Origin of the sequence: Asaia astilbis JCM 15831, assembly GCF_000613845.1 — a bacterium.
Taxonomy (GTDB): Bacteria; Pseudomonadota; Alphaproteobacteria; order Acetobacterales; family Acetobacteraceae; genus Asaia; species Asaia astilbis.
Genome location: NZ_BAJT01000002.1, coordinates 228,450 through 283,477 on the forward strand (window position 1 = coordinate 228,450; position 55,028 = coordinate 283,477).

The 55,028-nt window shown below is 56.0% G+C and carries 39 protein-coding genes and 10 pseudogenes (1 of these 49 only partly in view); 21 read left to right on the forward strand and 28 right to left on the reverse strand.

Annotated features, from left to right (window positions below):
• Positions 1-783 carry the 5' portion of an LLM class flavin-dependent oxidoreductase gene (locus JCM15831_RS02455; protein ID WP_025822483.1) on the reverse strand. 321 nt of this gene lie to the left of the window's left edge, so only the first 783 of its 1,104 coding nucleotides appear in the window; it begins with the start codon at positions 781-783; the stop codon falls past the left edge of the window.
• A 118-nt stretch (positions 784-901) separates the two neighbouring features.
• Here JCM15831_RS02455 and JCM15831_RS22265 point away from each other — a divergent pair, with 118 nt between their 5' ends.
• The 7 genes from JCM15831_RS22265 to JCM15831_RS23210 all read left to right on the forward strand — a co-directional run bounded on the left by JCM15831_RS22265 (position 902) and on the right by JCM15831_RS23210 (position 7,479).
• Positions 902-1,426 carry a LysR family transcriptional regulator gene (locus tag JCM15831_RS22265; RefSeq protein WP_232227948.1) on the forward strand — a complete coding sequence of 175 codons (525 nt, stop codon included), beginning with the start codon at positions 902-904 and terminating at the stop codon, positions 1,424-1,426.
• Positions 1,321-1,809, forward strand: a complete 489-nt coding sequence (locus tag JCM15831_RS22270; RefSeq protein ID WP_232227958.1) for a LysR substrate-binding domain-containing protein — start codon at positions 1,321-1,323, stop codon at positions 1,807-1,809. The genes JCM15831_RS22265 and JCM15831_RS22270 overlap by 106 nt, the downstream gene beginning before the upstream one ends.
• Positions 1,810-1,920: 111 nt before the next feature.
• A complete protein-coding gene (locus JCM15831_RS02465) occupies positions 1,921-2,628 on the forward strand; it encodes a peroxiredoxin-like family protein (protein WP_025822484.1) in 708 nt (235 codons plus the stop codon).
• Between the two features lie 672 nt (positions 2,629-3,300).
• A complete protein-coding gene (locus JCM15831_RS02470; protein WP_025822485.1) occupies positions 3,301-3,720 on the forward strand; it encodes a hypothetical protein in 420 nt (139 codons plus the stop codon).
• A 32-nt stretch (positions 3,721-3,752) separates the two neighbouring features.
• On the forward strand, positions 3,753-5,888 hold the full coding sequence (locus tag JCM15831_RS02475; protein ID WP_156938707.1) for a Hint domain-containing protein: 2,136 nt from the start codon (positions 3,753-3,755) through the stop codon (positions 5,886-5,888).
• Positions 5,889-6,250: 362 nt separating this feature from the next.
• Positions 6,251-7,345, forward strand: a complete 1,095-nt coding sequence (locus tag JCM15831_RS16035; RefSeq protein WP_051528259.1) for a Gfo/Idh/MocA family protein — start codon at positions 6,251-6,253, stop codon at positions 7,343-7,345.
• Positions 7,342-7,479, forward strand: a complete 138-nt coding sequence (locus JCM15831_RS23210; protein ID WP_156938708.1) for a Gfo/Idh/MocA family oxidoreductase — start codon at positions 7,342-7,344, stop codon at positions 7,477-7,479. The genes JCM15831_RS16035 and JCM15831_RS23210 overlap by 4 nt, the downstream gene beginning before the upstream one ends.
• A gap of 97 nt (positions 7,480-7,576) precedes the next feature.
• On the opposite strand, the pseudogene clpB reads toward JCM15831_RS23210, so the two are convergent.
• A pseudogene (clpB, locus tag JCM15831_RS16040) lies at positions 7,577-10,178 on the reverse strand (ATP-dependent chaperone ClpB).
• A gap of 557 nt (positions 10,179-10,735) precedes the next feature.
• Between clpB and JCM15831_RS02495 the strand changes: the two are divergent.
• Entirely contained in the window at positions 10,736-11,701 is a 966-nt protein-coding gene (locus JCM15831_RS02495) for a glycosyltransferase (protein ID WP_025822489.1), read from the forward strand.
• Between the two features lie 407 nt (positions 11,702-12,108).
• Here the strand turns inward: JCM15831_RS02495 and JCM15831_RS16045 are convergent, their stop codons facing one another.
• Positions 12,109-13,482 carry a glycosyltransferase family 2 protein gene (locus JCM15831_RS16045; protein WP_051528261.1) on the reverse strand — a complete coding sequence of 458 codons (1,374 nt, stop codon included), beginning with the start codon at positions 13,480-13,482 and terminating at the stop codon, positions 12,109-12,111.
• 254 nt (positions 13,483-13,736) lie between these two features.
• On the opposite strand from JCM15831_RS16045, the gene JCM15831_RS23565 reads away from it, so the two are divergent.
• Both JCM15831_RS23565 and JCM15831_RS16050 read left to right on the forward strand, forming a co-directional pair.
• Positions 13,737-14,009 carry a hypothetical protein gene (locus tag JCM15831_RS23565; RefSeq protein WP_306301803.1) on the forward strand — a complete coding sequence of 91 codons (273 nt, stop codon included), beginning with the start codon at positions 13,737-13,739 and terminating at the stop codon, positions 14,007-14,009.
• Positions 13,937-14,992 carry an AGE family epimerase/isomerase gene (locus JCM15831_RS16050; protein ID WP_373277599.1) on the forward strand — a complete coding sequence of 352 codons (1,056 nt, stop codon included), beginning with the start codon at positions 13,937-13,939 and terminating at the stop codon, positions 14,990-14,992. The genes JCM15831_RS23565 and JCM15831_RS16050 overlap by 73 nt, the downstream gene beginning before the upstream one ends.
• Positions 14,993-15,042: 50 nt before the next feature.
• Here the strand turns inward: JCM15831_RS16050 and JCM15831_RS02515 are convergent, their stop codons facing one another.
• The 8 genes and pseudogenes from JCM15831_RS02515 to edd all read right to left on the reverse strand — a co-directional run.
• The gene (locus tag JCM15831_RS02515; protein ID WP_025822491.1) at positions 15,043-15,717 is read right to left on the reverse strand and encodes a hypothetical protein; all 675 of its coding nucleotides are present in this window, start codon (positions 15,715-15,717) and stop codon (positions 15,043-15,045) included.
• An 87-nt stretch (positions 15,718-15,804) separates the two neighbouring features.
• A pseudogene (purH, locus tag JCM15831_RS16055) lies at positions 15,805-17,384 on the reverse strand (bifunctional phosphoribosylaminoimidazolecarboxamide formyltransferase/IMP cyclohydrolase).
• A 54-nt stretch (positions 17,385-17,438) separates the two neighbouring features.
• On the reverse strand, positions 17,439-17,972 hold the full coding sequence (locus tag JCM15831_RS02525; protein WP_025822493.1) for a metal-dependent hydrolase: 534 nt from the start codon (positions 17,970-17,972) through the stop codon (positions 17,439-17,441).
• 224 nt (positions 17,973-18,196) lie between these two features.
• Positions 18,197-19,669 (reverse strand): efflux transporter outer membrane subunit, encoded by a 1,473-nt coding sequence (locus JCM15831_RS02530; protein WP_025822495.1) that lies wholly within the window; start codon positions 19,667-19,669, stop codon positions 18,197-18,199.
• The gene (locus tag JCM15831_RS02535) at positions 19,666-20,760 is read right to left on the reverse strand and encodes an HlyD family secretion protein (protein ID WP_025822497.1); all 1,095 of its coding nucleotides are present in this window, start codon (positions 20,758-20,760) and stop codon (positions 19,666-19,668) included. Before JCM15831_RS02535 ends, JCM15831_RS02530 begins: the two co-directional genes overlap by 4 nt.
• A 3-nt stretch (positions 20,761-20,763) precedes the next feature.
• Positions 20,764-22,323, reverse strand: coding sequence for an MFS transporter (locus tag JCM15831_RS02540; RefSeq protein WP_025822498.1), 1,560 nt, complete (start codon positions 22,321-22,323; stop codon positions 20,764-20,766).
• Between the two features lie 196 nt (positions 22,324-22,519).
• Entirely contained in the window at positions 22,520-23,110 is a 591-nt protein-coding gene (locus JCM15831_RS21805) for a bifunctional 4-hydroxy-2-oxoglutarate aldolase/2-dehydro-3-deoxy-phosphogluconate aldolase (protein WP_035773730.1), read from the reverse strand.
• A 51-nt stretch (positions 23,111-23,161) separates the two neighbouring features.
• A pseudogene (gene edd, locus JCM15831_RS16065) lies at positions 23,162-24,997 on the reverse strand (phosphogluconate dehydratase); the annotation flags it as partial.
• 299 nt (positions 24,998-25,296) lie between these two features.
• On the opposite strand from edd, the gene JCM15831_RS22275 reads away from it, so the two are divergent.
• The 7 genes and pseudogenes from JCM15831_RS22275 to JCM15831_RS02580 all read left to right on the forward strand — a co-directional run bounded on the left by JCM15831_RS22275 (position 25,297) and on the right by JCM15831_RS02580 (position 33,782).
• Positions 25,297-25,473 (forward strand): hypothetical protein, encoded by a 177-nt coding sequence (locus JCM15831_RS22275; protein ID WP_232227949.1) that lies wholly within the window; start codon positions 25,297-25,299, stop codon positions 25,471-25,473.
• A 28-nt stretch (positions 25,474-25,501) separates the two neighbouring features.
• On the forward strand, positions 25,502-28,222 hold the full coding sequence (locus tag JCM15831_RS16070; protein ID WP_232227950.1) for a TonB-dependent receptor domain-containing protein: 2,721 nt from the start codon (positions 25,502-25,504) through the stop codon (positions 28,220-28,222).
• 164 nt (positions 28,223-28,386) lie between these two features.
• Positions 28,387-30,023: pseudogene (locus JCM15831_RS16075) on the forward strand (FGGY-family carbohydrate kinase).
• 99 nt (positions 30,024-30,122) lie between these two features.
• A complete protein-coding gene (locus tag JCM15831_RS02565; protein ID WP_025822500.1) occupies positions 30,123-31,016 on the forward strand; it encodes a carbohydrate ABC transporter permease in 894 nt (297 codons plus the stop codon).
• 4 nt (positions 31,017-31,020) lie between these two features.
• A pseudogene (locus JCM15831_RS16080) lies at positions 31,021-31,847 on the forward strand (carbohydrate ABC transporter permease).
• Positions 31,848-31,886: 39 nt separating this feature from the next.
• Entirely contained in the window at positions 31,887-32,990 is a 1,104-nt protein-coding gene (locus tag JCM15831_RS02575) for an ABC transporter ATP-binding protein (protein WP_025822503.1), read from the forward strand.
• An 18-nt stretch (positions 32,991-33,008) separates the two neighbouring features.
• Positions 33,009-33,782 (forward strand): SDR family NAD(P)-dependent oxidoreductase, encoded by a 774-nt coding sequence (locus JCM15831_RS02580; protein ID WP_025822505.1) that lies wholly within the window; start codon positions 33,009-33,011, stop codon positions 33,780-33,782.
• A gap of 66 nt (positions 33,783-33,848) precedes the next feature.
• Here JCM15831_RS02580 and JCM15831_RS22280 read toward each other — a convergent pair.
• Positions 33,849-33,980 (reverse strand): annotated as a pseudogene (locus JCM15831_RS22280) (IS5/IS1182 family transposase); the annotation flags it as partial.
• 207 nt (positions 33,981-34,187) lie between these two features.
• Between JCM15831_RS22280 and JCM15831_RS19855 the strand changes: the two are divergent.
• On the forward strand, positions 34,188-35,036 hold the full coding sequence (locus JCM15831_RS19855) for a CatB-related O-acetyltransferase (protein ID WP_269530271.1): 849 nt from the start codon (positions 34,188-34,190) through the stop codon (positions 35,034-35,036).
• 1,068 nt (positions 35,037-36,104) lie between these two features.
• Positions 36,105-36,650, forward strand: a complete 546-nt coding sequence (locus JCM15831_RS21315; protein WP_156938709.1) for a hypothetical protein — start codon at positions 36,105-36,107, stop codon at positions 36,648-36,650.
• Positions 36,651-36,893: 243 nt separating this feature from the next.
• Here the strand turns inward: JCM15831_RS21315 and JCM15831_RS02595 are convergent, their stop codons facing one another.
• Entirely contained in the window at positions 36,894-37,772 is an 879-nt protein-coding gene (locus JCM15831_RS02595) for an HNH endonuclease (protein WP_025822509.1), read from the reverse strand.
• A gap of 436 nt (positions 37,773-38,208) precedes the next feature.
• On the opposite strand from JCM15831_RS02595, the gene JCM15831_RS21320 reads away from it, so the two are divergent.
• The gene (locus JCM15831_RS21320; protein ID WP_156938710.1) at positions 38,209-38,514 is read left to right on the forward strand and encodes a hypothetical protein; all 306 of its coding nucleotides are present in this window, start codon (positions 38,209-38,211) and stop codon (positions 38,512-38,514) included.
• Between the two features lie 327 nt (positions 38,515-38,841).
• Here JCM15831_RS21320 and JCM15831_RS02605 read toward each other — a convergent pair whose 3' ends face one another.
• The 12 genes and pseudogenes from JCM15831_RS02605 to metX all read right to left on the reverse strand — a co-directional run bounded on the left by JCM15831_RS02605 (position 38,842) and on the right by metX (position 51,684).
• Positions 38,842-39,822: a methyl-accepting chemotaxis protein gene (locus JCM15831_RS02605; protein WP_025822511.1), complete on the reverse strand. Its 981-nt coding sequence runs from the start codon at positions 39,820-39,822 to the stop codon at positions 38,842-38,844.
• A complete protein-coding gene (locus JCM15831_RS02610; RefSeq protein WP_025822513.1) occupies positions 39,794-40,111 on the reverse strand; it encodes a CBS domain-containing protein in 318 nt (105 codons plus the stop codon). Before JCM15831_RS02610 ends, JCM15831_RS02605 begins: the two co-directional genes overlap by 29 nt.
• Before the next feature lie 485 nt (positions 40,112-40,596).
• Complete coding sequence (locus tag JCM15831_RS02615; RefSeq protein ID WP_025822515.1) at positions 40,597-41,736, reverse strand: acyltransferase family protein; 1,140 nt, start codon at positions 41,734-41,736, stop codon at positions 40,597-40,599.
• A gap of 208 nt (positions 41,737-41,944) precedes the next feature.
• Complete coding sequence (locus tag JCM15831_RS16090; RefSeq protein WP_456303422.1) at positions 41,945-42,736, reverse strand: glutathione S-transferase N-terminal domain-containing protein; 792 nt, start codon at positions 42,734-42,736, stop codon at positions 41,945-41,947.
• A gap of 28 nt (positions 42,737-42,764) precedes the next feature.
• Positions 42,765-43,577, reverse strand: a complete 813-nt coding sequence (locus tag JCM15831_RS02625) for a Cof-type HAD-IIB family hydrolase (RefSeq protein ID WP_156938711.1) — start codon at positions 43,575-43,577, stop codon at positions 42,765-42,767.
• Positions 43,577-45,947 (reverse strand): annotated as a pseudogene (locus JCM15831_RS16095) (phosphoketolase family protein). The gene JCM15831_RS02625 and the pseudogene JCM15831_RS16095 overlap by 1 nt, the downstream one beginning before the upstream one ends.
• A complete protein-coding gene (locus JCM15831_RS23215) occupies positions 45,944-46,645 on the reverse strand; it encodes a hypothetical protein (RefSeq protein ID WP_269530272.1) in 702 nt (233 codons plus the stop codon). The pseudogene JCM15831_RS16095 and the gene JCM15831_RS23215 overlap by 4 nt, the downstream one beginning before the upstream one ends.
• On the reverse strand, positions 46,584-47,144 hold the full coding sequence (locus JCM15831_RS23220; protein WP_269530273.1) for a hypothetical protein: 561 nt from the start codon (positions 47,142-47,144) through the stop codon (positions 46,584-46,586). Before JCM15831_RS23220 ends, JCM15831_RS23215 begins: the two co-directional genes overlap by 62 nt.
• Before the next feature lie 406 nt (positions 47,145-47,550).
• Positions 47,551-48,900 carry a DEAD/DEAH box helicase gene (locus JCM15831_RS02640; protein WP_025822519.1) on the reverse strand — a complete coding sequence of 450 codons (1,350 nt, stop codon included), beginning with the start codon at positions 48,898-48,900 and terminating at the stop codon, positions 47,551-47,553.
• A gap of 270 nt (positions 48,901-49,170) precedes the next feature.
• Positions 49,171-49,779, reverse strand: a complete 609-nt coding sequence (locus tag JCM15831_RS02645; protein ID WP_025822521.1) for a nitroreductase family protein — start codon at positions 49,777-49,779, stop codon at positions 49,171-49,173.
• A gap of 127 nt (positions 49,780-49,906) precedes the next feature.
• Positions 49,907-50,505: pseudogene (metW, locus tag JCM15831_RS16105) on the reverse strand (methionine biosynthesis protein MetW).
• Positions 50,495-51,684: pseudogene (gene metX / locus JCM15831_RS16110) on the reverse strand (homoserine O-acetyltransferase MetX). The pseudogenes metW and metX overlap by 11 nt, the downstream one beginning before the upstream one ends.
• Positions 51,685-52,522: 838 nt before the next feature.
• Here metX and JCM15831_RS22285 point away from each other — a divergent pair.
• The gene (locus tag JCM15831_RS22285; RefSeq protein WP_232227959.1) at positions 52,523-53,140 is read left to right on the forward strand and encodes a glycoside hydrolase family 99-like domain-containing protein; all 618 of its coding nucleotides are present in this window, start codon (positions 52,523-52,525) and stop codon (positions 53,138-53,140) included.
• Here JCM15831_RS22285 and JCM15831_RS23570 read toward each other — a convergent pair.
• The 3 genes and pseudogenes from JCM15831_RS23570 to JCM15831_RS02675 all read right to left on the reverse strand — a co-directional run.
• Positions 53,123-54,043: pseudogene (locus tag JCM15831_RS23570) on the reverse strand (tyrosine-type recombinase/integrase); the annotation flags it as partial. The gene JCM15831_RS22285 and the pseudogene JCM15831_RS23570 sit on opposite strands and share 18 nt — an antisense overlap.
• 143 nt (positions 54,044-54,186) lie before the next feature.
• Positions 54,187-54,435, reverse strand: a complete 249-nt coding sequence (locus JCM15831_RS02670; protein WP_025822527.1) for a helix-turn-helix domain-containing protein — start codon at positions 54,433-54,435, stop codon at positions 54,187-54,189.
• Positions 54,432-54,935 (reverse strand): hypothetical protein, encoded by a 504-nt coding sequence (locus JCM15831_RS02675; protein WP_025822529.1) that lies wholly within the window; start codon positions 54,933-54,935, stop codon positions 54,432-54,434. The genes JCM15831_RS02670 and JCM15831_RS02675 overlap by 4 nt, the downstream gene beginning before the upstream one ends.
• Positions 54,936-55,028: the final 93 nt, after the last annotated feature.

Genomic DNA, 55,028 nt, shown 5'->3' on the forward strand with positions numbered 1-55,028 from the left:
GTCCGGCCCATAGCCGGTTCGTGCCAGAAGACTTTGCGCACGAGCGAGAATATCGTCAGCTTTCGCCCACGCAGCCTCTTCCGTATCCGCAATAATCGGTCGCAGAGAGAGGGAGAAGCGCGGTGAGCGTCCATGGGGCGCTGCAGCAGCTCTCACATTTGCGATCGTCTGGGCGACCTGAGCATAGCTCTCCCCCCAGAGCGCATAAACATCTGCGTGCTTGCCTGCGACGGCAATCGCCTCCGCTGAAGATCCACCGAAATAGATCGGAATACCGCTCTCACGCTTGGGAAGGATCTGGGATCTCGCGCCATTCACACGGTAGAATTTCCCCTCATAGTCGAAAGGCTGCCTGGACTCCCATTCAAGGCGGACGATATCGAGATATTCCTTGGTGCGAGCATAGCGCTCGGCCTTGGTCGTATAATCGCCATCGGCCTGAAACTCGACATCACTGGCCCCGGTAATGATATGCGGCGCAACACGACCATCGGACAGGTGATCGAGTGTCGCAAACTGACGGGCCGCAAGCGTGGGCGCGATGAAACCGGGTCTATGTGCGATGAGAAGGCCGAGCTTTGGTGCAATCGCCGCAGCATGAGCCGCAACGGTGAAACTATCGGGTGAATCGGAATGAAGCGCAAAAAGAGCCCGGTCAAAACCGGCACTTTCATGAATCTTGGCAGCTGCTTCGACATAGCCGGGGTCGAAACTTGCGCCTGAGGGCGCAATCGTTTCGGAGAAATTCCTGTTTCCGACAAAGCCTATGAACTCAACCGACATGATTCTTCTCCGCATTCGACGATATAATCTCGTGGATAAGCGCATTTCACATTGAGTTTCCGAAACAATCAACGCAATAATCTTAAATTGACTAATTTAGATCGTTAAACGAGGACCTATGGCAGACGCGCCTTCTCACGCCCCGCAACGTCAGGCCCGGCGCATGGCAACCAATATGCCGACCGAGCTCATTCGCTCTTTCGTAGCAATCGTCGATGCGGGGTCCATGGCTCAGGCGACAGAGACGATTTTCCTGACGCAATCGGCGCTCAGCCTCCAGATGAAGCGTCTTGAAGACCTGTTGCAGCAAAAGCTTTTCAGGCGTGATGGACGCGCATTGGCCCTGACTGCGGCGGGAGAGGATCTTCTGGTACGCGCCCGGCAGTTTCTGGCCTTGAATGACCAGATCGTGCAATCAATGGGTCAGGGGTTCGATCCGGAACCGATCCATATCGGTATGACACAGGATTACGCCGATACAGTTCTGCCGATGTGCTGGCCCGCTTCCATCACGCGCATCCACGAGCCCGCCTTCGTCTGCATGTCGGCGGCACGGTCGATCTGCTCGAACTTTTTGATCGCAGCAAGCTGGACATTGTGCTCGGGTTTGGACGCCATGCCGAGCGGCCCGACGGCGAATTGATTCAGGTGGCACTAACCCAGATGATCTGGCTCGGCGGCCATACTCATGCCGAAGCTGCTGAGGTTCCCCTCGTTCTCCTCGAACCCCCCTGCCAGTTCCGTAATGCTGTGCTGACCACGCTCAAGGAGTCAGGCCGCGACCACCGTATTCTGCTCGAAACGCCTCATCTTCCGGGGCTCAGGGCCGCCCTGCGAAGCGGTCTCGGCGCGAGTGCCAGAACCACAGGATATGCGGCAGCCGCAGGATTGCCGATCATGGCTCCGGGCAGCCTGCCTGCCTTGCCCGAACTGCCAACGATCCTCCTCAAGCGCCGGGCCGCTGCGGATGCAGTTGACGATCTGGCAGAGCTGCTCGTGCAGGAAACGAGGAAGACCCACGATTAGGGCGCTCATGAGTTTCACCAAAGGGTCGGTTCAGAATAACTCTGTGGTGACAGGAAGCCGTCTCTGACACGCTCGAGGAGGAATCATCATAGTTTTCGGGAGAGAAGACCCATGGGCGATCTATCTGCAACCACTGAACCACCACGTCAGAAAATCCTGTCCCTGCAGGAGAGGTTCGACGCGCTCGATGACGAACGACGTCGCAGCTGGGCTCCTGAGGCGCTGGCAGTCAACGTCAACCAGCGCGCCACGCTCGTTCGGGAGCATCGTCTCGACGGTTACCCTGAAGAGGGTGACGCGTTCCCTGCCTCCACGCTTGAGACGCTCGCAGGCGATGCCCTCGTGCTCCCTCGCGACACGGCGCAAAAGCCTGTCGTTCTGGTCTTTTTCAGGTTTGCCGGCTGCCCCGCCTGCAATATCGCCCTGCCTTATTACCGCGATCATCTCTATCCTGAGCTCGCGCGACGGGGGATCGATCTGATCGCCGTCTCACCGCAACCAGCGGGACTCCTCAGCGCGATTCAGGTGGCGCACGCCCTACCCTTCACAGTGGCAACAGATCCGGGCTTGGAACTGTCTCGCGCGCTCGGGATCACCTATCATTTCGATGAGCCCTCAAAATCCGCCTCGATCGCTAAAGGCGGCAACCCCGAGGCTCTGAACGGCACGTCAGAATGGGAGCTGCCCAAACCTGCTGTCTATGTCATCGATACCGCAGGCAGGATCGCTTTTCGCGACGTCTCACCCGACTGGATGAGCAGAACTGAGGCAAACCTCGTCCTCAAGAGGCTCCACGATGTGGCAGAGTTAGGACTATGAGGATCGCTCCCGAGCTCCATTAACCGGCTCATGATATCAAGGATCGTACTTGCCCTCATTTTGCCAACGTGAGGCGCTTACGGCCTTCGCAACATCTTGAGCGCGTAGTCAGGCGCGTTCGAGTTGGTGCATCAAAGCGTCAAACAAGGCACCGCAGCGAGATGCCCCAGCGGAAAGCGCCCCTTTTCGAGTTTAAATGAGGGATGGGCGAGCACTTAATCACCCTATCTGCAGCTCCCGGGTACCGTACAGATCGCGAAGCCGAATTGGGCAAGTGTCGTGCTCCCAACCAATGGTTACGATTCCGATTCCAGAGAATGAAACATCGCCGCCATGTTCCTCAAGGCGCTGACACAATCAAAAATGTGTCTTTATGTTTCTATGTTTCGATTCGGTTTACCCACACTTGGTTAATTCTTAATTTATCTTCTGGTTTTTTACGTGATACCAATTTTTATATCACAGCAGGACGATTAATAGGAAACAGGTAAATCAAAGAGCAAAATATCCTGTTTACTGTCAGTACATTGGTATCCGTAAAAATAATTAATAGTCATCAAGTAAATTGATAAACAACTACTCCACTTCTATGTACCACAGTACGATCTCCGTAAATATTGTCGATATTCTGCTGATTCTTGAATAAAAACAAAACCTCAAGAGGCACAAGAAATGTCTTCCGTCATCGTCAGCTCCGGAGCCGTTATCAGCGGATCAACTTCCGATTATGAGAGTGAGAATAATGTCTCACAATCGGATACATGGAATATAAAAAAAGGCGGCACGACGGTTGACCAAATCAGCTGGGGAACGAGAATCGTTGAAAGCGGTGGGGTTATGCTCAATCCCTACACCAGCAAAGACTCCAACGATCATCTCAAAGCTGATGCCTACACGTCGGGCGGCAGCATTTATCGTGGTGGCCGCAGGTACATCTCGTCAGGAGCAAGCTCGGTTGAATTCAGCGTAAAAGACAACGGCACAGCCTCGATATTGGACGGAGGGTATGTCTCCGGAGCACGGATAGCAGGCAATGGTCATCCCTGGCAGGATGAAGTTGGCCGCATTGTCGTTGAGACAGCAGGCTCATAGAGACTACTGCCATAAGCGGTGGGTACCTCGCTTTGGCGGGCGATGGAGCACGCTCCATCAGGACAGAAATTTGGAATGATGGCTTACAAGACGTCGGTTACAATAACGTCGATGAACACACGGGTTCGGCCATCTCTGAAAATACCGTTATACACGCTGGCGGTCGACAGGTCATTTACCCGAAAGGATCATCTTCCAACGTAACGGTAGAGGCGAAAGGGATAGCTGTAGTCAGTGGAGGCCACGCTTCAGAGGTGTTGCTGTCAGGCGCTGTCGGCCCGCTTTGGGAGAGCTCAGTTGCTCGCCTGCTTGTTCTAGATGGTGGCAGTGCTCAGCATGTAACCGTCAAAGGTGGCTATATTGGCGTTGCTGGCAAAAATGCCGAAACGTCTAACGTTGAGCTTTTGAGCGGCGGACTAATGGATGTCGGTTACATCAATGTAAGAGAAGATAGCGGCACCGCTCTCGCGCGAAATACGGTCGTTCATAGTGGTGCGAAACAGGTCATTTACCCGCGGGGCTCGTCCTCCGACGTCAGAATCGATTCTGGGGGAACAGTCTCTCTAAGTGGCGGAACCTTGTCTGACGCCTATGTCTCAACGGGCGGTTTTATCAGCGCCGTGTCCGGCGGTTACGGGGGTACGGTTACTGTAGACGGCTTGATGTCGGGAGGCTCAGTGTTTGCTGGCGGAACACTCAACATCAATTCGGGCGCGACGCTGGTCGGCAGGATGACCGTAGGTTCGGGCGGATCACTCCAGATTGCATCAGGAGGCAAACTGCTAGGCCGTGCAAAGCTCAATTCCGGCGGCCATGCGACCATAGATCGGAGCGCTGGAGGCACAATTTTCATGCCGGAAGCCAGCCAGTATGGTCTCCTGTCCCTGACCGGATCGGGCACGCCAACAGTCCTGATTTCCGGCTTCAAAGGTAATAAGGTCGAGGCTTCTGATCGTATCCGCCTTCAGGATGTAAATCTCAGCGACATTGTTGGCGTCGCTTATCCCGATGCGGACACGGTTCGATTCACGCTTGAAGACGGCAACTCGCTCTCGCTTAGAATTTCCGGCATTCGAAACAAAGGCTATGAACTCATCAACGACGGTCAGGGAAATACTATTTTTGCGGTTTGCTTCCTTGAGGGAACGTTAATCAGAACTCCCCTTGGGGAACGAAGAATAGAGTCCATCAAGGCCGGAGAGCAGGTCTTTGTCTTCCATAACGGCTGTGAAGAAACCCAAAAAGTCGTCTGGTGCGGAATGAAAGAAGTTACACCATCCTGTAGCAATCGTTTCAACACCACCGACTTCCCTGTAAAAATATCGGTCGACGCTTTTGGTAAAGGACGACCCTATAAGGACCTTTTTGTTACGCCTGAACATTGTCTGTTTGTTCGTGGCTTCTTCGTTCCTGCCCGCATGCTCGTCAACGGCAAGAGCATCACCCATGATACAACCTTAAAAACATATCGATATTATCATCTGGAGACCGAAACTCATTCGGTAATCATCGCAGACGGCTTAATGACGGAGAGCTATCTGGACACAGGAAACCGTGACGAATTCGCCAAACAGTCGGACAAGCCGCGTTCAGCCATGACGCAAAACTGTGCGAAAAAGTCGGCTGCTCCCCTGAATGTCTCTCGTGAGTTCGTCGAACAAGTCTGGAGAGAACTGGCTTGTAAAGCTGACGTTGAAATTCCTTCGCTTGTGACCACTACAGGCAGACCAGCATTTCATCTCGAAACCGGTGAAGGCACTATAATCAAACCCTCACGGGTCTGCGGCGATCGTTACGTCTTTCAGATACCGTTCGACACGACGCTTTTGTATCTCTGTTCGCGAAGCGCAAAGCCAAGTGACGCTATCGGGCCCTTTGTTGACGACCGGCGTACACTCGGAGTTCTAGTTGGCGAGATCACTCTTTTCGCAGCGAATGCGACTAAGGTGATCGACGTCGCAACGTTTCTGACACATGCTCGAGGGTGGCTTGAGCCTGAAAATGCCTCGTCTCGCTGGACGACGGGAAGAGGCGCACTACCGATTGGGCGAGCGACCCGCGACCACGAATTGCGTATGATTGCGATACAAATCCTGGCCTTAGGACCTTACGGTTCGGCGAATAACGCTCCTCCCGTCGAGAGCCAGCCTCAACCCGTCGCCCATTGAATACTGGCAATTCTTTGCCGGAAAAAAAGGGGGGGGAGCCCCCCCCTCCACCTGCTGGTATTCCCCATCGTGAACCACACCTCCCCTAGAGACCTACCTGCCAATAAAGAGCCGACTATTCACTCGAAAATTTCGACCTTACAGAATCTTGTCCAAGTTACTGAAGACACTTTGCCGGCGAAACGCGACGTTCAACGATAAGCGGATAGGTCACTACGCGGGATGAATGTCGTTGTCATTTTGCGATATGCTTTGTCACGCGACTGGCAGAAAAACTTCGAACCCTTTCTCTCATCACGCGCTTTTGAATAGTAAGCCGCCTCCGGCGGGAATTTCACTACGAATGCTGAGAGAAAGACAAGATGAGCGAAAACGAAACTCACGACGTGCCGGGATCTCAGATCCGCCGTAAGTTCCTTCAGGCGGCAAGCGCTGCGGGTCTCGCGCTCGGTGCCCGTTCCGCGTCCGCTCAGACTGTTCCGCCGGATCATCTTGCGCCGCGTCCTGCCCCCCAGCACATCCGCCCTCTGCCGAACGGCCGTCGCGCTTTCGGCTATGCAATTGTCGGCCTCGGCAAATATGCGGTTAATCAGATCATTCCGGCCTTTGCCGAATGTCAGCATGCCCGTCTTGTCGGCCTGGTAAGCGGCGACCCAGTCAAGGCGCAGAAAATCGCCAAGGCGTATGATGTTCCCGACAAGAACATCTACTCTTACGACAATTTCGATAATATCAAGAACAACCCGGATATCGACGCGGTCTATATCATCCTGCCGAACGCGCTCCATGCCGATTTTGCCGAGCGCGCCTTCCGCGCGGGCAAGCATGTCATGTGCGAAAAGCCCATGGCGACAAGCGTGGAAGATTGTCAGCGCATGCTCGACGCCTCGCGTCGCGCGGGCAAGCAGCTCATGATCGGCTATCGCTGCCACTTCGACCCGATCACCCAGAAGGCGATCAAGACCCTGCGGTCCGGCCAGTTCGGTCAGCTGCGCGTGGTGACAACCGAAAACACGGATGTTCTGAGCATCGACGACCCCTCAGGTCAGTGGCGCGTCCGTCGCAACCTGTCAGGCGGCGGATCCCTGATGGATCTCGGGATCTACGGCGTCAACGGTGCGCGCTATCTTCTGGGCGAAGATCCCATCGAGGTGACTGCGGTGCGCGCGCCCAGCACAGACCCGATTTTTCATGAAGTCGAAGACATCATCTCCTGGACGTTCCGCTATCGCTCCGGCGCTTTGGCTCATGGCAACTCGTCCTTCACAGCAGCAGGAACGTCTCGTTTCGGTGTTCAGGGAGCAAAGCTCACGGGTGGGCTGAACCCGGCGACGGCCTATTACAATAATCGCTTCGAAGCGTCGTCAGGTGAAGAGACCCAGGTCTGGCAGATCCGATGTTCCAGATCCCGGCGCTCAATCAGTTCTCTGCTCAGCTGGATCACCTTCCGGATGTGATCAAGACCGGCAAGCCCCTCCTGGCGACCGGTCAGGAAGGCATGCAGGATATCAAGCTGATCAAGGCGATCTACGAATCGGCTGCAACGCGTCGACCCGTCTCGACCGATTGGGGCGACTGGCGCAAGGCGTAACACCGGCCTTCTTCACGTTTGAAAAAACCCCGCCGGAGTGATCCGGCGGGGTTTTTCGTTTCGGGGCGGCGGCGGCGTCGCCTGCGTAGAAATTGAGTCAGTCGAGTTCGGCCTGCTGGCCATTGATGACAAGCCCCTTGTCATTGGCAGACACCCGCACTGTCCTGCCATCCAGAACGCTACCATCCAGTATCAGCCCGGCCAGCGTATTCTGAAGGCTGCGCTGGATGACCCGCTTCAATGGACGTGCTCCATAGACCGGGTCATATCCCGCATCGGCCAACCAGTCATCGGCAGCCTGATCCATATCCAGCTCGATTTTACGGTCATCGAGAAGTTCACGCAGGCGCTTGAGCTGAATGGAGACGATGCGATTCATATCGGCGCGCTGCAAGCGCGAGAACAGAACGATTTCATCCAGACGGTTTAGAAATTCCGGTCGGAAATGATTACGCACGACAGCATGACCTGCGCATGGACCAGAGCTGCACTCTCTCCATCCGGCTGATTGGCCAGAATTTCCGAACCGAGATTGGAGGTCAGAATGATGATCGTATTGCGGAAATCGACAACACGACCCTGCCCGTCTGTCAGTCGGCCGTCATCAAGCACCTGAAGAAGAATATTGAACACATCCTCATGCGCCTTCTCACTTCGTCGAACAAGATGACCTGATAGGGCCTACGCCTGACGGCCTCGGTCAGAACGCCGCCCTCTTCGTACCCGACATAGCCGGGAGGAGCACCAACCAGACGGGAGACGGCGTGCTTCTCCATGAACTCGCTCATATCGACGCGAAGCATGGCGCGGTCGTCATCGAACAGGAACTGCGCGAGCGCTTTTGCAAGCTCCGTCTTGCCAACACCGGTCGGCCCAAGAAACAGGAACGATCCGATTGGCCGGTTAGGGTCCTGCAAGCCGGCGCGTGCACGCCGGACCGCATTCGAGACGGCTTTGAGTGCAGGCTCCTGCCCTACGACCCGTTCACGCAAGGCATCTTCCATGCGCAGCAGCTTGGCGCGCTCGCCTTCGAGCATGCGATCCACCGGGACACCGGTCCAGCGCGAGACCACCGAGGCAATGCCCTGATCGGTTACCGCTTCGCTGAACAGCCCTGCCTGATCGGCCTCTTTCTGCTCCTGCTGCTGGGACTCTTCAATCTTGCGCTCGAGGCTGGGGATCGTCGCATACATGAGCTCGGAGGCCTTGCCGAGATCGCCTTTACGCTGCGCAACCTCTACTTCCGAACGGGCTTGGTCCAGCTGCTCTTTCAGCTTCTGAACCGCGTGAACACGATCCTTTTCCGCATGCCAGGCTGCACCGATTGTATCGGATTGCTCCTGAAGATCGGCAAGCTCCACCTCGAGCTTGACCAAACGCTCACGGCTCGCGCTGTCTTCTTCCTTCCGGATGGCTTCACGTTCGATCTTGAGCTGGATAATCCGCCTGTCGAGTTCATCCAGAGCTTCGGGCTTGCTGTCGATCTGCATGCGGAGGCGACTTGCAGCCTCATCCATCAGATCGATGGCTTTATCCGGCAGAAAGCGATCCGTGATGTAGCGGTTAGAAAGCGTGGCTGCAGCTACAAGGGCGCCATCGGTGATCCGAACGCCGTGATGCAGCTCGTATTTTTCCTTGATACCGCGCAGGATCGAAATCGTATCAGCGACCGACGGCTCACCAACGAAGACTGGCTGGAAACGCCGGGCAAGGGCCGCGTCCTTCTCGATGTATTTGCGATACTCGTCCAGCGTCGTTGCACCGATGCAGTGCAGGACACCACGAGCAAGCTCAGGCTTGATGAGATTCGACGCATCCATGGCCCCGTCCGAGCGTCCCGCTCCGACGAGAGTATGCATCTCGTCGATGAAAAGGATGACCTCTCCCTCGGCACTCTCTATTTCCTTCAGCACCGCTTTGAGGCGCTCTTCGAATTCACCGCGAAATTTGGCTCCGGCGACCAGAGCGCCCATATCGAGAGAGAGTAGCTTCTTGTTGCGAAGGGCTTCGGGCACGTCCCCGTTGACGATGCGCAAGGCGAGACCCTCGACAATAGCCGTCTTGCCTACGCCCGGCTCGCCGATCAGAACCGGATTGTTCTTGGTGCGTCGTGCCAGAACCTGAATCGCGCGACGGATTTCTTCGTCACGACCGATGACCGGATCGAGCTTACCAGTCTGGGCGACTGCCGTGACGTCACGGGCGTATTTCTTCAGGGCGTCAAAGCCTGCTTCGGCATTGGCGCTGTCGACCACCCGCCCCTTGCGAAGCTGCACGACAGCGCGTTCAAGCGCATTTGCATCCGCCTTACCCCCGCTCAAAGCCTGACCCGCTGCTGTTTTGCTTCCAGCCAGCGCGACGAGAAGACGGTCTTGCGCGACAAAACTGTCCCCTGCCCGCTGGGCATCCTGCTCTGCTGCATCGAGGGTACGGACAAGATCCGGCGTCGGCTGAGGCTGACCGGCGCCGCCCCCTTGCACTTTTGGCAATCGGCTCAACGCCGCGTCGTTGGCTTTGCGGACGGCTTCGGAGTCTCCCCCGGCTGCGCGGATTAGTCCAGACGCAGCCCCTTCCGGGTCATCCAGCAGGGCTTTGAGCAAATGCTCCGGGGTCAGTTGCTGATGGTAGTCACGAAGCGCAATTGTTGAGGCGGCCTGCAGAAATCCGCGGCTCCGTTCGGTAAATTTCTCAATATTCATCGTATCACCTTGCTCACAGGCCCCCGAAGGCGGCCGGTTGCGACAGCGCGAACCCCGTTATGGCAGTCCACACAATATCTTACTGACAAGATGGGACCGCCGCGCGCGCCTGCCAAGGATTTCTGTCAAAAATACAAAGGCTGCGTCACGTCGACCCGGAAGTTGATGGAGACGCTTGTCGTGGCAAGCTTGAGAAAGACAATTAAGGAGGTACCGGTCATCGCTGGAAGACTTTTCTGCCATCACCGAATGGTCAGCGGTGACGCCTGAGGTGCAGGACAAAGCATGCTGAACCCGAACCTCATGGCCATGTCACAAAACCGAATGGGGAGAGACTCCCTCGGCATCTTCATTGGACTGAAATCGTATAATCACTGAGCTCTAGTTGGTGGGCGGTTGTTATCTTCAGCTTTGAAGACCCGTCCTGCGTCGCATTTGTGTAGCAGGACCGAAAACACGCTGTTAAACAAGGACTTATCGTCATCGAACTTGACAGCGTAATGAACTCGTGTGTCCTTCCGCGTCAGAAAACAGTCTTAATAGGAAAAGCCGCAAGCATGTCTATCCCAGCCAAGGCGCATTTTTGTTGGATTGGTACCAAACTCCCTTGGATGTATGCTTTTGCGGTGCTCTCTGCTGCGGATAATAGCGGCCTTGATGAGATCATTCTTCACCACACAGACACTCTGGAAGAAGGCGAGGTCAAGAGAACTCTCCTCTCAGATCCCCGAATTACGCTGAGGAAGTTCGACCCCACAGAAGAATTGATCGGGATCGCGAGAGACGCAGACCTTCCTGATTTGAGCCTCAGCGATCTCTACGGGAAGATCGCGTCCCCGGCAGCAAAATCGGATCTTCTGCGATACGCTTTGTTGTTCAGATATGGTGGCATCTATCTGGACATGGATACGGTTACCGTCAAACCGTTGCTCACTCTTCTGAAAAACGATCCTTTTATCGGCTCAGAGATCATCGTCTGGCCCCCGCATGTGAGAGGCTCTCGCTCTCACCTTCTGAAGACGAAACACAAAATTTTGTCTGTCGTGAGGACCGTCTGTCGGTGCGTTCCCCATGGCTGGAAAGCGTTTCGAAAAATCGAATTCCTGTTCCCCCAGGGTTTCAATGGCGCAATCATGGGGGCCTCGGCTCGTCATGACTGGATACGCGAGTGCATGCGCGCGATGGTTTCCCTTCCTGCGGAAATCCAGGTCAAACCTTACTCCATTGGACCGCATCTTCTTCATGAGACGATCACTCACTCCAAAGTAAAGGTTTATCCGCCGAAGTTTTTCTACCCGATCTCGACCGAAATCTCTCAACATCTCTTCCGGTCTTATGCTGCCGTGGATGCAGAGAAGATCTTATATGCAGAAACCAATATCGTTCATTGGTATGCCTCAGTAAGAACGAAGAGTATCGTAGGAAAGATCACCCCGGATTACATCAGAGATCAGAAGAAAACGCAGATGTATGCTGCAATCGTCAACCAGGCCGTCCCGTCTCTTTTCGCGGCAATCAAGTAGGGATGAGATTGCCCCCTTCGTCGAACGACATGTCAGGCTGCAATCATCAGGATTGAGAGCAAAGCGTGAGATGCTGACGGGCACAGCCTCTGCCTCACTTCTGATAATCTCATCGGGCTTCGCGCTCATGCACTGGATCGCCGTGCTCGCCCTATGAGGCGACTGGCAAGCTGGAAATACCTCGATCCGGTCTGGCTTGCTATCGACATGGTATAACAAGGCCCTCAGTACGAGGCTATCTGCCCCTATCGGCAAGCTCGCCTGAGCGTTAAGCCTGCCGATAAGCGCCTCACATCACACCGATGCCGTTTCCGGGCGGCGCTGCATCTCGAATTCCTTCAAAGAGAAGACCCGGCCAAAGATCTCGATCTGATCTGTCTGGAGATAGACCTGGGCCCCGGGGATTGTCAGCCGGACGAATCTGCCAACACACCGGCCTCGTCCCGCCAGCTGAACGGTTTCCCCTCAAGACCTCCAAAGACGTCGGCACCGGTACACTCGACGATTGTCTTCCAGAAGAAGCGGTCATGGGAGACTTCGATTTTAAAATCTCTTAGCCGATCCATGACACCGTCGAGACGATTGAAAATCTTGACCTCATGGATGTGGCTGAGTGCACCGAGATCGACCATCCACCACGGGTTGGTCTCCAAAGCGGTATGATGTTGCGGGCGCCCCGTGAGACGCCCGGAGACGGCACGGCACGCATCCTCGTCGCGCGAACCGGAATGCAATGTCGAGCTTTGCGTTGCGCGCTTCCCTTCAGAGAGCAGCGCCCAGTCCGACCCGGCGACCAGTGTCGACTGCCATGCCGGGGCCAGCAACGCATTCCAGTATGTGCACAGATAAAGATCGGAGACGGCGTTGAAATCAGCGTGATACGCCTGACGTGCCTCCTCGCTTTTTCCCGCCCAATGCGCCTGTGCTCCGAATTCGCCTTTGGTGCCGCGCGCCACACGACGATCGAAATCCTCATCCGACCGAATATTGAAATGGGCGATATATCCGGCTTCAGCCAGACGGGTCCGCCGACTTTCTGCGTTGAGGAAGGCCCAGGCATTGTCCGGAAAATTGTCGTAATAGCCCGCCATGGACTCACCGAGCATGTTGCAGGCTCTTACCGGCCCACCCAGCGCAAGAAGATCGTGATGGAACGCCACCTGCGGCTTCTCGAAAGAAAGCCGATAGGAAACTGCACCCGCCTTGGCAAGGATCTTGGTAAAGGGCGACGCTCCCTCTTCACGCCTGGTATAATTCGTCAGGACGCTGCCCTTGGGCCTCACGTGATGCCCATTATGCCCGTACCCGCACCAGTTGAGATAAACGGCGTCGAACATCCCGCCGAAGCGTTCGCTGACACTGTTGATGTCATTACTGCCGGGAAGACACACAAACTCGTCCAGATCGAGGAACATGAGCCATTTGGTCTCATGAGCGTGATGTCTGAGGAAATGGCGATACATCTGGAGCTGCTCGCCGAGATAACGATAGTGATGAAACGTGAGGAACGGATCGCTACCCTGAACAAAAGGAAGAACAGCTTCGTAAAGCGCAGTTGGATCGTCGTCATTACAGTACAGATAAACGTGATCGAACCCGATCGAGCGATGATAGCTCAGCCATTCGGCGATGTTCTCGGACTCCCAACGCGCGCAGGCCACCAGAACATGACGATAACGTGCCTGAGGCCAGATCCCCTTGTTGCGGGCAACGGCAAGTGGAAGCCTGCCAAAACTGCTGAGATCCTGAATATCGGCCTGTGTGGGTGTGGACGGCGACATATCTGCTCTGGTCATCCTGATCTGGGTTTAACGGTCAATGGTCTTACTCAATAGAGACGAGCTTATGCCCGTTACTTTGGGAGCACACCAGCCATTACCTTAATTTCCATATCCGGAAACCCATAGTGAATTCTTGTGACTGCCTGACCCAAGGAGGCAATCACCGTGTATCCGGATCGTCCATGACAGTCCTTTTAGAAACCGTAGCCGTCTCTCCGTGTTGTCTGAAATGCTATCATGACAGGATTGACAGAATGAACGATCTTCTCTCGCCCATGCTTCTGCCTGAGACCAGCTGGGTGCGCCGCGCCGCCCACCGCCACTGGCTTGCCGCACAAGGCCGTCGTCTGCTGCGCTTCGCTCAGGCATCGCGCATGGAGGGGGGATTTGGTGCACTCGGGCGCGACGGCAAACTCCCCGCCAACGCCGAAGCAGATGGCATTCTCACCGCGCGATGGTGCATTCTTTCGCAATGGCCGCCTTGCAAGGCATTCCCGGCTGCCTGCCCCTCGTCAATCACGGCGTAAAGGCTCTGCTCGGCCCCCTGCACGATAAGCAACACGGTGGCTGGTACGAAGCGGCCTCCGATCCCGGCGCACGCAAGCAAGCTTATCTTCACGCCTTCGTCGCTCTGGCAGGATCATCGGCCAAGCTGCTCAGTGTCGAAGGCGGTGAAAAGCTGATGTCTCTGGCAACCGAAATTCTGGAGACACGCTACTGGTCTGAAGAAGAAGGCGTGATGCGCGAGAGCTTTGCCGCGGACTGGAGCGATGAGGAAGATTACCGCGGTGCGAACGCCAATATGCACTCGACTGAGGCCTGTCTGGCTTTGGCCGACATCACAGGCAATGATGAATGGCTGAACAGGGCCCACCTCATCGTTCATCGCTTCGTCCATGAAATTGCCGGCAGCCACGACCACTGCATGCCCGAGCATTTCGATCGCAACTGGACCCTTCTGCGCGACTACAACAAGGACAATCCGACAGACTCGCTACGTCCCTATGGCATGACACCGGGTCACTTTTCCGAATGGGCACATCTCACGCTCAAGGTCGAGGCCGCCCTCCTGCGTCGCGAAGGCATTGCCCCAAGCTGGATGCTCCAGGACGCCCGTGCTCTGCTCGACTCAGCCTTACGCTATGGCTGGGCACCCGACGGCAAGCCCGGAATGGTCTATACAATCGACTGGGACCATAAGCCTCACGTCACTGTCAGAGCACATTGGGTTCAGGCGGAGACAGTCACGGCTGCCGTCAACCTGCTCAAGCGCACAGGAAGCCCTGCCTATGAGAGCTGGTATCGCAAGGTCTGGGATTACATTGCCGAAGCCCTGATCGATAATGATCAGGGAGGCTGGCTCAACGAAGTCGATGCCGAGGGCCGCGTTTCGGAAGAGGTCTATCCCGACAAGGCGGATCTCTATCACGCTTTTCAGGCAACAGTAGCGCCGATCCTGCCTCTGTCGCCCTGCCTGACACTCGCCCTGCGTGAGTCAGACATCGTGTGACGTGGCTCGCCCTCTGCGCAGAGCAAAATCACGCAGAGGGCGGCGTCAGACTATTCCGTACCGCCGGGGGGCTGAATCTGATCGTATCCGGTCGAACCTGGCGGTGCGCCGCGTGGCACTGAGGGTTCGTCGGAGACGTGAACAGCCTGAAGCCGATCCGGCCCAAGCCGGCGGGCAACCACGAGATTGCCAAACGCTGTCTGGTACCCCGATCCCTCAGCATAAATCGGTGCCCCGACACGCAGGAAGCGGGGACGCGCGCCTGACGCGGGCACGCGCAACACGGTTCCGGTGTTCAGAAGAGCCCCGTTAAGGGCGCCATCACCATCATGAAGCAGACGCTCAATATGGCCTTCGGCTCTGGCTGGCGGTGCTGCTGTCACAAGCTCAGGCATGGGCGCCGCACAGACGTCCATTTTATCACTCAAGGCAAAGGCCCGAACCAGCCTCAGCCCCGGAGCTGCCAGACCTCTGACATCTAGAACAGCCCCTGCGCGCAAGGTGTGATCCTGCGCTGCGAGGCCTGGCGGCATCTCTACCTCGGTGCCATCGGTCAGAATGGCACCCACGGCATCACCCTGCGTCCCGGGCAACAGGCGCTCGATCCGCCCGGTAAAGCGCGGCAGGCTCGATACGTCGAACACACAATTCATGCCCATCACGGGCTGGGCCTTGAGCGGGGGCGGATTGGCAGCATGCGCGATGAGTGGCGCGTATGCTGTCATGGCGAAAACGCCTAGTGAGACTGAAAGTCCTCTTGCCCAGTGTTTCATCTTGCCCCCTGTAAGCCTTGTCCCGCATGCACGCGGTCCTCAGTGACGGAAATGACGCATCCCGGTGAATACCATGGCAATCCCGGCCGCATCGGCAGCATCGATCACTTCCTGATCGCGGATCGAGCCACCCGGCTGGATCACGGCAATGGCGCCTGCGGCAATCACGCTTTCCAACCCATCGGCGAAGGGGAAGAACGCGTCGGACGCAGCGACAGAACCTTGAGTCAGCGCGACAGTTTCACCAGCAACCTCGGCAGCATCAAGGCTTTTCCGCGCCGCGATGCGGGCTGAGTCAACGCGCGACATCTGACCCGCGCCAATCCCGACAGTTGCCCGATCCTTGGCGTAGATGACGGCATTCGACTTGACGTGCTTTGCGACGCGGAACGCAAAAAGCAGGTCGGCCATCTCTGCGTCGGTCGGCGCACGCTTGGTCACAACACGGAGATCGGCCTCCGTGACCTCACCGGCATCACGGCTCTGCGCCAGAAAACCGCCCGCCACGGATTTGAAGGTAAGCCCCTCAGAGACAGCCGAGGGGACGCCCCCCGTCAACAGGAGACGGAGGTTCTTTTTGCGGCTCAGGACCGCCTTCGCTCCCTCGCTCGCATCGGGTGCCACGATGACCTCCGTAAAGATGGTCGCAATCTGTTCGGCCGTCGCTTCGTCCAGCGGACGGTTGAGCGCGACAATTCCGCCGAAAGCCGACACCGGATCGCATTTGAGAGCGGCCTTCCAGGCGGTTTCGAGGGTTTCGGCGCTTGCAACACCGCAAGGGTTCGCGTGCTTGACAATCACCACGCTCGGCTTGTCGAACTCAGCCACTGCCTCGAACGCCGCATCCGTGTCGTTGAGGTTATTGTAGCTCAGGGCCTTGCCCTGCACCTGCGTAGCCGTTGCAATGCCGTAGCGCTTTTCCGACGTCGTGTAGAAAGCCGCGTTCTGGTGAGGGTTCTCGCCGTAGCGGAGCGCTTCACGACGCACACCGCTGACCGTCATGGTTGCAGGCAGAGCCTCACCGCGCTGCCCGGCGAACATGAGGCGATCATGGAGTCATAAGCGGCCGTATGCGCATAGGCGGCCCCTGCCCAAAGCTGACGCTCGGCGAGGGTGGAGCCCCCCTGAGCCAGAGCCTCGATAAGCGCCGTGTATTGAGCCGGCTCGGTCAGGATCACGACATGGTCGTGGTTCTTGGCTGCCGCCCGGATGAGCGCCGGGCCGCCAATATCGATGTTTTCGATGCAGTCTTCAGCCCCGGCACCCGATGCGACCGTCGCGGCGAAGGGGTAAAGATTGACGCAGACGAGATCGATCGGGGCGATATTGTGCTCTTCCATCTGGGCCAGATGCGAGGCGAGATCACGTCGACCCAGAATGCCTCCATGGACCTGCGGCACCAGCGTCTTGACGCGTCCGTCGAGAATCTCGGGAAAACCGGTATGTTCGGAAACATCGGTGACCGCCAGCCCGGCATCACGCAGTGCCTTGGCGGAACCACCTGTGGAGAGAAGCTGCGCTCCCTGTGCCGCAAGCGCCTTGCCGAGCTCGATCAGCCCCGCCTTGTCTGAGACGGAAAGAAGTGCCCGACGGATGGGCAGGCGATCGGGAGAAGACATGGCGGGCTCCAGAATGGCTGTTTTGTTGAGCTGCTCTTAGTCATCCAGCGCCGTTTAGGCAATCAAGCCCGGACGATGAAGCCTTGAAACGGGGTGAATGAGATCCTGCGAGAGATAGTGGTAGGTGACGCAACTCAGCAGTCCAAGGCAGAAGACCAGCACGACATATTCGCCGAAACTGCCTGTCTTGGCATAGGGCCAGAACGCAATACGCCCTCGCGCCAGAGGATAAAGGGCCCAGCAGCCACCGGTCACGAGATCAGCAAGGATATGGCTCGCATAGCCAATCAGAAATGCGCCCCATGCTGAGCGCAGCGCAGCAACGCCTGCATAATGAAGCGTGAGCCCGGAGGCGAGCAGAGGAATCAACAGCGAGTGCGTCACGGTGCGATGCCCGCACAGACGGGACAAAGGGCGCGAGAGCCAGCGCGCCCGACAGCCGAGCATCGAGCGTTCCGTATCGAGATCGGGGGTCAGGCTACCGAACCCGGCCGCAATGAGACTGGCCAGTGAAAGCGGAACATAGCCCATGGAAGACGCGGTGACTGCGCAGGCGACACCAAGAACGATATGAGAACGACCGATCATGGCGCCTTATGACATCAGGTTCATGTCGGCGTCTATCCTGATGATTCTAAAACAGACTCAATCGTGAGCGTTGCTTCCGAATAGTTACCCATCAGCCGTAGAAAACGTGATCCATTACGCCATCCAGACCTTGGACTTTTTGATTCCCGAGGATCAGTCGGCCAAATCGGTTCAGGCAGAAGATCTCAGCAAAGAGAGTTCATCTATTTTCTTAGTATATTGATTTATCGCGCTGTTTTCGCGTTATTTTTCTCAAGAAATCCGGGATAGGCCCATCCGCCTCCGAGCGCACGGTAGAGTGACACGAAAGCTGTTGCTACCTGTGTCCGATTGGCCGAGAAAGCGGCTTCTGCGGCAAGGGCATTGCCCTCAGCTGTATCGACCTGAAGGAAATCCACGGCTCCCTCACGATATTGCTGCTGAGCAATGTCGACTGCTTTGCGGCTCTCCCTTGCAGCGATCCTGGTCTGGGCCAGTCGCTTCTGAGCCTGCGCGTAAGCGGTCAACGCGTTATCGACCTCGTTCCAGGCGGTCATCACCGTCTGATGGAATGCAAGGGCGGCGTCTTTCTGCTCAGCCTTTCTCAAGGCCAAGGTTCCGCGCAAACGACCGCCTTCGAAGAGCGGCACAGAAAGCGTCGGACCTGTGGCGAACTGACGCGAGGGCAAGGAGAAAAAATTAGCGGCAGAGAGGGTCTGAGTGCCCATCTGGCCGGTCAGTGTGATGTCAGGGTAAAAGGCGGCAATCGCGACCCCGACCCCGGCAGTTGCGGCATGGAGCTTTGCTTCTGCCTCCCGAATATCGGGGCGCCTGCGCGCAAGCGCCGAAGGCAAACCAATCGGCGCCGCAGGGACGACGATCGGCATGGCACCGTGATGGCGGTCGAGCTCCTGCGCGAGACTACGTGGCGGCTCGTCGAGAAGAAGGCCGATTGCGTTGATCAGGGCGCTCTCGGCATTATGCAGCGTAGGTAAAGAGGCTGCGGTGTTGGCTTGCTCTGTGCGCGCCTGCGCAAGATCGAGCGCTGTCGCAGCGCCATTCCCGAAACGGGACTCAACAAGAGCAACATCGTGATCGGCAACAGCCAGATGCCGCTCGGTGATCGAGAGCTGATCCTGCACGCCCCTGAGCTGCATGTAGGAATCGACCAGCGTCGCCAGCGTGCTGAGCGCAAGTCCATGACGGGCTTCGATCGCTGCCTCCTGGGTTGCATGCTGCGCTTCGACCGCGCGCCGGATCTGCCCGAACAGATCGAGATCCCACGAAGCACCCAGCGTATTCTGGAAAAAATTATACTCGTTCGGCGCACCGGTCCGAGCTTGAACAAGCGAAATAAACCCTGTCGGGCTCTGATGCGTGCGCGAATACGACCCCGCCCAATCGACACTGGGCAATCCCTGTGCCGCCGCGATCCGCGTCTGGGACCGTGCTTCTTCAATCCGCTGCATGCCACGCTGCAAATCGATGTTCTGCACCGCAAGCCGATCGATCAGCCGGTTCAGTTCAGGGTCGTTGAAGAGCTTCCACCAGGCATGATCGACGGGACCGCCATAGGTTGCTCCTGCAAGCCCCTGAGGCTCTTCCTCGAAATGCCTCGGCGCAATGACATCGGGTTGCTTGTAATCAGGCCCGAGGGTGCACCCCGCAAGGCAGGTTGCCGCTGACAGAACCCCGAGCAGAGTCGTCGCAAGCCTCATCGTGCCGTGATCCCGGCTGCACTATGCTTTTGCTCGTCCACAACGTTTTCGAGATGGGTATCGACTGTCGTCTCAACCGAAAAGCCTATCCGCAGAAGCTTGGCCAGAGGCTGTCCGGGGGCAAGGACAATCTTGACCGGCAGACGTTGCACGATCTTGGTGAAATTGCCTGTCGCATTTTCCGGCGCTATGGGCGCAAAGGCTGCCCCTGAAGCCGGTGGAATGCTGTCGACAATCCCTTCCAGATCCATGTCATAGGCATCGACATGGATCCGCGCCCGCTGGCCGGGACGCATGTTGCGCAGGGCAATCTCACGATAATTCGCCATGATCCAGAGCTGATCCATCGGCACGAGCCCCATCAGTGCAGCGCCGGGCGCCACGTAATTCCCGCTTTGCACCGTCTTCTCTCCGACCATCCCGTCAAACGGGGCACGGATTTCCGTGTAGGAGAGGTTGAGTTCGTCCTGTCTGATCACAGCATGGTCGATCTCAATCGTCTTCAGAGCCGCCTGGTGCCGGGCCCGCAACATCGGTAATTCGGCCTCGGCAGCAGCGATCCGTGCCTTCATGCTTCGCAGATTAGCCTCCAGCTCTCTCATGGAGGCATCGGTCATCTGGTGTTCCTGGGTCGAGCCCGCACCCGTTTGGGCGAGATTGTGGTAGCGCTGAGCATTCTGACGCGCATAAACAAGTTGCGCCTCAATGCGGCCAGCCTCGGCCTTGCTCTCATCGATCAGGCTTGGCTGACGATCGACCGAGGATTCCGCGTCCAGAACCAATGCTTCATCATGGGCCAGCTGCCCGCGGCTCCGCATCAGCGCCGTCTCGTAATCTCTCGGATCGAGACGCGCCAGAACCTGCCCTGCCTTGACGCTCTGATTGTCATCGACGAGCACCTCGATCACCTGACCGGAGACCCGAGGAGCAATCGTCGCATAATGCGCGCTGACATAAGCGTCATTGGTCCAGACATGACGGGACGGTATGAAAACGATCGCGAGCACAATGCCGCAGAACACTGCAATAATGAGGCCAGTAACGGCAAAAGGCCATTTGGCGGGGCTTCTCTTCTGGTCGTCAGAGGCCATGGGTCAGGACTGTTTCTTTATGAACATGAGACGGGGAGGATAAGTACGCTGAGGCAGGACAAGCACCCAGACCATCAGAAACACGGTGATCGCAGCGATGATCAGATAGGCATCGGATAATTCCAGTACTGCGGTCTGATGGGCGAGCTGCGATTTGAAGGTCACGACTGAATCCGCGGTTCGAGGCGTTCCATCAGGCAATAGCGGTGCCGGCTTTTGCAGCGGAAGCGCGTTGGCCTGATAGGTGCGAAAACGATCACGCCCAATCTGATCGGTCAGCCGATCGGAATGCAGCCCTCCGCGCCAACGGTGAATCAGCTGCAGCAGCCAGATGCCGATTGCCTGCGCCACAGCGCGCGGCGTGTTGACCATGGCCGCTGCAAAAGGCCCCTCCGCCGGAACGAGCGAATTGGTCGACATCATCAGGAGCGGCATGACGATCATCGCCTCGCCTGCCCCCATGAAAATCTGCCAGAGATAGAATTCGTTGCGGTTCCAGTCGACGGTCATGAAGCTGTCGCCGAGGCACGCCATCAGGATAAGCCCCATCCCGAGAAAACTGACGACACGGCTGTCGACTGATTTGCTGTTCAACACCACCGCCATCAGAGGCAGCATCACGAGCTGAATGCACGCAATTTCGAGCGTCACAAGATAGATCTGCTCAGGCCGGTATCCGGCCACTTCCTGCAGGAATGTCGCGGGCAGCGTCGATGAAGCGAGCGACACGACCAGAAAAATAAGCAGCGTCGACGCGCCATAGGCAAAGTTACGCCTGCCAAGCAACTGAAACCGGAAGAGAGGCGTATGCTGGTTCCACTCCACATAGATCAATAACGGCAGGCATATCGCTGCGATCAAAGCCAGAACGCAGATCGCCGGTGAATTGAACCAGTCGAACCGGTCTCCCTGCTGCAACAGAGTCGATAGCGCACCGAACCCGAAAAGGATCAGGAGCGTGCCCTTCCAGTCGAATTTCTCGAACCGCTCATATTTCGGCGCCTCGGCCGGGATGCCGTACCAGAGCAGGGAAATCGCGAGGCTTCCAAAGGGAACGGCCTGCCAGAACACGAAACGCCAATCGATGAGATCGGTCCAGAGCCCGGCCAGAGCGGTGCTCAGATTTGGAAAGAACGTGGCCGTCAACGAATAGGCAGCCAGCCCATAAAGCCTGACGGGCGGCGCCAGCACCCGCAATGCAATCAGAAGTACCAGCGGCACGGCAAGGCCGCCCGCAAGCCCCTCGATAATCCGCAAGCCATAAAGCAGGGCCAGATTGCTGGTAAACGGGATGAGCGCTGCAGAGATACTCGCCGTTACGGTAACAACAATCGCAAAGCGCCTCACGGAGAAAGTCAGCGCCAGCCAGGGCGCGAGCGCCATGCCCATGATTTCGGCTGAAAGATAGAGACTGTTGAACCAGGTGCCAGGATCGTGGCTCAGACCGAGGCCACCGAGAATATCAGGCAAGGATTGAGAGGAAACCTGCTCGTTCAGCTCGGTCGTCATGGCGAGAACGATGACGCCGGCGAGTCCGAAATAGGATCGACCCTGCTTTGTCATGAGCGCCTGTCATCGCCACAACACGCAAAAAGGACAGTCATGAAACGCATCGATCCTACTTCAACGATTTCCGGCCTCGTTGCAATCGGTACGCTCTTAAAACTTCTCTTAGTGTCCAGACGCGCAGGTCTTTGCGCGGTAAAGAAGGTGAGAGGCGGGAGGGAAGCGCCCTCTCCTCTCCCGCATCAGTCTGTCTTCAGCCTTTAAGCTGCGAAGCACGCTGTGCACGCGACTGGATCGCCTCCGCATCGAAAGCTCCGCCGGTCAGCCAGGAACCGCCAACGCAGCTTACCGCAGGCTGAGCCAGCCACTCGGCTGCATTCTCTTCGCTGATTCCACCGGTGGGGCAGAACTTCACCTGACCGAAGACCGAAGCGAGCGCCTTGAGCGCGGGAAGCCCCCCATTCGCCATGGCCGGGAAGAACTTGAAGCGGCTCAGACCGAGATCGAGACCACGCATGATATCACCCGCATTGGCGATGCCGGGCAAAAGCGGCACGTCATGACGCTGGGCGGCAGAGGCCACTTCCGGCGTCAGACCGGGACTGACTATGAAGCGTGCGCCCGCCTCGACTGAGCGCGCAAGATCATCACCGTTCAACACGGTTCCGGCCCCGACATGAGCGCCTTCGACCTTGGACATCTCGGCAATCGCCTCGAGCGCGCATTCGGTGCGTAGCGTTACCTCAAGCGTGGTCAACCCGCCCGCGACCAGCGCCTGCGCGATCGGCCGTGCCAGTGACAGATCCGGAATCACCAGTACCGGAATGACCGGACATCTGGTCATCACGCGTCCAGCATTGTCGTGTCGAGCATGAATTTTTTCCTTATCGAGTTCCGCGCCGTGACTTTCCATCACGTCTTCCAAAGCTGCGAGCATCGCCGAGCCGCCCTTCTCCGCCGTGTCGGAGCGGCTGCGCATGAGCGTAAAAAGCTCACGGCCCGTTCCAGCGCCGGGCAGCGGGGGGCGTCGCTATCTGACGGCGCTCCCATACCGCAGGATCGACCAGAGCTTCAATCTCACCGCGAAGGGCGCATATACGCAGCATGTCACCGTCTTCGATACGGGCAATGGGGCCGCCAGACTGCGCTTCAGGGCAGATATGAATGGCAGCGGGTACCTTGCCGCTCGCACCAGACATACGGCCATCCGTCAGCAACGCCACGCGATAGCCCTTGTCCTGAAGCACTGCGAGCGCCGGCGTGAGACGATGCAGCTCGGGCATGCCATTGGCGTCCGGCCCCTGGAAGCGGACGACAACAATCACATCACGGTTCAGCTTGCCCGCCTTGAAGGCAGCAATTACGTCGTCCTGGGTGTGGAAGACTGCGGCGGGTGCCTCAATCGTCTGGCGGTCTTCATCGACCGCGCTGGTCTTGTAAATGCCACGCCCGAGCGACCCCTGAACGAGGCGCATGCCGCCATCCTTGCGGAACGGGTCTTTTGTGTCACGCAGCACACTGCGGTCCGCAGAAGCGCGGGCTGCGCTGTACAAAAGAGCTTCGCCTTCAAGGCGCGCGCGGCATCCGTAATCGGCAAAACCACCCTTTGAGACGGTGAGAATATCCTGATGCAGCATCCCCGCCTCGCACAGTGCGGCGATCAGCGTCGGCAGTCCGCCCGCTTCCTGCATGGCGTTAACGTCTGCCGCACCGTTCGGATAGGCGCGGGTCAGCAGCGGCACAGCGGAAGAAAGCTCGTCCAGATCGCTCCAGTCAATCGCAATCCCCGCAGCCCGCGCAATTGCCGGGAGATGGATTGCATGATTGGTCGATCCGCCGGTCGCCAGCAATCCGATGGCTGCGTTGACGATTGCCTTCTCATCCACGAGATGCGCCAGTGGACGATGATCGTCTCCGGGTCGCGAAATCTCAACCAGACGGTGCACCGCCTTGCGATTGAGCGCCTGACGGATGCGGCTGTTCGGGTTCCAGAATGCTGAATCGGGCAGCATGAGCCCCATAAGCTCGACCATCATCTGGTTGGTGTTGGCCGTACCATAGAACGTGCAGGTGCCCGCGCTATGATAGGAGCGGCCTCAGCCTCCATCAGCGCGCTGGAATCAACCTTGCCCTCAGCATAGAGCTGACGAACCCGCTGCTTTTCCTTGTTCGGCAGCCCCGATGTCATCGGTCCCGCAGGCACGAGCAGAGCTGGCAGATGGCCGAAACGCAGCGCGCCCATAAGCAGCCCGGGCACGATCTTGTCGCAGATCCCGAGCAACGCCACGCCTTCGAACATGCCATGGCTGAGACCGATGGCCGTCCCCATCGCAATATTGTCTCGCGACAACAGCGAGAGCTCCATCCCCTCCTGCCCCTGCGTCACACCATCGCACATGGCGGGCACGCCTCCTGCCACCTGAAGCGTTGCACCGACTTCACGAGCGAAGAGCTTCATCTGGTCAGGGTAGCGTGCGTAAGGCTGATGCGCCGAAAGCATGTCGTTATAGCTGGTCACAGCCCCAAGATTGACGCCACCGCCGCGCATCAGACGGGCCTTGTCCTCTCCCGAGGCCGCCATTGCATGGGCCAGATTGCCGCAGGCAAGCCGGGGGCGCGAGATGCCTTTCTGGCGGTTGCGCTCCATGAGGGCGAGATAACGACGCCGCGACACGGCTGAGCGCTCGATAATGCGCTCGGTGACGGAAGCAACGACGGGATGAACGGACATGGCGGCTCGCTGAGGGCTGAGTTGGGGCTTGGAGTAATAAGAAAGGCGCTCTTGTAAAGTTTGCGTGAAGAATTGGTCAAGACCCCAGAGTAATAAAGTTTTGCTCAGAGACCCTTTTTTAGATTTTTATAACATTGCCCTTGCAACAACCTGTTGCACCCGGAACACGGTGCAATGAAATTGTCACAATGACACCGCATGACATCACATTACGACATTGAAACTCTCAATCACCTCGTGCCATTGCGAAGCCAATTCGGAGTTCCTTCCGCCACCATTTCCTTTCGCGAAAGTGACCAATGGCCATTTCCCGCATGCATGTCCGCCGCGCCTCGCTGCTGCTGGGCGCGACCTTCCTTGCCAGCGCTACCGTCTCGGCTCACGCCGCATCCGACGTAACAACGCCGCATAAGGCAGCCCACAAGGCCGCGGTCAAACACGGCACCGCAAAGACCAGCCTGACCCCGATCAGCTAAGGCCACAACAGTCTCGACCACAGCACCGGTGCGTGCCCGTCGTGGCGCCCTACAGAGCGTTCCGGGTGCGGCCCCTGCCGGCAATGAGAGCATCACGGTTGTCGGCTCGGCGCTCAGCACGTCGAACAACACCAATGCCAACCCGGTTCAGATCGTTTCCGCCAAGCAGATTGCGCAGACTGGTGTGAACAACCTCGCCGATTTCTTTTCACGCCTTCCGTCAGTTGGGTCGAACGCCGTCTCGAACGCCGTGACCAATGGCGGCGGCGGCGTCTCCTGTACCGATCTTCGCAATCTCGGAACGAACCGCGTTCTGGTGTTGATCGACGGCAAGCGCACCACGATCAACGGCAATTCGAACTGCGTCGATCTGAATGCTATTCCACTCCAGCAAGTTGCTAGCGTCGAAATTCTGAAAGACGGCGGCTCAGAACTTTACGGTGCTGACGCGGTTTCCGGCGTGATCAACATCAAGATGCGTCATGACGTGAATACGGGCAACATCACGATGCGTGGCAGCATCTCGCAATATGGCGATGCGCCTGAGGGTATGCTGTCCGCCTTCAAGGGGTGGAATTTCGATCATGGCAGGGGCAACATCTCGTTGTTCGGCCAGTATCTAACCTCGACGGGGGTCATGCAGCGCAATCGCTCCTGGGCCAACCCCGTTGCGCAGACGAACCCGACATCCGGCCAGCCGATTTATGGCTCGACCATCTCGAGCAACGGTTTCTTCCAACCCGATAGCGGCGGCTCCTTCACCTCGCGCGACGGCGGCAAGACGGTTGTACCCTTTACGAGCGCTGATCGTTATCCGTTCAATCGCGATTCAAGCCTGACCAACAATTATCAGGATTCGTCTCTTTCCGGCGATGCGCATTACGACGTCAACAAGCACCTGACCGTCTACGCCAACGTGCTGTACAGCCACCGTACGACGAACAGCTTTCTGGCCCCTCAGCCCATGACAGGTGCGATACCGCCAAGTGAGCTACCGGGCAGTGTAATCGTGCCTGCGGATTATCCCGGTAATCCTTTTGGCGAAAATACTCTGGTTTACCGTCGCATGACGGAATGGGGTGCCCGCCGCTCAGAGCGCGCTTCCGATACGGTGACCGGCATGTTCGGTGCCAAGGGCGAGATCACCCATGGCTGGATGTACGACGCGTCCTACACCTATGGTGTGAACCGCGAGAACGTCCGCTCGCTCAATGTCGGAAATTACGCCAATCTTCTCAATAGCTGGGGGTTGCGCGCAACGGATCCCGGCAATCCTGACTCCAGCCTCGCCTACGATCCCACAGTTTGTCAGGCTTCAGCCGGATGCGAGCTGTCCTCGCCGTTTGGCAAGCTCACACAGCGGGGGACGGCTTACAGCAACTACACAGCCGCCGAGAACATCCAGTATCAGTTCCGCGACACCAATTTCCGGGTGCATAACAACCACGTTGTTTCAATGCCGTGGAAAAACGGGGGCGACCTCGGAATCGCGCTGGGTATGGAACATCGTAGCGAGCAGATGAGCGACAGCCCTGACCCGCTGGTGTCCCAGGGTATGACGCTGACCAACACCCAAGCCTATACGGGTGGTGGCTTCAATGTCTCGGAAGGCTACCTTGAAGGCAAGCTGAACCTGCTCAAAAATGCCTTCCTCGCGAAGGATCTGACGATCGACGCGCAGGGCCGCTATTCCTCCTACAATACCTTCGGAGCTGCAAAGAACTGGAAGGTCGCCATTAACTGGGCGCCGAACCGCGATATCCGTTTCCGAGGAACGCTCGGCACGTCGTATCGTCAGCCGAATATCTTCGAACTCTTCGGTGGCCAGCAGCTCAGCTACGAAACGGCAGTCGATCCTTGCACGCGTGTCGCCAATTACGGCGCAAGCTCGCCAATGGTAGCGGCTACCTGCGCGAGACAGGGCGTTCCAGCCGACCTGCAGCAAATCAACACGGCCCAGGTCCCGACCCTTCAGGGAGGCAATTCCAAGGTCAAGCCTGAAACCGGACGCACCTACACCTTCGGTACGGTGGTGACGCCTCACTGGGTGCCAGGCCTCTCCCTGTCAGTCGAATACTGGCATTACACGCTCAAGAACATGATCAGCGCGATTGGTACGCAGTACCTGCTGGATCAGTGCTATACGGGCGGCAATTCTGGCTACTGCGCCAATATTACGCGCAATGCTCAAACCCAGCAGATTCAGACCGCTTCTGCGCTCTACGAGAATCTGGGTGGGCTGCGCACGAGTGGCATCGACTTCGACCTCGATTACACTCTGCGCCTTACGCATCATGATCGCCTGACACTGAGCAACAACTTCCAGCAGCTCGTCAGCTATCAGCAGCAATACGTACCCGGTGGTCAGTGGTACAATTATGACGGTCGTCTTCTTTACAACAACTCGACCGGCCAGCCCCGTGTGCGTGACTACGCAACGGCAACATGGCGCCACGATGCGTTCAGCTTCACCTATATGATGAGCTACACGAGCGGTATGGTCTGGAATGACCAGTCCGTCGACCTGACGAAGGCCTCGGGCGGACGTTATAAAACCCCCGGCATCTTCACGCATGACATCACGCTGGCCTACCAGCTCAATCGCTGGAATTTCCAGGCCGGCGTGCGGAACCTCTTCGACAAGAAGCCGCCCTACATTGTCGATGGCGGCACCAACAGCAATGTCTACCAGTACGGCAACCTGTTCATGGGACGGAATGTCTTCCTTCAGGCAGGCGTGAATTTCTGATCCAGCCCTTCCAGCTAGACTGGCTCGAAACCCGACATCACAAGATGTCGGGTTTTTTTGTGCGTTGTATCAAATAGCTTGTTACAAATCGCACGCATTGGTGAGTTGCATCCCGTCGCACGCGTGAGAATATGACAAAATAGTAAGTTATGGGATGGGTTCTCATGGAAGTTGTCATTGGCATCGATGTCGGGACGGGTAGCGCACGGGCTGGCGTGTTTTCCCTAACCGGGCAGAAACTGGCTTCCTGTGTCACCGCGACACAAACCTGGCGCCCTGAGACAGATTTCGTTCAGCAATCGTCAAGCGACATCTGGGAGGCCATCTGCACAAGCGTGCGCGGTGCAATGCACCAACTCTCCGAGAAACAGCCTGTCGTTCGCGGCATCGGATTTGATGCCACCTGTTCGCTCGTCGTGCTCGACCCGGACGGCAACCCGCTCTCGGTCGATCCGCAGGGGGCGCCAGAGCAGGACATCATTCTCTGGGCCGATCATCGGGCGATGAAAGAAGCGGAGGAAATCAACGCAGGACAATACGATGTCCTGCGCTATGTCGGCGGCACGATCTCGCCGGAGATGGAGACGCCAAAGCTCCTCTGGATCAAGCGCAATCTTCCCGAGATCTATACCCGAGCCGGGTATTTCTTCGACCTTCCAGACTTCCTGACCTGGCGCGCAACGGGCAGCGATTCACGGAGCTGCTGCTCCACCGTCTGCAAATGGACCTATCTGGCTCACAAAAACGGCTGGGACCCTGCCTATTTCAAGGCCATCGGCCTCGGCGATCTCGTCGAAGAGGCTATCGCCGCATCGGGACGATGGTGCGCCCCTTGGGAGGAACCGTTGGCAACGGGTTGAGCGCGAAAGCGGCTGAGGAGCTAGGGCTTAAGCCAGGTATCCCGGTCGGAGTTTCGGCCATCGACGCCCATGCAGGCGGTATCGGCGTGCTCGGCTCGGCGTCTGGCGAAACCGTCGATGATGCCGCTCTGGATCGCAGTCTGGCCCTGATTGGCGGCACATCGAGCTGCCACATGGTGGTCTCTCGTGAGGCCCGCTACGTCGAGGGAATCTGGGGGCCCTATTCCGAGGCGATGGTGCCGGGGACATGGCTCAATGAAGCGGGTCAATCCGCGGTCGGCTCCCTGATCGATTTTGTCATCTCAAGCCATGCTCAGGGGCCGGCCCTCGCTGCACAAGCCAAAGCAGAAAGCCGCACGGTCTATGAACTGCTGAATGAGCGGCTGGCGTTGCTGGAGAAAGACGCCCTGCCCGGCTCTCTCACCGCCGAGTTCCACGTCCTGCCGGATTTTCATGGTAATCGTTCCCCCCATGCCGATCCGACCCTCAAGGGCATGATCAGCGGGCTAAGCCTTTCGGCAAGCATCGACGATCTCGCCAGGCTCTATCTCGCCACCATTCAGGCCCTCGCTTACGGCACGCGGGACATCATTGCGGCGCTCAATGCCAAGGGCTTTGCGATCGACACGATTTTCGCCACGGGAGGCGGGACGAAAAACCCGGTATTCCTGCGCGAACATGCCAATGCCACGGGATGCCAGCTGATGCTTCCACAAGAGCCTGACGCGGTTCTTCTGGGCTCTGCCATTCTCGGGGCTGTGGCCGGGGGCGTTTATCCCACAATGCGGGTCGCGATGTCCCAGATGACCCGCGTGGGTGCCGAAGTGGCACCCGATCGGCGCACAGCGCGCTACCACAAGGCCAAATTCACGGTGTTTCAGGCGCTGCATAACGAGCAGATACGCCATCGCACCCTTATGCGAGACGCGCTCTCGGCGTGAGTCTGCCTTTCAGGAGCCCCCCCTCAGGACCCGTCGCTCGACCCGTACATTTTCCCATAACAGCCAGGACAGGCGGAAACCCGCCTGCGGAGCTTATCCATGGAAGCTGCCCTCACCCCGCCAGATCGGGTGACACGCAAGAAGGGAGCCGGAATTTTCCTCTCTCCCGCCGTGATCATCCTGCTGATCTGGTCTTTGATCCCCCTCGTCCTGACGCTCTGGTATTCGTTTCAAAACTATAATCTGGTCGATCCGACCCTCAAGGGGTTCGCCGGGGTCAGCAACTACGTCTATCTGCTGACCGATCCTGATTTTCTGTACTCCCTTCTCAATACCGTTCTTCTTGTGCTCGGCGTTCTGGTCGTCAGCGTTGGGGGCGGCGTGCTTCTGGCCGTGCTCTACGATCAGGAGTTCTGGGGTCGGGGCATTGCCCGGGTTCTGGTGATCTCGCCGTTTTTCGTCATGCCCACAGTCTCTGCGCTCCTGTGGAAAAACCTCATGCTGCATCCGATCTACGGGGTGTATAGCGCCTTCATGCGGGCTGTCGGTCTTCAGCCCATCGACTGGCTGGCGCAGTATCCGATGCAGACAGTCATGATGATCGTCGCCTGGGAGTGGCTTCCCTTCGCCGTGCTTATCCTGCTGACGGCGGTTCAGTCGCTCGACCATGAACAAAAAGAAGCGGCCCGGATGGATGGCGCAGGGCCCATTGCCCGTTTTCGCTACATCATCCTGCCACATCTGAGCCGCGCCATCACTGTCGTGGTCATGATCGAGACGATCTATCTTCTGACCGTCTTCGCCGAAATCTCCGTCACGACCTCGGGCGGACCTGGCGTGGCCTCGACCAACCTCGCCTTCCTGATTTTTTCTCGTGCCCTGCAGCAATTCGATATCGGGGGTGCCTCGGCTGGTGGCGTCGTGGCGATTGTGATTGCCAATATCATCGCCGCTTTCCTTGTCCGTGCGGTCGCCCGCAATCTGGAGGCCTGAGCTCATGGCCAGCAAGAAAAACCGCCTCCCCAAAATCGCAATAGGCTTTGTCGGTTGGGCGGTCGCCCTGTGGATCTTCTTCCCCCTCTTCTGGATGGTTCTGACAGGGTTCAAGAGCGAGATGGACGCCATTTCGACGCCCCCTCACCTGATCTTCCATCCGACGCTGCAGAGCTATCACGATGTGTTCGCTCAGGAGAATTACTGGCACTTTACGTTCAACACCGTCTTCATGTCGGTGCTGGCCACAGGCTGTGCGCTTCTGCTCGGCGTTCCTGCGGCGTATTCGATGGCGTTTTATCCCGGCAAACGCACACGTGGCACTTTGCTCTGGATGCTGTCCACGCGGATGTTGCCCCTGTCGGGGTGCTTGTGCCGGTCTATCTCATCGCCAAATCGGCGCATCTTCTCGATACGATTATCGGTCTGGCCCTGATCAATATGCTGACCAACCTGCCGATCATCGTCTGGATGCTCTACACGTTTTTCAAGGAAGTTCCGGTGCCAATCCTCGAGGCTGGCCGGATGGACGGAGCCAATCGCTGGCAGGAAATCAGCGTGGTTCTGCTCCCACTCGCCCTGCCTGGCATCGCCTCCACGGCATTGCTCTCTCTCATTCTGTGCTGGAACGAGGCTTTCTGGTCCCTCAATCTGACCTCCTCCAATGCGGCCCCTCTGGCGAGCTTCATCGCATCGTTTTCGTCTCCCGAGGGCCTGTTTTTCGCCAAGCTTTCCGCAGCTTCGACACTCGCTGTCGCACCGATCCTTGTCTTCGGCTGGTTCAGCCAGAAGCAGCTCGTGCGCGGCCTCACCTTCGGCGCCGTCAAATGACCCGCACCGCCTGCATCTCACGCTCTTCTGGAGTGACCCATGGCCAAAGTTGAACTGCGCGATATTCGCAAAACCTATAACGCCGAAGAAATCATCAAAGGCGTCTCGCTCGACATCGAGAACGAGGAATTCGTGGTGTTTGTCGGCCCCTCAGGCTGCGGCAAATCGACCCTGCTGCGCATGATTGCCGGGCTGGAGGAAATCTCGGGTGGCGATCTGATGATCGACGGAGCGCGGGTCAATGATCTCGAACCTGCCAAGCGCGGTCTCGCCATGGTTTTTCAGTCCTACGCGCTCTATCCGCATATGAACGTCTATCGGAACATGGAATTCGGCCTGAAGCTGGCCGGTATGCCGGAAGCAGAGCGGCGTCAGAAAATTACCGACGTCGCCAGAACCCTCCAGCTCGATGCCTATCTCAAGCACAAACCCGGCCAGCTTTCGGGCGGTCAGCGACAGCGCGTGGCCATCGGGCGCGCGATTGTCCGTAACCCGAAGGTCTTTCTGTTCGATGAGCCGCTCTCGAACCTTGACGCTGCGTTGCGTGGACAGATGCGTGTCGAGCTCGCCACGCTTCACCGGCGTCTCAAGGCCACAACCATCTACGTAACCCATGATCAGGTCGAGGCCATGACCATGGCCGACAAGATTGTCGTGCTGCAAAAAGGCGTTGTCGAGCAGGTAGGCTCGCCTCTCGAGCTCTACCACCATCCCCGCAACCTGTTCGTCGCGCGCTTCATCGGCTCTCCTCCGATGAATTTTCTGCCGGTCACGACACGCTCTATCGACCCGGAAGGCGTCACGGTGGCGCGCGATCGTGGTGAGTCTCTGCTCGTGCCTGTTCTCCCGGGCGAGACGGCTTCGGCCGAAGCTCTGACACTGGGTGTTCGACCAGAGCATATCGTGATCGACCCGGAGGGCGACGTGCACGGCACGATCCGCATGGTCGAGCGCCTCGGTGCCCTCACCTTGCTGCATGTCACGCTTGCGGACGACACGCTGCTGATCGTGCAGACCGATGGCGACCATGGAGGCGAGATCGATCGCCCCATCAGACTCCGTCTTCAAGCAGATAATTGTCATCTCTTTGATGCCAGAGGTATCGCGCTGACAAAGCTCACGCGTCACCGTCTCGCACGCTAATCAGGAAAGGCTTTTCTCATGTATATGGAAAAACTGCGTCTCGATGGTCGTATTGCTGTCGTCACAGGGGGCGCGCAGAATATCGGCCTGTGTTGTGCCACCGCGCTTGCTGAAGCTGGCGCCCATGTGGTGATTGCCGATCTGGACCACGGCAAGGCCGCCGAGGCCGCCCGGAACCTCGTTGAGCAGGGATTCAAGTCCTGCAGCGTCAGTCTGGACGTAACTTCAGAAGCGAGCGTCAAGCAGGCGATCGACACCATCGCTGAAAAGCACGGGTCGCTCGATATTCTGGTTGCGAATGCCGGGATGTGCATCTCCGAGGTGAAAGCCGAGGACATGACCGAAGATCAGTGGATGAAGCAGATCAACGTCAATCTGAACGGGGTTTTCCGCTGCTGTCAGGCCGCTGGCAAAGTCATGATCCGGCAGAAGCGAGGCGCGATTGTCGCGATCGGCTCCATGTCCGGCCTCATCGTCAACCGTCCTCAGGAACAGGCCGCCTATAATGCTTCCAAGGCCGGGGTGCACCAGTATATCCGCTCGCTCGCGGCCGAATGGGCGCAGCATGGCATTCGCGCCAACGCCGTTGCCCCGACCTATATTGAGACGACGCTGACCCGCTTCGGTATGCAGAAACCCGCGCTCTATGACCGCTGGCTTGACGGCACGCCGATGGGCCGCGTTGGCCAGCCGGAAGAAGTCGCCTCGGTCGTGCAGTTTCTCGCCTCAGATGCCGCCAGCCTCATGACCGGTTCCATCGTCAGCGTCGATGGTGGCTTTACCGTCTGGTGAAGTCAAAGCTCTTAGCCTCCTCCCTCGTTGCAGGAGAGAGGCTGGGGCCTGTGTTTCTGGTGTCCGAAAATGGGCACGGTCGCCCTTACTACCACCTGAATAGTTCAGAACATTTCTGAGATCAGGGCGAAACACCTCAAAATCCACAGTTCGGGAAAATGCCACAAGCTAATCGTCAAGACTGCTCAAACGCGCCAGTCGCTCTTTAAGATCTCATAAAATCAGACTGTCTAATCATTCATCCTTCTCCCTCACTACATGAGGAATTGACTCACTGAGAGACGTCCAGAACCAAAGGTTTCTTTGACCTTGGGAGTTGGGAGTTGTTCAAAGGGAAAAATATGACTAATATTCCCACATATTGGCTACCAAACAAAAGAAAGTTCATCAGGTCAAATGATAAACATGATCAATAATCTCTTAAAAAATAGGTATTGGAACCTATATCAAGAAAATAACGTGAGAATGTCGGAATTCGTTAGGTTCATGGATGATGGAACCATATCAGGGTATAGAAATCAAAATGAAAGGTTCTGGGAGTTAGTAGATAATAATCTTATATTTCTAACGAAAAAGAGGGACGTCTCAGCAGAGTTCAATGAAGTAATCATAAAGGGAGAAAATATAAAATTTGTTGGTAGACATGTATTACACGGGGCCAGCGGACCAAACTTTTATTTAGAATCACAAGATAAGGATTATCAGCCTAAAGAATTTTCTCCAACGAAAGACAAGTACCCTTCAAAAACAATTGGCACACACACTTATGGTGATATCGACTTAATAGATTCCAATGCTACCAACGATTTAAACATAGGTAAGTTCACAAGTATTGGTCCTAATGTAAAAGTTATCTGCGGAAACCACAATTATAGATTTGTGTCAAACTACCCATTTAAATCTATATGGAACGATTTTTGGAAGCCACTAGATAACATTGAAGACCATATATACAACGGCGTCACAACTATCGGGAACGATGTGTGGATAGGACATAGTGTTTTTATCAAAGGTGGTATCAACATAAGTGATGGTGCAGTTATTGCTGCAGGATCTATTGTGACAAAAGATGTTCCACCTTATGCAATAGTGGGTGGATCTCCTGCTAAAGTTTTGAAATATAGATTTGAAAAAGAGCAAGTATCGAAATTAATGGAAATAAAATGGTGGGAGTGGAGCGACGAAAAAGTAAATGAAAACTTAGATCAAATAATGTCAGAAAATATAGACTTTTTCATAGAAAAGTTTTTCTGACTTAGTTCTTGATACTTTCATTATACTGGCTTTATAGATAATAATTTCTCTATCTATGAGAGTCGTCTCTTGATCTGACCTGTCCACCTATTATCCGGGAATGCGAATTCTCGGACAATAGGAACGACGCCTAGGAAGGGCAATCTCCCACCAACACGGAGCATCTCGGTAACTGACGTCAAAAACCGACCAGACCGGCCCGTGTCACCGAGATTCACCAGGCTTCTGAAAGTAAGATATGCTGCCCCCCCCCAGAGGTAGCGTTCTCATTCGCTCTGACAGTCATGAAATGCAGAAGGAGAGACCCGGCAAGGTCTGACGCTTTGCAGCGCGCTATTTCGCAGTAAGCAGGTCCAGAAGCGGTTACAGTACAGCTTAAGGCGTAAGCCCTATCCGATGGATGTGACGCAAAAGAGCTGCGATGACGAAGGTGGGTGAAACCAAGACATCACGAATGGCGAAGAAGATGGCTGTTTTCTGCCCGATTGTACATTCCTCTACGTGAAATTGGCCTTACGGAGGAGCGCAAACCCTACCGTTTCAGCAGCCGGGTCATGAGACGTCTTCTTGATCTGGTACTTCGACGAGTCTGCAGGATCTCGCTTACAACATTAGTTGCTCTGATCCGTTGCCCGCCAGAGCCAGCAGGCCCGCCCACGGATCATGATCCTCACCTCGTCCAGACGCCAGATAACGCCAGACGTTACTGGCTTGCGTCACGGGGCACGGGCATAGGCTGCATTGCATTTTCGGCTTGATCGACGGATCGCCTCATAGAGAAATCACAATGCCCCGCTCGAGCAGTGTTTCCATTACAGACTAAAGCCTGGAGGGGATCGAAATACAGCCACACCGCATGTGCAATCAGGTCACGCGGAGATCGATCCCGTTTGTGGCTGACAAATGACGCATTCAACAGTTGCCTCTACAATGCGGTCTTAATATGACATCACCCACTTACGATTATTGTAACTTTGGCGTAAAATCCTGAACTTCCACTATGTGAGCAGGTGCCCAGACAGCGCGCGCAGAACTTCAACAGGAAATCAGGCGAGGACAATTATTTCAATGAAAAGCAAAATTTCTATCCTTCTTTTTTCGATACTTTTATCGGGTTGTGGAGCGAACGTTAAAAACATTGGATCGGTACACGATGATAATATATATGGAACTACCAATAGCGTACTTATAATTAGCAATCTATCTCTTGATACTTTATCCAATCAAGGTGGGATTATAGCCGAAAATCTTCAAGATAAAATGAAATCATGCAATATCGCTTCTTATATTTATAATCCAACCTCAATGTCCCTGAACCCAAATCTAGATATAGATGGTATGATTTCAGAGCATAAGATCGATCGGGTCATCACTCTCAGAAATAAAGATATTATAGTTGATGATTATAACTCAGTTTTATCTCAGGTAATAACGGTCAAAGTTTCAGATGTTAAATCAAAACGAAACATATGGATGTCCGAATATCGATACAGAACACCAGCGTGGCACTTTGGCGGTATTTGGGGGCGACATGATGTTAAAGCAGCACAAGTCACCACAAAAAACATAATGTCTGGCCTAGAAAAAGATGGCATTATAGGAAAATGCCCTTAATCTCCTAGGCTCAGTTTTTAGGTCTGAGCATGATCGGGGGCTGTCACGTTAGCAGCCCCTATCGATTATCTCGCGCTTACACCAAAGTGAGGTGGCAAGAGCTGCCGCGTTATTCAATTGAGCAAAAGCCCTGATCCGATTGACTTAACGCGGAAAAGCTACGGTCACGGAGGCAAGCGGAACTAAGACTTTAAGAACGGCGGCGAAGACGGAGACTAAGCACGGATCTTCACTTATTCGCGGTCAAACTAGCCCTTGGTTGAAGCGTTCGCGGTGCCTCTGTACGAACTCCAGGCGCGGGAAATCGTCTGGGTTTCGTGGCAATCGAACTTGCTCTCCAGGCGGTACTAAAAGCTGCCTCAGCTCTCGCGGCAACCGATCATAACCAAGAATTTCAAAATTATCCGTCAGAGAGACCACGTGACGATCAAAAAGCCAATGCATTGTCGCACACAGAGCGATACCATTTTGCACTATATCCGGCCCCCCGTCTGCAACCGGCCGAACATGGGCAGCTTGGGCCTCGAAATACCCGCGGCTGTCTTCAAGACGAATTCCTGTCATAGCACAATGCCCTTCGTAAGCAGAAATGACCTTGCGACGGAATGCTGCATCTCGAATTGCGCGATTAATCAGAAACTGTCTGATTTCTCTGGCATTTCGAGCGTTATTAGCCTCTTGCTGAAGCGGCTCATAAAGTATACCACCATCTATTATACCGCCAGGAAGACCTGATTCCAAAATTAACATGAATTCTAAATCAGTAATTGTCCGTATGGGATTTCCGTGCAAGGTTATACCTCGCATAGCTAGATCAACATCAATAAGTATATTCTCATACGGTATTCCGTTTCTATCTAACGGAACAACAACATCGAACTCGAGAAAGTCCTCCATCATAGCGTAACTTGACTTTACGTCATTTGGATCAGGCTCTATTGCTCTTAGTCGGGCGACGGCGACAAAAGCAGAGCGTCCCCCACCGCGTTTAGTTTCCCTGTAGATTATCCAGTCACCTAAACATTGCTCGGCAGCACGAAGATTTTTGTTCGGAAAGTGATACCGCGTTCCCATATTGTCATCGTAATGGGTATTCACGCGGACGTCGAATACAGCCTTCATATGAATACTCACTTAAATAAATTTACTGATGTTTGTATGATTTTTTATTCAATTCAAAAAATATAGTATATGAAATACTTTTATGAATAACACTCATCGCATAACACGTTAGGTCTCGCCCTCAGTTAGATTGGTCGGGAGCACGAAAAGCTCCCAAGCCCAAGATTGTCAGCCTGCGTATTGCTTCCGATCTGGATGGAAGATCGGGCTGTTGGCGGCGCCATTCATCCACTGAAGATATAAAGCTCTTCGAGGCAACAAGCTGGATGCGCTGATCTTGCTTCTCATTATTCATATTCGAGCGATAGCTGAAATTCACCTATGCGCAAAGTGTGTAAGTCACGTTGCTTTTTGAAGTAAGGTGTGTAAGTTGAGCGTTCGAGCCTGAGGATTGCAGCCTCAAGCCCGAACTAACCTCCAGCAAGGACCACTCTCCATGCCAAAGGCTAACACCTCTCCTAGCACGTCTCGACGTGCTGTTCTCTCCCGACTTGCCACCTTACCTCTCATTGGCTCGCTCAGCGCCCTCATACCGGCCGCACGAGCGTCTGGCAGGTCCGATGCAATGCTGCTGGCTCGCATTGCCCAAGCCATGAAGATGCGTCGCTTCATCAAGAACCGCGCTCATGAGTTCACCGACGAGGAGTGTCTTGCCCTCTCCGACGCGTTCGACGCTCAACTCGATGCACTGGCCAGGATGCGGGCTGTCACGCGTGAGGGGCTGGGCGCCAAGCGCGGCTGATCCGGCTCTATCTCCCCCCGTATTTCCGCTCAGCTGAAGTCAATGAGCGCAGCCCGGAAATCCGCCTCCTGTCCAGCTTCATCGAAGATGTCACGCTTTTTGCACGAGGGAGGGCAGTATGAATGAGGTGCCGATCCCGCCAGCGTTGAAGACAGAACCATGGCTGAGCGGCCCGACAAAGCCAGTCCCAGCAAGGCGATGACAGACTACGGCAAGGGGGTGAGGAAACGCCCTCTTGCGTGAGTGTCTCAGGACGCCTAACCAAAGCGGACACACGCCCGCACTTGGTCAGGTCAAGGCATACTCCCCGCAACCAGCCTGTCGTCCTCAGTGATCGTAGACTTTGACAAATTCGTCCAGCGACAGAACCTTCGTATCCAGTTCGTAGCAGGTCGTATTCACTTCATCCGTCATCGCCAGATTATCGCCAGCAACCTTGTTGATGGACGAGATCGTGCGGTTGATATCTTCGATATGATCCACCTGCGTTCTGGTCGTCGAGTGAATTTTGGCGATCAGCGTATCCACCGCGCCAACCTGACTGGCAATTTTTTCCAACCCGGCTTCGACATCTTCCACCAGCTGCACACCGCGCTTCATCGATGCGCTGGATTCCGTCACGAGGTCGCCAATAATCTTGGCTGCGTCCGAGGAGCGCACTGCGAGGGAGCGTATCTCGTCAGCGACAACACCGAACCCTGCCCCTTCCTGACCGGCATGGGCCGCCTCGACAGCGGCGTTGAAAGACAGAAGCCTCGTCTGAAGACTGATATCCTCAATCACCCCAAGGCTCTCGACCATCTCCTGATAACTTGAGACCAGGCCCGAAATCGCCTTGACCGTATTGCTGACAACCTGCCGGAAATCATGGGCATCGCCGTTGACCTCAGCAACAAGGTCACGCGCTTTCTCAACATTGCGGGCCGTGTCGTTTACGGCGTTATTGATCTCTCCAACACTCTCCGCAGCCTGCACGATATCCTGAGTCTGCGCCTGCGTTCGACCGGACAACGCGACACTGCTCTCTCTGATGAGAGACGATACTTTGGAGACCGCCTCGACGTTTGAGGAGATCTCGGCAATGACGTTTCTCAAATCTTCCGTCATCTGCTGCGATTGTCTGGCGGCATCTTCACTCTGTAGACGCGTGGCGCGGACGAGAGACAAAGTCGACGCGGCACCGACATAACGTCCGTTACGCGTTATGAGAAAGCCACGATAAAGGTCACTCGCATCTTTCTCGAGAAGCTCCTGCGTGAAACTGGCAATGGAGACCGTATCAGGAACGACAATCGGAGCCTGATGCACGAGAAGCTGAACGGGCGCCCGTATAGAGCGCGCGCCCAAACCGCCCCGACATGAGACCGAAGAAGAACTGCCGGTCGATCAATCCAATAGGGTTCTCGTCCCGGTCCACGATGGCGATCATCATGGTGTTCGCATCATTGACGAAGATCTCGTGCACATTTGCACCCAAATCGTCTGGGAGTAGTTTTGGAATACTCTCTACAATATCGCCCATGATATTCGGAATATTATTATGAATAGCAACATCACGATATTCGTGACGCGCTCTATCGGTAACTTCCAGCATCATGGAATAACCTTCGATAATATGACAAATATATTTCTTAGCAATTAATTTAGAATTAACTACTTGAAATATACTATTTTACCGCAACTGGTTACTCAAGCGTCTCAGATGGAATTTTTGTTAAAATTCCGTTACAGTGGGAACGCTGCCAACCTTGAGAGCGATCAACCACCCTATCAAGATGTTACTCTTGACTGCGCACAACAGGAGAATGGCGTTCCTTGCGGTCGTCTGCAGACGTAAGCCATGTGGAACACAACAGCTCTCCAATCAATGGGAATTGATTACATAGGGAGAACCGCTGTGAGCTGCTCAAGCCGGAGAAAAAACACCACCCGGCAAGGCAATAAGCGACCATCACGAGGCCGATGCATCCTTGGCGCTACCAAAACGACAGGAGATGCCTTTCCTGACCAAACGACACCGCACTCTTCATCAATGATGGACGATTTGGTCAGTGTGTTTGGGAACACACGATACGTTGACTCTTACCGTGCGCCTGATCGTTTCGGAAAAAACCTCTTTCCGAAGCTAATCCCCGGCCTCTCAATAACATGATAAATAACAGCAGAGAACACACAAATAGACAACAGCGTTGGCAATATCATAAGATCATATAAATATTTATTTCTTATTTTTGTAGAAACGAGATACGTTAAAAGAAACAATATCGGCCCATGAGCGAGGTATATACTATAACTAATTTCCCCAAGCCTTACGACACCCTTACACCCCAAGATTCTTGAAAGACTTGTGCCGGTCACGATCAACAGAAATGCAAAAAATTCAACACTGAGGTTCAATGTGCTGATAGGGTCATTTTTGGAGAAAAACATATATGATATGCAAATCACGAGCATTAAATCTTTATATATTGTTTTTATATTTATTGAATCCCTCAAATCCTTTGCGAAGATTCCGAGAGCAAAACAGAGGATGAACCTGTAGTTATCATGCAGCTCATTTTGCATGAGACCCACGCAAACCAGGATCGCGACGATCGAGACAGCCAGCTTGCCGACCTTATCTCTGAGCACCGTCACGAGAGGCAGAGCAAGATAGAGCCCCCATTCAAAGGCCAGTGTCCACAAGACACCGACACTCGGCGCGAGAAGGAAACTCAGATTACCCTGATACGCGATGAAGGGAGCTAATAGCGCATCCTTCCACGTACCCAGATGGCTCAGTGTTTTCACTGGCTCCGAATGATATCCTGAGAGAGCGGCCGCAGAAAAGCACAAGAAAACAGAGAAATAGGCTCCTGGCAGAATGCGGAAAAATCTGCCCACCCAAAATCGTTGCAGGGCGCGTCTGTTTATTTCAATCCGGTCAGCGAAAAGATAAGCGGATACCATAAAGAACGCAGCAACGGCATAGCGACCCACACGCCAGAGAATTGGATAACCCTGCGTCACGAAATCGAAGGTCGGAGAATGAAATGCGCTATAGAGAACGATCGAGTGGTGAAACGCTACACCTATAGCAAGAAAAAACCTCAATCCGTCTATGCTTTTATTTCTATTATAAATACCATTATCAAGAAAAGAAAAACTATTAGAGCTAAATACAATTACAATTATCGTAATATATAATAGATATAAGGCAATTAGCCAAGGTTCTGCCAGCATTATCCCGCGCTATGTTTGCATCTCGATTAGAGATTTTGTCAGGTTCAACGAAAACTTCGGGACGTTAACCCAACCTCGTCCTAACGCAAACCATTCAGGAAACGGAATCATTCCAGAGAGCCCGATCATGCAGCACTCTGAGCGTCGTCGAGCTTCAAGTAAAAAGACGCTCTACACATGCGGGTGCAGAACGTCTCTCATTTTCTCGTCAGGCTCGACAAAGATGGTTGTTATCCGAATGTTGATGGCCAAGCTCAAATCCGGACAATTCCGTCACACCTTCACCCAGAGATGCGGCTAGCACTAAACATTCCAACATGCGTATTGGGTGACTACGAGAATTCACAACCGACACAGCTACCTCAGCTGTTTTTGACTTCATCCGCCTTGGCAAGAGCGCGCTTAGTTGCAGGACGGCTTTCAATCTGCTCTCTCCATGCCTTGATTTTTGGAAAAGCCTCAAGGTCGATGCCCTGCTCTTTCCACGTGCGGGTCCAGGGATAGTCGCCATGTCGGCAACCCCATATTCATCACCACTCACGAACGGCTTTTCGGTCAGGCGCGTTTCCAGCACTTTATAGAGACGCTTGGTCTCATCCTGATAACGCTTGATCGCGTAGGGGATTTTTTCCGGTGCGTAGAGCGCAAAGTGATGGTTTTGCCCCAGCATCGGACCGAAACCACCCATCTGCCAGAACAGCCACTCAAGTGTCGAAATTTTCTGACGCGGATTGGTGGAGAGAAAGCGACCCGTCTTTTCAGCGAGGTATAGAAGAATCTCGCCTGATTCAAAGACGCTTATCGGCTCGCCACCATCTGCTGGAGCATGATCGACAATCGCTGGCATTTTGTTGTTGGGCGAGATCTTGAGGAACTCAGGCTTGAACTGATCATCCTTCAGGATGTTGACGGGGATGATCCGGTAGTCGAGCCCCACTTCCTCAAGAAACAGGGTGATCTTGTGACCATTGGGTGTCGGGAAATAATAGAGATCGATCATTGCGCTATATCCTGATCCTTGCGGCAGATCAGGATGCAACGCCTCCCAGCACGTAACGTTCGAGACCGATCGCAAAACCTTCCTCTTCGCACGATGCGGTCACATGGGTGGCCAATGCTTTCACCGCATCACTCGCCTGCCCCATGGCAATCGACAGACCCGTTTTCTTGAACATCAACGTGTCATTGGGCTGATCGCCCATCGTCACCATGTTCGACGCTGGAATATCCAAAAGCGTCTCCAGCGTCGAGACGACCCCTCCCTTATTCGCGTCATGGTTCGTGACATCGACATAGTAAGGCTGAGAGCATGCTGCTGACGCCTGCTCGCCCAGGGCCTCCTGCAGATCACGCTCCAGCTTTTGCATCAAAGCGCGATCGTCACTCACGCCCGTGATCTTGATCACGTCATCAAGATGATGAGTGACATCGTCAACGCGAGGCGGGAATTTCACCGTCCATTCCTCCCGCGCGACATGAGGCGCGTCGGGATCACTCACAAACCAGTCTTGGCTCGTATAGACCCACGGATCGGCACCATGATCGCGAATGATGCCGAGTACGGTCTCCGCCTGCGCCCGCGTAAGACGCTTGGTGTCGATGACACTCCAGTCAGGATGAACCAGAACCCCACCATTGAAACCGGCGATCGGGAGATCGATCGCCAGAGGGTCAACCAGCATCGCCATGCCACGCGGAGGCCGTCCGCTCGTGATGGCAAACCGTATGCCCTGATCTTTCAGGGCATGAACGGCGCGGATGGCGCGAGGTGTGAGGATCTTGTCCTTCGTCACCAATGTGCCATCCACGTCAGCGAGGACGAGTTGAACCTTTTGCACCATCAGACCCTGCTCCCTTGCCATTTCCAGTTGAGAATTTCAGGCATGTCCTGACCGTAACGGGCAATGTAGCGCTTATGCTCGACCAGCTTGTCCTGAATCATCTGGGTGACATAGGCGGCATGGCCCGAAAGCGAAGGCACCCGACGCACGGCATTCAGAATGATATGATAGCGATCGAGATCGTTGCGCACGGTCATGTCGAAGGGCGTTGTCGTCGTGCCCTCTTCGCGGAACCCGTGAACATGGAAATTGGCCCGGTTGCTACGACGATAGATCAGACGATGCACAAGCTGCGGATATCCGTGGAAGGCAAAAAGAACCGGCTTGTTCTTGGTGAACAGATTGTCGAACATGACATCATCGAGACCATGCGGATGCTCGCTCGGTGACTGCAACGTCATCAGATCGACGACATTGACAAACCGCACCTTCAGATCGGGCGCATGCTCACGCAAAAGCTGCACCGCAGCCAAGGCCTCGACAGTCGGCACGTCACCCGCAGAGGCGATCACAAGGTCTGGATCACACCCCTTGTCGTTGCTCGCCCATTGCCAGATGCCAATACCCTGACTGCAATGCGCAATTGCCGCATCGATATCCAGCCATTGATGCTCGGGCTGCTTGCCAGCCACGATGACATTGATCCGGTCCCAGCTCTCCAGACAATGCTGGGCCACATAGAGCAAGGTATTGGCATCAGGCGGCAGATAGACGCGGGCGATATCGGCCTTCTTGTTCACCACATGATCCATGAAGCCCGGATCCTGATGACTAAATCCGTTGTGATCCTGCCTCCAGACATGAGACGTCAGCAGATAATTCAAAGACGCAATCGGGCGACGCCACTGAACCTCCTTCGCCGATTTGATCCATTTGGCATGCTGGTTGACCATCGAATCAACGAGGTGAACAAAGGCCTCATAACACGAGAAGAACCCATGGCGGCCCGTTAGAAGATACCCCTCAAGCCAGCCCTGAATAGTGTGTTCGCTCAGGATTTCCATCACAAGCCCATCCGGGGCGAGATGGTCGTCATACGGCAAGGTCTCGGCTGCCCAGGCACGATTGGTCACGTCGAGCACGTCATTCAGGCGGTTCGAGTTATTTTCATCCGGTGACAACACCCGGAAATTACGGCTCTCGAGATTCATGCGCATCACGTCACGCAGCCAGGACCCGAGCACCCGCGTGCTTTCGGCTGTCACAGCACCAGGAGACGGCACGGCCAGAGCGTGGCCTTCAATCTCCGGCATACGTAGTGGGCGACGCAGCACACCCCCATTCGCGTGAGGATTATCGCTCATACGAAGCGATCCCTCAGGAGCAAGGGCCGCAATTTCGGCGTGCAGACGCCCGTTTTCGTCGAACAGCGTCTCAGGATGATAGCTTCTCATCCAGTCTTCGAGAATTTTCAGATGGCCCGGCTTCTCCACATCGGTCAACGGAACCTGATGCGAGCGCCAATATCCCTCACAGCGCTTGCCATCGACCTCCTTCGGCCCGGTCCAGCCTTTGGGGGTCCGCATGATGATGATCGGCCAGACAGGCCGCTCAGCCGTATTTTCCGAACGCGCGCGTTTCTGGATGTCAGCGATCCTGTCGAAACACGCATCCATGGCCTGCGCCATCGCCTGATGCACCTTGTCCGGCTCATCACCCGAGACGATGAGCGGATCGTAACCGTAGCCACGAAAGAGCGACAGAAGCTCACTCTCAGGAATACGCGCAAGCACGGTTGGATTGGCTATCTTGTAGCCATTTAGATGCAGGATCGGCAGGACGGCGCCGTCATTGCGAGGGTCGAGAAACTTGTTGCTGTGCCATGACGTCGCAAGCGGTCCCGTCTCCGCTTCACCATCGCCAACAACGCAGGCCACGATGAGATCGGGATTATCGAGCACGGCCCCATAGGCATGGGAAACCGCATAACCCAGCTCCCCACCTTCATGAATCGATCCGGGCGTCGTCGCCGCAACATGGCTGGGAATTCCTCCGGGGAAGGAGAACTGCTTGACGAGACGGCCGACACCCTCGTTGTCCTGGGAAATCTCAGGAAAATACTCGCTGTAAGTTCCTTCTAGATAAGTTGCCGCCACCACACCTGGCCCCATGACCGGGCCCGGCGATGAACAGGACGCTCTTTTGCCGCTCCTTGATCACGCGGTTGAGGTGCAGATAGAGCAGCGTCAGACCGGGTGTGGTCCCGAAATGACCGAGCAGCCTTGGCTTGACGTGCTCGATCTTCAGCGGTTCGCGCAGAAGCGGATTATCGAGAAGATAGATCTGGGCAACCGAGAGATAATTGGCGGCACTCCACCATTTATCGAACAGGGCCAGTTGCTGGGTCGAAAGAGGGCCTTTTTCACTCATATTGGATGACGTCCTTCTATTATTGTTTTTGTTTGGCGAAAGATCGTTGTTTCTTCGTCAGCAGGAATGACAAGCACCGTGACGTGCCCCGAGCGCTGACTGATCGTCGGGCGGCCCGCAAGGTTGGCGTCCTCGCATAGATGGATGTCGAGCCACTTCAACCGGTGGCACACGGCACGGCGGAAAGCGGCATCATGCTGACCGATGCCACCCGTAAAGACGAGGGCATCGAGCCCGCCCATCTGGGCGATCAGGCCGCCCGCCTGTTGCACGAAACGCTCGACGAACATATCGAGTGCGAGCTGCACGTTCTCATCCGCGTCGTGCTCCCTCAGCACACGCATATCGCTCGAGAGGCCGGAAACGCCTCGTAAACCCGACCGATAATAGAGCGTGTTCTGAACTTCTTCGGGTGTCATCTTCTTCTGCTGAAGCAGGTAAAGAAGCACCCCCGGATCGATCGCGCCGCAGCGTGTTCCCATCATGAGACCGTCGAGCACAGTCAGCCCCATTGTGGTTGCAATGCTGCGTCCGTTTTCAAGCGCACAAAGACTTGCACCATTGCCGATATGCGCCACCAGAACACGCTTATGCGCGATGGCAGGATGACGGGCGGCGAGCTCACCCGAGATAAAATCATACGAGAGTCCATGAGCGCCAAAAACCCGTGCGCCCCCTTCCAACAGCTCGGCAGGCAAAGGTAGCCGGGTCCGGACAGTCGATGGTGAAATGAAACGAGGAGTCAAAGCAGGCAACCTGTGTCAGATCGGGCTTTTGCTCCATGAGAAGACGCATCGGTGCGAGGCTGGGAGGCTGATGAAGCGGTGCAAGTGGAATGAGGCCCTCAAGCTGCTTGATCACATCCGGAGTGATCTGTGCTGGTCCCTTGAAGTTTGGTCCACCCAGAACGACCCGATGACCCACTGCCTCGATCTGTGAGCCGCTCCCATACCCTTCGATCAGATCGAGAACATGCCGCATCACCTGCCCATGAGTATCTCCTTCCTCTCCATCACAATCGATCACCGTCCGCTTGCTGGCGCCGTCGGGCGTCCGCGTGGTCAGCACCCCTCCTCCGGCCTGAAATTCGACCAGACCCGACAAAAGTCGTTCTGCCGTGCTCTGCTGATCGAACAAGGCAAACTTGATGCTGGACGAGCCGGAATTGAGCGTGAGGATGGTTTTGCTGTGCGACACTTACTGACCTCGAAATACCTGGCTCTATTGCCAGCCTTCGAGAATTAAACCTCATGATCTCCGCGCAGTTCAAACATGACGTGAGGGTAATACTGAACCGAAACACTCTAGATTGGCTATTTTTCGTTGTTTTCCCAGCATTTACTGGTCCGAGCCTCTCCGTTTTTACACAGCTTTGTGAGAGGAAGAGCAAGCTTGCCTGACAGGCACCGTGAATACCGTCCCAATATGTGATTGAGACCGCCGCCTTGCTGAGCGCTGTTCTTGGAACAGGTTATGAGGGGCGAAGAGTGGCCCGACAGAACGCAATAAAAAAGCCCTGAACCTTTCGGTCCAGAGCTTTCTTTCTGACGTGTCAGACACGCAGCGGCCCGATGCTTACATCGAACCGATCAAGTGTGACCGCTTACTTTGAGCGAGGGCGCGAAGGACGTCCCCCACCGCCAGGACGACCGCCTGACGGGCGGCTATCAGAGCGATTCCCGCCATTATTGCGCGGGCCAGAACCCGGACGACCACCGCCGCCACCCGGACGCTGTCCACCACCGCCACGCGGCTGGTTACGTCCTCGGCCACCGCCACCCAGAACGGGCGGACGCATGGTGGAATTCTGGGCTTCATCCGAATGCAGCGGATGATCCGTCACAACAGGGATAGGCTTGCCGATGAGCTTTTCGATATCCTTCAGCCAGGCGCGCTGCTCGGCATCGCAAAGCGAGACAGCCCAGCCATCACGGCCAGCACGCGCCGTACGTCCGATACGATGGACATAGCTTTCAGCCACGTTCGGGAGATCGTAGTTGAAGACGTGGCTTACGTCATCGACGTCGATACCGCGTGCTGCGATATCGGTCGCGACGAGAACCTTGACCGACCCGTCACGGAAACCTGCCATGGCACGCTCGCGCGCACCCTGCGACTTGTTGCCGTGAATTGCTTCTGCCCGAACACCCTCGGCATTGAGGAAGTCAGAGATCTTGTTTGCTTCATGCTTCATCAGCGTGAAGACAACCGCGCGCTGAACCTTGTCATTTTTGACCAGCATCAGGGTCGCTGCACGTTTGTCTTCTGACTTGACGAACATCACCGCCTGACGAATGCGGTCGACCGTCGAGGAAGGCGGCGTGACCTCAACCTTTGCCGGGTCGTTGAGCAGCGAGTGGGCCAGCTCTTCGATCGCCTTGGGCATGGTTGCCGAAAACAGCACGGTCTGGCGGTTCTTGGGAAGCAGCGCCACGATACGCTTGATGTCACGCACGAAGCCCATATCGAGCATGCGGTCCGCCTCGTCGAGAACGAGCACTTCAAGGTCCTGCAGGTCGATATGACCCTGACCGATCAGATCGAGCAGACGACCCGGAGCCGCCGTCAGGACATCGACGCCACGACGCATGGCTTCAACCTGACGCCCTTGTCCCACGCCACCGAAAATGACTGCATGACGCAGCTTCATGTGACGCGCATAGGTCTTGAAGCTGTCATCGATCTGAGCTGCCAGCTCGCGTGTCGGAGCGAGAACCAGAACGCGTGCCCCCTTGGGCGACGCATGGCGCGGCTGGGTCAAAAGGCGATGGAGTGCCGGAAGCGCAAAAGCTGCCGTCTTGCCTGTGCCGGTCTGCGCCAGACCCAGAAGATCACGGCCCTGCAGCAGGTGTGGAATGGCGCCGGCCTGGATCGGGGTCGGGGTCGTATACCCCTCTTCTGTCAAAGCCTGCTGAATAGGCAGGGCAAGCTGTAGATCGGCAAAACTGGTCATATAAAAGGCGCCTCCTCTGGCACGAGCCACATTTGATGCAAATGGCTCACGAGATGACGCCTCTTGGCCCGGACGTCGTAGGGGAAAGAAGAGATCCGGGATTGGCGCAGCACCGCACGGTGAGAGCGTCAGTTACCTGACGTCAGTGCCGACTGAGCCAAATCTGGACCGGGGAGGCCCTCATATAGGCAGAGGCCTCTTCCGACGCAAGCAACAACGCTCACAAAATCCGTGAGCGTCGCAGATTGACTGTCGAAAGCACGAGCCGGGTCAGGAAAACCGGTTCTCGATGACCGTTTCCTCAAGCGGCAACTGGCCGCCATGGGGAGGATACTCAGCAGCATTCTTGCCGATGGCCACAAACATGACGATCTCATGGTCATCAGGTAGATTGATCAGCTTGCCGACGGCCTCGAAGTCGAATCCATCCATGGGGCAGCTCTGATAGCCATGGGCCGCCGCTGCCAGCATCAGGGCGTAAGCCGCCATCCCGGCGGAACGAATGCCCTCGTCACGCTGGAACTGCTCGTTACCGGTATAAACCTTCTCGATCATGCTGGCGTAGCTCGTCTGCATCTTCTCAGGCGCGGCGGCCCAGTAACGCGCCGGGTTCTTTGCCCATGCCTTGACGTCGGCACACAGAACGATCAGGGCGCTTGCCTCCTCAACCTGCGGTTGATTCCACGAGGCCGCGCGGATCTCCTTTCGCAATTCGGGATCGGAGATCACCACAAACCGCCAATGCTGGATGTTGAACGCCGTCGGCGCCTGACGCCCGGCATCCAGAATGGCGCGTAATTCGTGGTCAGGGATGACCACGGTCGGATCGAAGCGTTTGGCGGCGCGCCGCTCGGCAATAGCTGTCAGAATATCGGTCATGAAGCCTCTGCTTTTCTGTCACTCCCGTGCAGGAAGTCAGCCGGGCGACGCGATGATGCAACCAGAAGAGGAATGACGAGTAAAGGGCTATTTCGATCGATATCGAATAAACAGCTTTTGCCCGACGTTACTTGCGCCGCAACAGAAAGAGGGCCTGCTCACCAAAGAGATTGGCAAGCCTGATCGACCGGCGCCAGGGCGCGCGATCGCCCGCTTCGTTGATGGCAAGCCATTGATCGACCACATAGCCTTCAGCTTCACAAAGCTCCAGGAAGTCCCTGATCGTGCAAGGGTGGATATTCGGTGTCTCATACCATGGGGTGTGCCAAACGGTGTTCATCGGCATTCTACCGCTGAACATCATCTGCAGGCGCAGACGCCAATGCCCGAAATTCGGGAAGGAAACGATCGCTCGCCGTCCAATACGGAGCATCTGTCGCAGCACCTCACGCGGCTTCTCGACCGCCTGCAAGGTGCGCTGAAGCACGACGTAATCGAACGCATCATCAGAATAATGGGCAAGATCATGATCGGCATCGCCATGCATGACAGGCAGGCCGTGAGCCACTGACCGTGTCACTTCCCGCATGTCGATCTCGATGCCACGAGCATCGCATTGACGTGTATGGAACAGATGATCGATCAGGCGCCATCGCCACTCCCGATATCGAGAACACGCGTTCCCGGCGCGATCATGCCCGAGATGAGCTGTTGATCAAGACGCATGAGTGTTCCCCAGCCCGGCCTGCTCGGCCGCTCCATTGATAAAGCCCCTCATCGTCCGCTCCAGGTCCGGTTCGTCGAGCAGAAAGGCGTCATGTCCACGATCGCTCTCGATCTCGACAAAAGACACATTCACCCCGGCCTTGTTCAGGGCGCGAGCGAGCAGTCGCGACTGCGATGTCGGGAACAGCCAGTCGGACGTAAAAGAGATGATGCAGAACCGCGTCGCGCAATTGCGAAACGGCGCGGAGAGATCGCCATCGTAATCGGCACTCAGATCGAAATAATCCAGCGCCCGCGTGATGGTCAGATAGGAATTGGCATCGAAGCGACGCACAAAGCTCGACCCCTGATGGCGAAGATAGCTTTCGACCTCGAAGATTTCGCCGAACAGGGAGGCCCCTGTCGCACTAACCTCGGCAGACGGCACAGCGTCGCGTCGGGTACGACGCCCGAATTTCTGGGTCAGGGCTTCTTCGGACAGATAGGTAATATGCGCCATCATACGGGCACAGCGAGGCCTTTGGCAGGAATGGTATCCTGCGCCCAGTAGCGGCCTCCACACCAGTCGGGGTCACCGCAGATCGCCTGACGACTGACCTCGTTGAAGGCGATATTCTGCGCCGAATGGAAAGGAGCGGTTGCGATCGGCATGGCCGCCCCGACCCGCTCGGGGAAACTGGCGACCCATTGGAGAACTTGCATTCCCCCCATCGAGCCGCCAATCGCGGCGAAGAGACGCCCGATACCCAGATGGTCCAGCAACTTTGCCTGAGCGAAAACCATGTCCCGGATCGTGATGGGCGGGAAGTCGGTCCCCCATGGCTCTCCGTTATCCCGCAAGGTCGCTGGACCAGAGGATCCAAGACATCCCCCAAGAACATTGACGCAGATAACGAAAAAACGGTTCGTGTCGATTGCCCGGCCCGGGCCTACCGTCCGGCTCCACCAACCGGGCTTACCCGTTACAGGATGGGGTTCTGCGACGAACTGATCGCCAGTCAGCGCATGACAGACAAGGATCGCATTGTCGCGCTTCGCTGAGAGGGTACCATACGCACAATAGGCAATATCGAGCGGCGCGACGGTTGCACCGCATTCGAGCGTCAGCCCTTCGTCAAGCGTGACACAAAACGACGTTGCGGAGCCCTGACAGCGCGGCTTGCCGTTGGTGTCGTTCACATCTGTGTCTTCAGCGCTGGGTAAAGGCGCAGCGGAATGATGTTGCATGAACTCTCAACTTGCCTGAGTGCGGCCCCTGGCCAAGAGGCCGGGCCACTCGGAGGCCTCATAAGTTAACCCTGTCTTTCCCCGTCCGGCCCCATCGTCGAGGCCCGATCCGGCGTCAGGCCATCAGCTATGCCATTTGCAATGGCACGCTGCAATTCCCTCTCTGTAGCTGTTCAACCGGCACGAAGCCGCTCCGTCAAGGCGGTGGTGGTCGCTGCTGCCAAGAGAAGTGGTCATCACCCTGAAATGCATTTAATGTTTTTTTAACGAATCGCCTCAGGAGACGATGATGCCCAATATTCTCAAAACCATTGGTCACTCTGGGCTTTTCGACACCGCGTTCTACCTCTCCCGCAATCCCGATCTACAGGACATCGGCAGTGGCGCGCTGTCGCATTACCACAATTCGGGATGGCGTGAGGGACGCAAGCCGAACCCTTTTTTCGATCCGCTCTGGTATCTCTCGACCTATCGCGACATCACAGAAGACCCGCTGCATCACTATCTGGTTCGCGGCGAATATGAGGGACGGCGTCCGGTGCCCTGGTTCGATCCGGTCTGGTACCGGCAGGCCAATCAGGTGCCAGTCAACATGAATGCCTTGGCGCATTATCTGGCGAACAGACAGGCTCCTGACATTCGACCCGTGCCGGAATTCGACCCCGCCTTCTATCTCCGCAGCTATCCCGACGTTGCCGCCTCAGGCATGGATCCTGTCGAACATTATATGGTGCAGGGATATCGCGAGGCACGGCGCCCGTTCGAAAAATTCGATCCGGCTTTTTACCGAATGCGTTACTTGCGGCATCAACCAGAGGCGAACCCTTTCCTGCACTGGTTGAGCCATCGACACGAGCCCGGTGTCTTCTCCTGCCTTCCGGATCATGAGACGACCACCGCTCGGGAGATCAGAAGACGCACGCAGCCTGGCCCGGAGTATGAGGAGCGTCACCCTCTTCCCGAGGCTGCGGTGCGACAGGCACGCCTCCTCGCCTATTACCTCCCCCAATTCCATCCCAACGAAGCCAATGACCGCTGGTGGGGAACAGGCTTTACCGAATGGACCAATCTGGCGCGAGGCGTGCCCCGCTTTGCCGATCATTACCAGCCCCGCACCCCGCGCGATCTCGGGCATTATCGACTGGACAACACTGAGACGCTCAAGGCGCAGGCACGCATGGCCCATGAAGCGGGCATAGAGGGTTTCATCTTCTACCATTACTGGTTCGAGCGGCATAAAGTGTTTTATTTCAAGTGGTTACCGGTCGGTTTCCTGCGGTTTCCAATAGGAGGTTTCCAGTTTCAATATGGCATCTTCCGCAAGACGTCGCTGGTCAAACGATCGCGTGTAGTGCTCAACCATTTTCAAGCTTTTGTGCCCCGTAATCGAGGCAATCTCGTGCGTTGAACATCCGGCCTCAGCCAGCAGAGTCGCCGCAAGCTTTCTCAGTCCGTGGATGCTGAAGCCCCTGGGCAATATTCCCCGGTCGTGAGCATCATTGATTGATCTGGTGAGGTTATAGACTGTCAGGGGGCCGCCTCTGATTCCCGTCAGGATCGTTTCAGCCGTCTTCGGCCACTCAGCCATAGCAGCGCCTAGAACCGGGTGGATGGGTATGTGCAGTTCCATCCCCGTCTTTGCTTGCCTGACAAAGATCGCGCCTCGGTTGATGTCGCTCCACTTCATGGCGCATAGGTCAGTGCGCCGCTGGCCAGTGAAGAGAGCCAGCATGACAGTCCGCGACATGTGGGGCGGAAGATTCGCAATTGCATCACGCGCAAGCTCCTTCGACCACGCCTTGAAAGGCTTGTAAGCGAGCATCCCGATCCGCGCGGCCGCATTGGCCTCCACCCACTCACGATTAAGCGCCCATGACAGAAACGCGCTTGTTGACTGCGTGAACTGGTTCGCCGCTCCTGTGCCCCGAGTTCGAGCTATGGTGTCTCGGATCGTTAAGATCTCCCGTCGTCGCAACTCACGTATTGGCACATTGCCAATGCGCTCCAGCTCCATGAGGTAGAGCAGACGTCCTTTCTTCGTGCTTGGCTTGGTGGCTGCCCATTCAGGGCTCCCGGTATAGAGCCGGAGAACAGCAGCTATGGTGCCAGAGGCCGGGCCTCGTGGCGTCGAGACCTTGCCTTTCTTCGGGTAGCGGTATTCCTTAACCGAGCCGTCTGCGAGCGTCTTTCGAACGATCTTTACGTCTTGCGGCATCTCGTTCGATTTCTTCACAGGCTCTTTGCACCATATCGCTCGTTGATTTTGACGTGGAGATGCCGCTTGCCTCCAACATAACGGCATCGATTGCATGAATGTCCCAGCGTGGGGAGCGCGGCCCCAGGTGCAGAGACGGCTGCGGAAGCTTCCCCTGCTGAACGAAGCGGGGGAGCATGTTCGTCGTCGTGCAGAGTCTCCGGGCCAAAGCGGCCCGGTCTAGCCAGCGGTCAAGCGTCTCACCCATAAGCCCCCTCCCTCTGGTGCTCAGCGAAATCCGCGTAGATCTCGGCCATCATTGCAGCCGGAGCCTTGAGAGCGACCATAACGCTCAAGACCGTGTTGATAGTGCTGTTCTGTCCCTTGAGAAGAAATCCCAGCGTGCTCGTAGCGATCCCGGCTTCGACGGCTACGCTCTCTTGCGTTCTCCCTTGTGCGACGATCAGGCGCCGGATGCGCTCGCCTAGGAGGCGGTTGAAGGGGGTCATGAACTCTTGCCCTCTCGGATCAGCTTCCCGAGGGATATCAGCTCGTCATGAAGCTCTTCATCTGCGCCGGACAGGACCATATTGCAGTCATCGTCCGTATCCTCTTCGCCGCGCTCTCTGAGGATTTCTTCCGCCTTTCCGAAGCACACACTGGCGCAGCGTTCGCGTTCCAAGCGCACAGACTCAGCAACGATAGCAGCGATATCCTCCGGGAATGGCCCGTGTGGCCTGATGGGGCGGCCTTCAGCCTCGTGCTGCCAAGGTACGGAAGTCCAGACCCAAGCCCCATCTTCTTGCTGAACTTGCCAAGCTATTGATGCCTGCCATTTCTTCTTCTCTTCCTCGGCGTTTCGCTCTGCTCCTCTCTCTTCCGCCTCGGCCAGCTCTCGCTCGAAGTAGAGACGGGTTGCGATCTGCATTCCCTTCACCCATGTGTCATCGAAATAAAGCCCGTTGATCTGCTGCTGCCTCGTTCTCGGCTTTTTGTTCTTTTCGGTCATGCGCTCCACCCCTTGATCTTTTCGTAACTGCGGATAACCGCGAAGATATCACCCTGTGACAGGTCGTGTGCAGTCTCGCTCATTTTCTTCAGA

Bases quoted from the DNA above. Each gene is read 5' to 3' on its own strand.
- JCM15831_RS22265 (WP_232227948.1), top strand. From the start codon at position 902: ATGGCAGACGCGCCTTCTCACGCCCCGCAACGTCAGGCCCGGCGCATG.
- JCM15831_RS02465 (WP_025822484.1), top strand. From the start codon at position 1,921: ATGGGCGATCTATCTGCAACCACTGAACCACCACGTCAGAAAATCCTG.
- JCM15831_RS02470 (WP_025822485.1), top strand. From the start codon at position 3,301: ATGTCTTCCGTCATCGTCAGCTCCGGAGCCGTTATCAGCGGATCAACT.
- JCM15831_RS16035 (WP_051528259.1), top strand. From the start codon at position 6,251: ATGAGCGAAAACGAAACTCACGACGTGCCGGGATCTCAGATCCGCCGT.
- JCM15831_RS02495 (WP_025822489.1), top strand. From the start codon at position 10,736: ATGTCTATCCCAGCCAAGGCGCATTTTTGTTGGATTGGTACCAAACTC.
- JCM15831_RS16045 (WP_051528261.1), bottom strand. From the start codon at position 13,482: ATGTCGCCGTCCACACCCACACAGGCCGATATTCAGGATCTCAGCAGT.
- JCM15831_RS23565 (WP_306301803.1), top strand. From the start codon at position 13,737: ATGAACGATCTTCTCTCGCCCATGCTTCTGCCTGAGACCAGCTGGGTG.
- JCM15831_RS16050 (WP_373277599.1), top strand. From the start codon at position 13,937: ATGGTGCATTCTTTCGCAATGGCCGCCTTGCAAGGCATTCCCGGCTGC.
- JCM15831_RS02515 (WP_025822491.1), bottom strand. From the start codon at position 15,717: ATGACAGCATACGCGCCACTCATCGCGCATGCTGCCAATCCGCCCCCG.
- JCM15831_RS02525 (WP_025822493.1), bottom strand. From the start codon at position 17,972: ATGATCGGTCGTTCTCATATCGTTCTTGGTGTCGCCTGCGCAGTCACC.
- JCM15831_RS02530 (WP_025822495.1), bottom strand. From the start codon at position 19,669: ATGAGGCTTGCGACGACTCTGCTCGGGGTTCTGTCAGCGGCAACCTGC.
- JCM15831_RS02535 (WP_025822497.1), bottom strand. From the start codon at position 20,760: ATGGCCTCTGACGACCAGAAGAGAAGCCCCGCCAAATGGCCTTTTGCC.
- JCM15831_RS02540 (WP_025822498.1), bottom strand. From the start codon at position 22,323: ATGACAAAGCAGGGTCGATCCTATTTCGGACTCGCCGGCGTCATCGTT.
- JCM15831_RS21805 (WP_035773730.1), bottom strand. From the start codon at position 23,110: ATGACCAGATGTCCGGTCATTCCGGTACTGGTGATTCCGGATCTGTCA.
- JCM15831_RS22275 (WP_232227949.1), top strand. From the start codon at position 25,297: ATGGCCATTTCCCGCATGCATGTCCGCCGCGCCTCGCTGCTGCTGGGC.
- JCM15831_RS02565 (WP_025822500.1), top strand. From the start codon at position 30,123: ATGGAAGCTGCCCTCACCCCGCCAGATCGGGTGACACGCAAGAAGGGA.
- JCM15831_RS02575 (WP_025822503.1), top strand. From the start codon at position 31,887: ATGGCCAAAGTTGAACTGCGCGATATTCGCAAAACCTATAACGCCGAA.
- JCM15831_RS02580 (WP_025822505.1), top strand. From the start codon at position 33,009: ATGTATATGGAAAAACTGCGTCTCGATGGTCGTATTGCTGTCGTCACA.
- JCM15831_RS19855 (WP_269530271.1), top strand. From the start codon at position 34,188: ATGATCAATAATCTCTTAAAAAATAGGTATTGGAACCTATATCAAGAA.
- JCM15831_RS21315 (WP_156938709.1), top strand. From the start codon at position 36,105: ATGAAAAGCAAAATTTCTATCCTTCTTTTTTCGATACTTTTATCGGGT.
- JCM15831_RS02595 (WP_025822509.1), bottom strand. From the start codon at position 37,772: ATGAAGGCTGTATTCGACGTCCGCGTGAATACCCATTACGATGACAAT.
- JCM15831_RS21320 (WP_156938710.1), top strand. From the start codon at position 38,209: ATGCCAAAGGCTAACACCTCTCCTAGCACGTCTCGACGTGCTGTTCTC.
- JCM15831_RS02610 (WP_025822513.1), bottom strand. From the start codon at position 40,111: ATGATGCTGGAAGTTACCGATAGAGCGCGTCACGAATATCGTGATGTT.
- JCM15831_RS02615 (WP_025822515.1), bottom strand. From the start codon at position 41,736: ATGCTGGCAGAACCTTGGCTAATTGCCTTATATCTATTATATATTACG.
- JCM15831_RS16090 (WP_456303422.1), bottom strand. From the start codon at position 42,736: ATGATCGATCTCTATTATTTCCCGACACCCAATGGTCACAAGATCACC.
- JCM15831_RS02625 (WP_156938711.1), bottom strand. From the start codon at position 43,577: ATGGTGCAAAAGGTTCAACTCGTCCTCGCTGACGTGGATGGCACATTG.
- JCM15831_RS02640 (WP_025822519.1), bottom strand. From the start codon at position 48,900: ATGACCAGTTTTGCCGATCTACAGCTTGCCCTGCCTATTCAGCAGGCT.
- JCM15831_RS02645 (WP_025822521.1), bottom strand. From the start codon at position 49,779: ATGACCGATATTCTGACAGCTATTGCCGAGCGGCGCGCCGCCAAACGC.
- JCM15831_RS22285 (WP_232227959.1), top strand. From the start codon at position 52,523: ATGCGTTACTTGCGGCATCAACCAGAGGCGAACCCTTTCCTGCACTGG.
- JCM15831_RS02670 (WP_025822527.1), bottom strand. From the start codon at position 54,435: ATGACCCCCTTCAACCGCCTCCTAGGCGAGCGCATCCGGCGCCTGATC.
- JCM15831_RS02675 (WP_025822529.1), bottom strand. From the start codon at position 54,935: ATGACCGAAAAGAACAAAAAGCCGAGAACGAGGCAGCAGCAGATCAAC.